This window comes from Algoriphagus aquimarinus, from assembly GCF_900112005.1.
Lineage (GTDB): Bacteria > Bacteroidota > Bacteroidia > Cytophagales > Cyclobacteriaceae > Algoriphagus > Algoriphagus aquimarinus.
Genome location: NZ_FOKK01000005.1, coordinates 101183 through 158320, shown reverse-complemented (window position 1 = coordinate 158320; position 57138 = coordinate 101183). Strand labels below are relative to the sequence as shown.

The following is a 57138-nucleotide window of genomic DNA, read 5'->3' as shown; positions in this document are numbered from 1 at the left end:
GAGCTTTACCTTTCGCCTGACGGGCTTTTGGAGTCATTCTGATCCACTCCAACTCTCGTTCTAATGTTTTCTGACGCTTAGATTCTGTCTTTTCTTCCTGCTTCAATCGGTTTTGCTTCTGATCAAGCCAAGAGGAATAGTTTCCTTTCCACGGAATACCTTCACCACGATCCAGCTCAAGAATCCAACCGGCTACGTTGTCTAGGAAGTATCTATCGTGAGTTACCGCGATTACGGTACCCTTGTAATTTTTCAAATGTTGCTCCAGCCAATGCACAGATTCTGCATCCAAATGGTTGGTAGGCTCATCGAGTAGAAGCACATCGGGTTCCTGTAGAAGCAAGCGGCAAAGTGCTACTCTTCTTTTTTCACCACCCGAAAGGTTAGCGACGTTAGCATCACTAGGAGGAAGCCTAAGTGCATCCATGGCTTTATCAAGCATAACATCGAGTTCCCATGCATTAGCAGCGTCAAGCTTCTCCTGCACCACTCCTTGCTTCTCGATCAAGTCATTCATTGCATCAGGATCTTCCATCAAAGCAGGATCCATGAATTTCTCATTGATTGCTTCGAATTCCTTCAGCAAAGCAACAGTCTCTGAAACTGCCTCTTCTACTACTTCTTTCACCGTTTTAGTTGGATCGAGTTTAGGCTCTTGCTCCAGCATTCCGACTGTGTAACCAGCCGACCAAACTACCTCACCTTGGAATTCCTTGTCCATTCCGGCGATAATCTTCAACAGAGAAGATTTACCTGAACCGTTCAAACCAAGAACCCCTATTTTGGCTCCATAAAAAAATGAGAGATAAATATCTTTGAGTACTTTTTTCTGTGGCGGGAAGATTTTTGAAACTCCTGCCATGGAAAAGATGATTTTTTCTGCGCTCATGCGTTATATTTTTACTTTGAACTTCACTTAAGAATCAAAGATGGCAAAAAAAGCGCTTTCTTAGGATAAGTGCTTTTGAATTAATTAATTTGCGGAAATTCGAAAACCGCCACCTAACCTACTGTAAAGCAATGGAGCATCCGTATGGATATATCAAAAACGACAAAGTTTATTTGAGGGGATTTTTGGGACAGGACGATAGGGTTATCGGAGAAGTAAAAGAAGATGAGGCCTCTACGATTAAGTATTTTGAGGAAAGATTTGAACAACTCAAAGAAAAAGTAGCCAAACTCAAAAATAACATTCAGGAAAATCAGAATAAAGGATCCTTCTTAATGAAACTCATTCACCTCAGAGAATCACTGATGCAATCTGATGCATTGGGTGACTTTGAGCCTCTTATCAAGGACCTTAGCGAGCAAGAGGATTACCTGAACGAGATTATTCAGGTGAATAGAACCAAAAACCTTGAGGTCAAGAAAGCTTTAATACTTGAAGCAGAAGAGAAAAAAGACGATACCGACTGGAAAGAAACAACGGAGTTTTATAAGGAATTAAAACTTCGCTGGATCAAAACAGGTCCTGTAGACAAGGAAAATCAAGAAGAAATTGAAACTACCTTCAATGATATAGTGCAGCATTTCTTCGAAAACAGAAGACATTTCTTTGAGGGACTTGCTCTTCAGGCAGAAGAAAACATCAAGGTATATGAAGCATTGGTGGTTCAAGCCAGAGAAGCTCACGATTTTCCAGACGCTAAAACTGCTTTTGAAATATCAAAGAAGATTCAACGACAGTGGAAAGAAGCAGGCAAAGTTCCTGCAGAAAAGAGACAACCTCTTTGGGATGAATTTTCCAAGTTGAACAATCGGATTTTCTCTAGGTATAAAAGGACGCTTCAAACGGGGCCTCAAATGAACCCTCGGGAATTAATGCGAAAAGTGGAAACTTTGACAGAAGAGATCAAAGTTTTGTCAGGGAAACCTACTTCCTATGAGCTTGTCGGAAGAGCCAAATTGATTCAGGAAGAATGGAGAAAACTACCTCCTCGTAAACCAAGGGAAGCAAATCTGATCGTAAGGTCATTCCAATTCTTCTCAGACATTGTCTTTGAAAAGGCCTTCTTAGAAAAACTAGTTCATGGAAAATACCCTGATTTTGACGAGAAACCAGAATCGGAACAAATTCAGATAAAAACCGCTTTATTAAAAGATTTATTGCACAGAGATCAAACTGAGCTGGAAGCGGCACAAAACAATACGGAGAATTTCCGCGTTCAGTCAGCTGATTTTGATATTATGATGAAGAAAAAATTATTTGCGGTGAAGAGAAAAGTGGATGTGAAAAATTATATTTTGAAACAACTTTCTTTTAAATAGAAATACACCGCTAATTATTACAAAAAAAGAATAATTTTGCAACCCTTAAACTCCGGAACTCCTTTAAAATAAACACTATGTACTGGACACTCGAATTAGCATCCTATCTAGAGGATGCACCCTGGCCAGCCACCAAGGATGAATTAATTGATTATGCCATCCGATCCGGCGCGCCAATGGAAGTAGTAGAAAACCTACAAGAATTAGAAGATGATGGGGAACCTTATGAGACCATCGAAGAGATTTGGCCAGATTATCCGACCAAAGACGACTTCTTCTTCAACGAAGACGAATATTAAATGCAAAAAGCCCTGAGTGATCAGGGCTTTTGTTTTTTGTTTAATTCGCTACTTAGAGAACAAATGACCACTTGGTTCAAGTTTCATGAGTTGAACCAAAAGCATTGCAGTCTTCAGACTGCATCTCAAAAGACACAAGCCTGCCTGTTGCACGCAGGTGTGAAGACTTGCGCCAGCATTATCCACAATTAGCAAGCTTAATACTGACCACTTTTGCTTTCTATAAACCAAGCACCTGCCTCAGTCTAGCATAGCCGGTCTTACTCACTGGTACTTTTTCACCACCACGAAGTAACACCAAGTAATTATCACGCTCGTACGGCTCTATTTTAGTGATCTCGTTCAAGTTGATCAGATAGGACCTGTGAACTCTCACAAACTTGGCCGGATCCAACGCTTCCTCTAGAGACTTCATCGTCATCTTTTTCAGGTATTTTCCGGATGGCGTATGAATAGCTATGTAATCATCCTCGGCTTCGAAAAAAGTCACCTCATGCGTAGGGATAATTTTAATTTCATTCTTGACACGAACGACCAAGCGATTTCGCTTTTCTGCCATTTCATTTAGTTTTTGGACAGACTCCCCATTCCCTGCTTGTTGAGCTAGAAATTTTTCTATGGCTTGCGCAAATCGGACTTGGGAAAACGGCTTGAGTAAGTAATCAATAGCCATCGCATCAAAGGCTTTCAAAGCATACTGATCAAAAGCCGTAGTAAAAATCACAGCAGGGGGCTCATCCAGTAACTCCAGCATTTCAAAGCCTGTGATTTTAGGCATTTGCACATCCAGGAAAATCAGATCCGGTTCATGCTCCTGGATAGACTTCAGCCCTTGAAACCCATTCTGACAGACGTCTAAAAGTTCGAACTGTGGATAATTTGCTAAAAACTCCTGCACTATACTCGCCGCCAAAGGCTCGTCATCTATGATTAAAGTTTTGATCATTTCTGTTGGGGGATTTTTATACTTACTGTAAATACTGAATCCACAGTTTTCGATTCGAGTAAATCCTTTCTGCCAAAAAGCAAAAATAATCTACGGCCTACTGAACTCAAACCGAAACCTGTTCCTTTCGGTGCTGCCGCGTCAGGATCATAAGGATTCTCAATTTTCAACATCAAATAATTTTGCTCCCTATAAGCTTGAACTATGATTTTCACATCTTCTATAATGCCGTAAAGCCCATGCTTTATCGCATTTTCAAGTAATGGCTGAATCAGCAATTGCGGTAAACGCATCTGCTTCACCTCATCAGTCACATCAAATTCTATCTCTAGTCTATGTCCAAAGCGAACACGCTCGATATCAAGATACATTTTCAGATAACTCAGTTCCTCTTCCAAACTGACCCACTGCTGATGGTCCTTTCTGATCGTGCCTCTAAGGAAGTCTGACAGCTGCAGCACCATCTCGCGAGCCTTCAATGGCTGTGAAACAGTCAGTGCACTTATTGAATTAAGACTATTAAACAAAAAGTGAGGCTGAAGCTGCTGTCTCAGCTGTGTCAATTCTGCCTCTCGGGAAAGCTCATTCATCATCGCTTCCCGCTCCTGTGTTTCCCCTTGCTGCTCGAGTTTCGATACCACGATAGCAATCAAAGCCACTAATACTTCAGCCAAACCCAATATAGCCCATCGAAGATACAGGTGAGATTTAAGAAAAATCAGATAAGTCTCTTTGTCAGAGTACACCCATTTGAGCAAATATTGATGTCCCAAAACGGCGATAAAACTATATAAAAGTGGCAATCCAAGCAGCAACCAATTGTTACTTCCTTTGGGGATATAAAACCCAAAAACCCGATCCAGCATATTTACTCCTAAGGAGAAAAATAAGGCAAAAACCAACGCGTCGACAATGGCAATTGATTGCTCAACACCATAAAACATAAGTAGCCCAAACGTACCAAGAAACCAGATTACTCCGGCCCCTTGGACGATCCAATTACTTTTAGAAGGATTTGAAAATGCTTTGGAAAACAAAGGATTGAGGATTTATGGGAATTTCGTTAATAAGATTTGATTTCCAAACCACCGAAGAATACTGTTCCTCTTATCACCAATACTTTATCTGGATCAACTTCAGCCTGACGATAGGCACGCTTATCTTCTACTCCCGCAGCTATGTTGGTTACCTCTACACGCACATCCCAATGCGGAGGAACTACAAGTTTGATCGCACCAAAAATAACATCCACTTGAAGATTCACTATTCCAGAGAAATCTGATTGAGTTAAATCCAGGTCAATTCCGCCAAAAGCAGCAGTCAACTTTCCACCTTGAAAATCCTTAGTCAGCATTCTCTTATTAATACCGCTCATGATAGAATCTATAGACACTCTATCTGAGTAGCTCGTGCCTGAGACTCCTGACATACCCGCATAAGATTTCCCACCACTAGCTTGGCTTGAGAAGCTAGAAGTATCCTCCGTTTTGGAATATTCACTGCTTGTCACAGGAGGCGTAGATTTCGAATTAATTTTATCCTGAATATCACTGAGTGCCTGTTGTTCCTTTCGCTTTTGAGTGATCAGGTAAATCCCTACAAAAATCAGTGCGATAGGGAATATGAAGCGTTGAACTCCAAAATCAAAATTAAACTCTCGCTCAAGGAGAAAGTACATTCCTAAACCCAGCATCATAATCCCAAAAAAGCTTTTGAATTCGTGCTTAACTAGGGTAATCACCCCTACGCCAATTAATATCATTGGCCAGGAAAGTAACCAATCTGGATAAAAGACATCCAGTTTCCTTAATAGAATCAGAACGCCTACTGCGAGGATTATGAATCCAAAGATCATTCCTCCATCATTATTATTTATGCGATTTCGTTTCATCTGTTTATAGTTTTAATTGATGATCGAAAGTAGTCTAAGCTACTGCATCCTGAAATAAGCAAAAGGTCAATTCACCTTAAAAGTCGGTAAACACCACTAAAAAGTCGGTGAAATTTCACTATGGGATTTTACCGATCAGACATCTGCTTAGCGGCAATGTATTCCGCATAATCCATGTCTTCGGGTGTGGTTATCTTGATATTATCTGCATTTCCAGAGATCAAAGTCACTTGCCACCCTTGGTTCTCATAGACTGTCGCATCATCAGTAAACTGTTGAAGTTCAGTCACAGCGAAGGCTTTTTTGATTTTCTCTACTTGAAAAGTCTGTGGGGTCTGAACCAATCGGAAATATTGACGCTCCTCATAGAATGACTTGCCATCATCAGTCAACTTTCTAATGGAATCTTTCAGCGAAATCACCGCAATTGCACTTCCATTTAGATCCGCCACCTCGAAACTCTCCTCGATCACTGCTTGACTTACAAATGGACGCACACCATCGTGGACCGCAACTAGTTTTGTCTCAAAATTCAGAGAATTCAATCCATTTCTCACGGATTGAAACCTGGAATTCCCACCAGCAACAAGACGGTGAGGAATGCTGAATTTATACTCCGCACATAATTCCTCCCAGTATGAAAAATCATTCTCGGGCAATACTAGAATCAAATCTATCGAAGGATCCACCTGATAAAAAACAGATAGTGTGCGCATCAACACCGGCTTACCTGCAACAGGTAAATACTGTTTGGCAACTGGCCCACCCATCCTTGTACCTCTCCCTCCTGCTACCAGGATTGCTGCTTTATTAGTCATACTTATTTTTCGCAAAAGTAAGGATTCAAAACTCTTCAGGTTTTACTGTAAAGTTATATCTGTATGAACATAAAAAAAGCTCCTTTCGGAGCTTTCAGTATTTAAAGGATCAACATCGCGTCTCCGTAGGAGAAGAATCGATATTTCTCTTTGATGGCTTCTTTGTATGCTTTCATTACCAAGTCATAACCTCCAAAAGCTGATGCTGTCATCAGCAATGTTGATTCTGGAAGATGGAAATTGGTGATCAATGAATTGGCGATTTTGAACTCGTAAGGAGGAATGATAAACTTATCTGTCCATCCACTACTTGCTTTCAATCGACCATTTGCAGTCACAGACGATTCAATAGTTTTCAAAGACGTAGTACCCACGGCTACCACTCTCTTTTTGGCATCCAATGATCTATTCACCAACTCAACAGTTCCATCAGGAATGCTGTAGTTTTCAGAATCCATTTTGTGCTTAGTAAGATCTTCCACATCAACCTGACGGAAAGTACCCAGCCCAACATGAAGAGTAATAGGAGTTACATCCACGCCTTGAAGCTCTAGTCTTTTCAGCAAATGTGGAGTAAAGTGCAAACCAGCCGTTGGAGCAGCTACAGCACCTACATTCTTAGCGAATACCGTTTGGTATCTTTCTTTATCTTCAGCTTCTACCTTTCTTTCAATGAATTCTTTCAGAAGAGGCGTCTCACCTAATGTATCGATAGTCTTATGGAATTCTTCCTCAGTACCGTCAAACAAGAATCGAATTGTTCTACCTCTAGAAGTAGTGTTATCAATCACTTCAGCTACAAGATCTGAATCTCCGAAATAGAGCTTGTTACCAACTCTGATTTTACGCGCTGGATCTACCAACACATCCCAAAGCTTCAATTCAGCATTTAATTCTCTCAATAGAAACACCTCGATTTCTGCTCCGGTTTTCTCCTTATTGCCATATAATCTAGCTGGGAAAACTTTGGTATCATTGGTAACAAAGACATCACCCTCACCGAAGTATTCGGTAATATCTTTGAAAATTCTGTGTTCAATCTCACCTGTATCTCGATGGAGTACCATCAACCTGGATTCATCCCGGTTTGCCGCAGGATAATGAGCTACTAGTTTCTTTGGAACGTCAAATTTGAAATCCGATAATTTCATAGATAAGTTTTAGATGTCTTGAGTGATTTAGAATAACTCTAAAAAATGCAAAGATACTAACAATATCAGGCAAAATCAGCTAACTTGATAAATTGTTTTAAACCAACTAAATAAGATATGCTGTTTTTCAAACTTACATGGGAAAGTTTTCGCTTCGCCATCTCAGCATTAAAGACTAGTCTGACTCGTACAATATTGTCCCTCTTGGGAGTTACGGTGGGTATTTTCGCAATTATTGCAGTATTCACATTGGTAGATTCACTTGAAAACAACATTAAATCTTCCTTTTCCTTTCTAGGCACAAATGTAATGCGTGTTGATAGATTCCCCTTTGCTAATGGCCCACAGGACTATCCTTGGTGGAAATACTTTCGTAGACCTCCGGGAACAGTAGCAGAGTATGAATTTCTCGAACAAAGACTCACTTCCGCAGAGGGAGTGACTATCTCTGCCTCGTCCACCACTACAGTAAAAGCGGGGAGTAATGCTTATGAAGGCATGGCCCTCACAGGCGCAGTTTACTCCTATCAGGATGTATATGAGATCTCTTTGGAGGAAGGAAGATATTTCTCACAGTCAGAAATCAATGCCTCAAGAAACTTTGCAATCATAGGAAGAGAAATCGCGAACACGCTGTATCCTCAGCAGGAGGTTATTGGTAAACAGATCAAAATCAAAGGAATGAAATTCGTCGTAATTGGCGTATTTGAAGAAGAGGGTGAAGGATTATTTGACACTCCATCCAAAGATCAGGCGTGTCTGATTCCTTACGGCGCCTTTAGCAAAATGTATTATACAGGAAGAAATGGAATGGAGCCCACCATAGCCGTTAAAGGCATGGAAGAAGACATTGGGCTCGTTGCGTTAGAAAATGAAATGACAGGCCTACTTCGCGCAAAGAGAGGCCTAAGACCAAGAGATGATGATAACTTTGCACTTAACAAAACTGAGTTTATTCAAAATGCTATCGGATCTATATTCGACGTGATTTCTATTGCAGGTTGGGTGATCGGTGGTTTCTCAATTCTAGTTGGTGGATTCGGCATTGCAAACATCATGTTCGTATCTGTCCGTGAGCGAACCAATATTATCGGTATCCAAAAGTCTTTAGGTGCAAAAAATTACTTTATCCTATTCCAATTTCTTTTCGAATCAGTGTGCCTCAGTTTGATAGGTGGGATTACCGGGATTTTCATTGTGTTCCTATTAAGCTTTATTCAGCTAGGTACTTTGGACATCGTACTTTCCTTCAGTAACATCATGCTTGGACTGGGTGTGTCTACTATCATTGGAGTTGTATCTGGAATCGTCCCCGCAACACTTGCTGCCAGAATGGATCCTGTAGAGGCCATTAGAACTACATAAAATAAAGTATTGCCCATAAAAAAGAGGTTGCTCATCGATTGAGCAACCTCTTTTTGTATGTAACCTTTTTAAAAAACGTAAGTACTTAGTCTTCTTTCTCTGTTACTTCTTCACTTGCTCCTTTGGATAATAATCCAGACGCTGCTCTGATCTTCACTTCAAGCTCGTCCATCAATTCTGGATTGTCTAATAGAAGTGTTTTCACTGATTCACGTCCTTGGCCAAGTTTTTCGCCATTGTAAGAGAACCATGAGCCAGCCTTTTTGATGATATCCAGTTCCACCCCTAGGTCAATGATTTCCCCTACTTTAGAGATTCCTTGCCCATACATGATGTCAAATTCTACCACTTTGAATGGAGGGGCCACTTTATTTTTCACCACTTTCACCTTAGTTCTATTTCCAAGGATATTATCTGCACTTTCTTTAATCTGACCAATTCTACGAATATCCAGACGAACAGAAGCATAGAATTTCAGTGCATTTCCACCAGTAGTAGTCTCGGGGTTACCGAACATTACTCCGATCTTTTCACGAAGCTGGTTGATAAAAATACATGAGCAACCAGTCTTGTTGATAGCACCTGTTAGCTTTCGCAAAGCCTGAGACATCAATCTAGCCTGCAAGCCCATTTTGCTATCCCCCATATCTCCTTCTAATTCACTTTTTGGAACCAAAGCAGCTACGGAATCAATTACGATAATATCTATAGCTCCAGAGCGAATCAAATGCTCCGCAATCTCAAGTGCCTGCTCACCATTGTCAGGCTGAGAGATCAAAAGATTCTCTGTATCAATCCCCAACTTCTCTGCATAGGCTTTATCAAATGCATGCTCAGCATCAATAAATGCAGCTAAACCACCTGCTTTCTGCGCTTCAGCAATACAATGCAAAGTCAAGGTAGTTTTACCGGAAGATTCCGGACCATATATTTCTATCACACGGCCACGAGGTATTCCTCCTATGCCCAAAGCGATATCCAAACCCAACGAACCAGTAGATATAGCTGGGATATCCACCACTTTATTGTCACTAAGCTTCATTACGGTTCCTTTACCGTATGTTTTATCCAACTTATCTATGGTCAGCTGTAGTGCCTTTAATTTTTCAGCGTTATTACTCATGTGTTTCGAATTTGTAAAATCAATTGTTCAGTGAAAGTAAATAAACAACAGACCATTACCAAGATGGACTTGCCTATTGTTTCGGGACACTAAATTCGTAATTTTAATCGCCTTTCGGCACGCTTTTTCGTAATACCTATAGAATACTGCCCTTTTCGTCAGGTATTGTCATTATAATTTATGAAAAGAATCCTCGGATCACTTACTCTTCTTATTTTTCTTACCCTCTCTGATTTATCAGCACAGGGTTCAGCAGGTATCACTCCATTTACTTTTGGAGAGGAGTTATCCTTTGAGGTTTCCTATGGATGGCTAAATCTTGCTGATGCAAAAATGCAAATCTCTAGAAGGCCACAAGAACAGAACGACAAATCACACTATAAAATAGATGTGTATGGCAAGACAAAAGGCGCTGCTACGATATTCGGAAAAGTAAATGACAACTGGGGGACCTACCTCGATGTAGAAACGAATTTACCCTCCTTGTCCTATAGGCATATTGAAGAGGGAAAATACAGAAAGCATGAATTTGTGCACTTCGATCAGAAGAACAAAAAAGCGACAATGAAGCTTTTTGATAAAGAGAATAAAAACCTAAAAGAGACCAAGGATTTTGATTTACCTGGACAGGTGCAAGATTTAGTCAGTGGTTTTTATTACCTCAGAACTCAAGATTTACGAGGATTAAAGAAGGGAGAAAGCATAGAAATCAAGGGATTCTTCGATAAAGAAATATATAACATAAAGTTAATCTACGAGGGAACAGAAACATTGGACACGAACCTTGGCAAGAAAGAAACATACATCTTCTCGCCTCAGCTACCCAAAAACAAACTGTTCCGTGGAGAATTCCCTGTGACGGTGTGGGTCACAAAGGATCAGAACAAAATCCCTGTGAAAATCAAAGCAAATCTCTTCATCGGCTCATTGAATTTGGACATCATTTCAGCAAAGGGATTAAAAAACAATTAATTCAAAACTTCATAACATAGCCGTAACATAGTGCTGTGTTTGCCAAATAATCCTATCCTTTTCATGGAAGTGAATGATCGTTGACAATCTTTTATTTGGCTTCAATCCTTAAATATTCCTTAATTTTAAGCCAAACATTAAGAAATCACTGATGAGCGATAAGCAAAAAATCAAAGTTCTGGTAGTTGACGATGAACCTGATATTGTTGAAATCCTGAAATACAATCTTGTAAAGGAAGGCTACGAAGTAGCAACTGCAGAAGATGGACTGAAAGCAGTAAAAACTGCTGCAAAATTTTTACCCGACGTGATTTTACTTGACATCATGATGCCTAATCAGGATGGGGTAGAAACTTGTCTTCAGATACGTCAAATCCCAGAACTCAAAAACACCTTTATTATCTTCCTTACCGCACGTATGGAAGAATATTCTGAAGTGGCGGCATTCGATGTGGGAGCGGATGATTACATCACTAAACCTATCAAGCCAAGAGCGCTGATGAGCAGGATTTCAGCCTTGTTCAGACGTGAATCCAAGAAAGAGCAAGAGCAGGTCCAAATCAAGATCAAAGACCTGATTATTGACCGTGGCAGCTATACAATTGACAAAGCTGGCAAGACTATCACTTTGCCTAAGAAAGAATTTGAGCTTTTGTATTTCCTAGCCAAAAACCCTAATATAGTTTTCAGTAGAGACGAACTTCTTCAGAATATCTGGGGCGCGGACGTATTTGTATTGGCGAGAACCGTCGATGTCCATATCAGAAAAGTGCGTGAGAAAATCGGAGAAGACTATATCACTACTGTTAAAGGTGTAGGCTATAAATTCGAATTAGGGCAATAAATGTTTACCACTTCCAGAGGAATTTCTTTAATCCTGGCTTTAGCCATTTCGGCTCTGGTTGCGGCTTTTTTGTCATTAATGGATGAATCCACTCCCATTCTGCTCTTTGTGGCTTGGGGTGTTTCTTTTTCATCTGCTTACCTGCTGATCTCATTCATGCTAGAGTTTTTGATCTTCAAGGAGATTGGAGATATCTATTCCCTGATGGAAAAGATCCAGCGAAAAGATCTGTCTGAAATCAGCGAAAAGGGTAGAAAAGGTTCTATTTCTCCCCTGCGGAAAATCAACAAAGTCATCAATTCCTATGCGATTGCGCGTCAAAAAGAAATTGACACGCTACAGAAAAATGCTGAGTTTAGAAGGGAATTCATCGCGGATATTTCGCACGAACTAAAGACTCCTATTTTCGCCACTCAAGGCTACATACATACGCTTTTGGATGGAGCAATAGACGACAAACAAGTTCGGATGAGATTCTTGAAACGTGCAGCCAAAAGCTTGGATTCTCTGGACATCCTAGTTCAGGACCTCCTTACGCTGAACCAGATGGAAAGTGGTGTAATCAAATTTAATTTCACCGAATTTGACCTTCAAGATCTCTTAGAAGAGGTAATGGAGGAGCTGGAACACAAAGCTTCCAAGCGGGAAATGCATATCAAATTCGACGTAGAGCCTAATAAGCATTACTTGACTACTGGCGATAGGCAGAAAATCTATCGGGTGTGCCAAAACCTAATTTTCAACGCCATGAAGTACAATCATAATGGCGGAGAGGTGAATATTACTCTTAAAACATTGAAAAACACGATTCAGGTAGACGTCAAAGATGATGGACAGGGAATTCCTCCGGAAGATTTAAAACGGATTTTCGAACGTTTTTACCGTGTCGAAAAAAGCCGATCCAAGGAAAAAGGCGGAACAGGCTTAGGATTAGCTATCGTAAAGCATATTCTGGAGGGACACAAAAGCAAAATATCGGTAAGCTCTACTGTGGGTAAAGGATCTGTTTTCAGCTTTTCACTTCCTTTAGTGAAAATCGACTCCCCAGAAGAAAAGCTTAAAGTGGTAACTCTCTAATAATAAAAGTCAGAGAAGTTTTTTACCCATCCTTTTTTCCCTACTTTTGCAGCCTCATTTGAAGAGGCAGGAGAATCCATGAAGAAAGTAGATTTTGAGAATCTTATTCTGTTTGACAACGAGGATTACCTGGTAATCAATAAACCGCCATACCTATCAAGCTTAGACGATAGGCATGAAGCGCAGAACATCCTAGACTTAGCCAAGACACACATCCCCGATTCCCAACTGTGTCATCGATTGGATAAGGAAACCTCAGGATGTCTAGTGATTGCCAAGAATCCAGCGGCCTACAGGCATTTGGCCATGCAGTTTGAAAGCAGAAAAGTAAACAAAGTCTATCATGCAGTGGTGGAAGGGATCAAGGAATTCAGCAATGAGCTGGTAGACCGAAATCTCTTAGCCAACAACAAAGGAATCGCCAAAGTAAGTAAAGACGGCAAGCCAGCGCAAACGATTTTCAATACGTTGAAGACCTATTACGCTCATACCTTAGTCGAGTGCAAACCCATCACTGGGAGACTGCATCAGATACGGGTTCATTTGGCTTACCTGAAGTCGCCCATTTGTGGAGACACCTTATACGGAGGCAACCCTTTATACCTTTCTTCTATCAAGCGTCGCTTCAATTTAAAAAAAGAGACAGAAGAATTACCAATTATGCAGCGAGTTTCGCTTCATGCTTATTCGATTGGATTTAAAGGTTTGGACGACACGGAAATATTCGTGAATGCGCCTTATCCGAAGGATTTCAAGGTTTTGGTCACTCAATTAGAGAAAACCAGCTAAGAATTCCAGATCGAAAAACAGCCAGGAAAACCTGGTTTTGATTGGTAGTAAAAAGCTAATCCTGTGAAAATTAGGACTTAGTATTGGAAATATTTTGCATCCAAAACAAAATACTCCTATCTTTGTGTCCCTTTTTGAGGGTGAAATAAATTTAACAAGCTAAATATTAAACAGTTACACAGTGGATACTTTGAGCTATAAGACCGTATCAGCCAATGCCGCAACTGTAGAAAAGCAATGGGTGGTAGTGGATGCCCAAGCTGCAGTTTTAGGTAGATTGGCTAGTGAGGTAGCGAAAATCTTAAGAGGTAAGACGAAGCCAAGCTTCACTCCTCACGTTGATTGTGGTGACAACGTCATTGTAATCAATACAGACAAAATCAGACTAACTGGTGACAAGTGGGACTCCAAAGTTTATGTGAGACACACAGGTTATCCAGGTGGACAGCGTATTTCTACGCCAAGATTATTGAAAGAGAAATCTTCAACGATCTTGATCGAGAAAGCTGTACGAGGCATGTTGCCTAAAAACAGATTGGGAAGAAAATTATACGGCAACTTGTACGTGTATGAAGGATCTGAGCATCCTCATGCAGCGCAAATGCCTAAAGCCATCACTCTTTAATCGTCTATTTCATGGAAATGATCAACAAAATCGGTAGAAGAAAAACCTCTGTAGCCAGAATTTACATGGCTCCAGGAAATGGTACTATCACCGTAAACAATCGTTCTTTGGAAGTTTACTTCCCATTCGATCTACACCAGATCGTAGTGAAGCAGCCATTAGCCCTAGTAGGCGTGGATGGCAACTACGACATCAAGATCAACGTAGACGGCGGCGGAATCAAAGGTCAGGCAGAAGCAGCCCGTATGGCTATCTCCAGAGCTTTGTGCGAATTCGACATCGAACACAGACCTGCCTTGAAAAAAGAAGGTTTCCTTACTCGTGATCCAAGAATGGTAGAACGTAAGAAGCCAGGACGTAGAAAAGCAAGAAGAAAATTCCAGTTCTCTAAACGTTAATCTGGAGATTCCTCCTTATATAAGAAAAACACATTTTATAATGGCAAAATTAGAATATAAAGACTTACTAGATGCTGGTGTTCACTTCGGACACTTGACGAGAAAGTGGGATCCAAGAATGTCTCCATACATTTTCATGGAGAGAAATGGTATCCACATTATCGATCTTAACAAAACGCTTGTATGCCTCGACGAAGCATCTAACGCAATCAAGCAAATCGTACGTTCAGGCAAAAAAGTGATGTTCGTTGCTACTAAGAAGCAAGCGAAAGATCTTGTAGCATCTGAAGCGAAGAGACTTAACATGCCTTTCGTAACTGAAAGATGGTTAGGTGGTATGATGACCAACTTCGCTACTATCCGTAAATCATTGAAGAAAATGTCCGGTTTGGACAAATTGATGAAAGAGGAAGCTTACAAGAACCTTGCGAAGAAAGAGCGTTTGATGGTTTCACGTCAGAAAGACAAAATGGAAGATGTTCTTGGCGGTATCGCTGACTTGAGCAGACTACCTGCTGCACTTTTCATCGTGGACATCAAAAGAGAACACATCGCAATTGCTGAAGCAAAAAAGCTTGGTATCCCTGTTTTCGCATTAGTTGATACGAACTCTAACCCAAATGAGGTAGATTTCCCAATCCCAGCTAATGATGATGCTTTCAAGTCCGTTTCTTTACTAGTTAAAGCGTTCGGTGCAGCTATCGAAGAAGGTCTTTCAGAGCGTAAGAAAGACAAAGAAGAAGCTAAACTTTCTGAAGAGGAAGAAGCTAAGAAAGCTGTGGACGCTGAAACAAAAGAATAATCCACAACTTGATTTGAAATAAATTAAAAATTGAACATCAAGTTTCGGCTTATGTTCAATTTTTTTTGTTTTATCCTATTCTTCAAGGTGCCAGTCGCCAAGAAGCAACTATAATCACTCCTCGAGTACAGACCTTCTTTAGTGTTCTGACCTCAAGGTTCCAAAAGAATTTATCCCGTTTTATTTTAAACTGATAACACAATGGCAATTACTGCACAAGAAGTAAACAAATTGAGACAAATGACCGGTGCCGGTATGATGGATTGCAAGAAAGCACTTACCGAATCAGAAGGTGATTTCGAGAAAGCTGTAGACATCCTCAGAAAGAAAGGTCAAAAAGTATCTGCTTCAAGAGCTGACCGTGAGACTAAAGAAGGTGTAGCTGTAACTAAAGTGTCTGAAAATGGCGCTAAAGGTGTTTTGCTTACGTTGACTTGCGAAACTGACTTCGTTGCTAAAAATGATGGCTTCGTAACTTTTGCTAATGAATTGCTTGACCTTGCTGTAGAAAAAAGTGCTACTTCTGTTGAAGAGCTATATGCACTTCCTTTCCAAGGCTTAACTGTTTCAGAGAAAATCATTGAGATGACTGGCAAAATCGGTGAGAAAATCGAAGTGTCTCATTTCGAAATCATCGAAGCTGAAACTGTAGTTCCTTACATCCACTCTAATGGTAAATTAGGTGTATTGGTAGGATTGACTAACACAAGCGGAGCTGACGTAGAAGAAGCTGGAAAAGACGTAGCAATGCAAATTGCAGCGATGAACCCTGTTGCTTTGGACAAAGACGGAGTTGATTCTTCTGTAGTAGAGAGAGAAATCGAAGTTGGAAAAGAGCAAGCAAGAGCTGAAGGTAAGCCTGAAGAAATGCTTGAGAAAATCGCTCTTGGTAAACTGAACAAGTTCTACAAAGAGAATACGCTTCTTAGCCAGTCTTTTGTGAAAGACAACAACAAAACTATTGCTCAATACCTTGACAGTGTAAGCAAGGGAATGACTGTATCTGCATTCAAAAGAGTATCTATCGGTTAATCCGAAAGATTCTTAGTCCTAAAAAAACCTCTTCAATTAATTTTGAAGAGGTTTTTTTTTGATTAATGCTGCTCTGATAGATCCCGAAACTTCAAACTGTCAAAAACAGGAAGTAAACACCTTTTGATTTGATATTTGTATTTGGTAGAATTCGAACATTTGATTTGGAAAAATAAATTTCAAAGTTGACTATTCTGAGGATCACCAAATGAATATCCATACTTTTAGGATTGCTTGCGAGATCCCTGATCTTACATGAAAACAATACTAAATCACTATTAGAATTAGTCCCTGCTACTCAAATCCAGAACCTTATTTTACTATAATGAAAAATATTCTTTGTACTACGATTCTATTAATTGCTTCGATTTCTTTGGCCATCGGCCAAAATTGGGATTGGGGAGGCCCCATTGATCCGCTTCAGGAAAAGTTTGAGGTGAAGCATTACAGGTTGGAATTAGAGCTTTATCCCGCTACTCAATCGATCAAAGGCAAAAGCACAGTTACTTTTTCTACCATAGAAAAGCTAGATATTCTTCGACTCGACCTTATCGATGAATATAAAGTGACAAGTGTACAAATGAATGGGGCTGAAGTAGAATTCTCACATGAAAATGATCTCCTAGATATTCGAGTGGGAAATTCTACTTACGATGCAGTGGATATTTTCTATGAAGGAAAAACCCCAATTGCTCCTAATCCGCCTTGGGATGGTGGATTTACTTGGAAAAAAGATAACCTGGGAAATGATTGGATGGGCTTTTCATCCCAAGGTGAAGGGGGAAAGGTATTTATGCCTGCGCTGGATCACCCGTCTTCAGAAGCTTTAGAAGGCGTGGATTTGTTGATTACCGTTCCAAAACCATACTACGTTGCAGGTAACGGACGACTTGATCAAATCCAACAAGAAGGCGAAAAGCTGACTTATTATTGGAGAACAGATTATCCGATTAACAATTATGGAATCAACTTTACCATGGGAATTTTCCACGAGGAAAAGATAAACTTCTCCTCTATTTCGGGAGATCAAATCCCTATGCATGTATGGGTATTGCAGGAAAACAAAGCCAAGGCAAAGGACATTTTGGAGGTGCTTAAGGTTTCTACCGAAACACAGGAAAAATACTTTGGAGCATATCCATGGCCGAAAGATAAGATTGCGATAGTCGAAACTCCCTACCTCGGCATGGAGCATCAGACCATCAATGCATATGGGAATAACTATCGATTTGTAAAGATGGGCTCAGTCAATTATGACAATTTATTACACCATGAATTAGGACATGAGTGGTTCGGAAATAAAGTATCAGTGGGAGATTGGGCAGATTTCTGGATTCAAGAGGGAATTACCTCCTTCGGAGACTGGATGTTTTATTGGGAGCACGGTGGAGAAGAAGCTTATTTCAAAAAAGCAAAAAGCACATTAAAACAAATTTCACATTCGAAGCCAGTGGTCAGTGCTGTAAACAGTACAGAAGAGGAAGCCTATCATCCAGAAATTTATACTAAAGGCGCTTATGTGATGCATTCCTTACGCTGGGTTTTGGGTGATGACGTTTTCTTCCCTATGCTGAAAGCATTCTCTAGTGACCCGCGATTTACCTATGAAAATCAAGTCAATACCCGTGATTTTATCGATTTTGTTCAATCCTATTCAAGGAAAGACTTGGAAGGTTTCTTTCAGTTATATCTCTATACGACTGACATTCCAGAAGTGAAAATCTCAAAAAAAGGAGAGAAAGGTTACGAAGTTTCGTTGCTCGGAATTGATTTCCAATTGCCTGTTGAGGTGGAAACAGAAAAGGGAATAGAAACAGTGACACTAGGCAAACAACCACTTTTGATAAATAGTAAAAGCCTTCCAATCGTCGATCCACGGGGTTGGTTAATGCTGAAAAAATAAGTCTTTAAATTTTAGGATCTCTATATTCCGAAAAGATCCTTAACCATAAAAAACCTCTTCAATTGAATTTGAAGAGGTTTTTTGGTTTCCAAGTATATGCTATTTTTAAATCTTTTAATCCGAAACTGAACCAGTATAAGACAAAAGCTTCTTAATGTATGGTAAACACTCGCACTAAAGTAACTTCGGTCACCGGTCATCGATCTTCCCACCCGATAAGCAAAGAAGTTTAGGTGCCTTTTAGAGTTGAGGATAGAAATATTACCTAGAAATGTTTCCAGCCTTGAGCTTTAATCTGCACTGCGGTTCCACTTTTTGTAACCAAGAATTTACCTTCTTCAGACTTCGTGATATGACCGATAAAGTGGATATCCGGATGCTTTTCTAGTTTCTCAAAGTCCTTCTGATCAATCGTAAATAGCAACTCGTAATCTTCTCCCCCATTCATCACACAGGTAATCGGATCTAGATTCAACTCTACAGCAGTATCGAAAGTCTGCTTATCAATTGGCAACTTATCTTCGTAAATAGTCGCTCCAACTCCTGAAGCTTTGCAGATATGGAAAATCTCAGAAGCCAATCCGTCAGAAATATCCATCATACTTGTAGGAACTACTTCCATTTCCCGAAGTTCATGAATGATATCCACACGAGCATCTGGCTTCAATTGACGAGCAGTTACCAAGGTATATTTCCCCAGATCTGGCTTCATGTCAGGATTGGCTAGGAAGACTTCCTTCTCACGCTCCAAGATTTGCAATCCAACCAAAGCTGCTCCTAGATCACCTGTCACACAAAGAATGTCATTTTCTTTAGCTCCAGATCTATAAGAGATTTGCTCAGGTTTTGCTTCGCCGATCGCAGTCACAGAGATCACCAAACCACTTCTGGAAGCCGTAGTATCACCGCCAATCAAATCCACACCATAATGCTCACATGCTGCATGAATTCCTTCATAGAGCGCATCAATTGCCTCCACAGAGAACCTGTTGGAAAGCGCGATGCTTACCGTGATCTGCTTTGGAATAGCATTCATAGCTGCTACGTCAGATACATTTACCGCCACAGCTTTGAAACCCAAATGAGGCAATGGTGCATAGGATAGGTCAAAATGAACGCCTTCCACCAATAGATCAGTGGTCACGACTTTGACCATGTCTCCAGCTTCAATCACTGCAGCATCGTCACCAATGCCCTTCAAGGTGCTGGAGTTTTTAATAATTACTTTCTCATTTAGATGATCGATCAAGCCGAACTCACCCAAATCGCTTATTTCTGTTCTCTTCTCTGATTCTGACATACTATTTTTTCTCGCGGCGGCGCAACGACGCAGCGTTTCAAATTTATTTTAACTCAGGCTTTTTCCCTGCAATTTAGATTTAAGAAGTAGTATTTACGAGGTCTAAAAAGGGTTTGTGTCCTATTCCATACTTTACCACTTTCCAACTTTACCTCACATATTTTTCTCAAGAAGAATTTTTCAATTTTAAAATCTTTCAATCTTCCAATCAAATACTTCTCTCCTGACACAACTCAATCAAAACACCATTCGTGCTTCGAGGATGTAAAAATACCACTAATTTATTATCTGCTCCCAGTTTTGGGATTTCATTCAGGATCTCGAAGCCTTCGGCTTTGAGTCTTTCAACTTCAGCCGTAATATCCTCCACGTCAAAAGCGATATGATGTACACCTTCTGATTTTCGCTCCAGGTATTTAGCAATAGGACTACTTTCATCTGTTGCTTGGAGTAGCTCAACTTTCGTTTCTCCAACCTGGAAAAAGGAGGTTGCTACTTTCTCTCCATCAACTTTCTCCGTTTTGAAGTGTTCTTTTCCAAGTAGCTTCGCAAAAAGTGAATTAGACTTTTCTAGATCGCTTACAGCTATTCCAATATGCTCGATTTTCCTCATTTTTAAATTTGCTATATTTGCAGTGAATCATTTTGGGAGCAAGCCTGTTTTCCCATTACTTCAACTTAAGACAAAGTAATATATAAAAATATGATAATCGTTTCTGACAAAGCCAAAGAGCGTATCCTAGAGCTCAAAAAAGAGGAAGGACGCGCAGAAAATGAAAATATACGTGTTTCGGTGAAAGGTGGCGGCTGCTCAGGTCTAATGTACGACTTAGGCTTCGATGGCGCTCAAGTAGATACTGACCATGTATTTGAAGATAAAGGAGTGAAAATCCTAGTGGACAGAAAAAGCTTGCTTTACCTAGCTGGAACTACCCTAGAATTCACCGACGGACTGAATGGAAAAGGTTTCCAATTCGTCAATCCAAATGCTAGCAGAACCTGCGGATGTGGTGAAAGCTTCTCCGTGTAAACTAGAATAGCACACAAATAATAGAAGGCAACCCGATCAGGTTGCCTTTTTTAGTGCATTTTTCGCCTCAATCCTTACCTTTGCCCACTAGAAAATTAACCCAGATTATGGAAGAGCAAATCAAAAAAATCCAACTCAATGACTTGCACGTTGCCCTTGGCGGTAAAATGGTGCCTTTTGCAGGATATAACATGCCTGTGCGTTACAGTTCTGATAATGAAGAGCACCTTTGCGTGAGAAATGGCGTGGGAGTTTTTGATGTGTCCCATATGGGCGAATTCATGGTGGAAGGCCCGGAAGCTCTCAACCTCATCCAAAAAGTAACTTCAAATGACGCTTCCAAAATCGTCATTGGACAAGCACAGTATTCTTGTTTCCCAAACGAAACTGGTGGAATCGTAGATGATCTGATCGTTTACAAGTTTGAAGACGAGAAGTATATGCTGGTCGTAAATGCTTCGAACATCGATAAGGATTGGGCTTGGGTAAACCAGCACAATACCATGGGCGCTACCCTCACTAATATCTCTGATGGGATTTCACTTTTCGCTATTCAAGGTCCAAAGGCAATCGAAGCAGTTCAATCCCTGACCCCAGTTAATCTTTCTGATGTCAAATTTTATCATTTCACTGTAGGAGAATTTGCAGGAGTTCAGGATGTGATCATCTCTGGAACGGGATATACCGGCTCCGGTGGATTTGAGATCTACGTGAAAAATGAGGATGCTGAGAAGGTTTGGAACGCTGTGTTCGAAGCTGGAAAAGACTTTGATATCAAGCCAATCGGCCTTGGTGCTAGAGATACACTCAGAATGGAAATGGGTTATTGTCTATACGGAAATGACATCACCGATACCACTTCACCTTTGGAAGCTGGGTTGGGTTGGATCACTAAATTCACCAAGGACTTCACCAATTCTGATGCGCTTGCAGCACAGAAAGAAGCTGGAGTATCCAAGAAATTGGTTGGCTTTATCATGCAAGAAAGAGGCATTCCAAGAGGACATTATCCTATTGTGGATGCAGCTGGAGAAGTGATCGGAGAAGTTACCTCAGGAACTCAGTCTCCAAGCATGAGTGTAGGAATTGGAATGGGATATGTGAAAACTGAATTCAGCAAAGCTGGTACAGAGATTTTCATTCAGGTAAGAAATAAGAACCTTAAAGCTCAAGTGGAAAAACTTCCACTATTGAAAAAATAAATGCAACAAGTAGAAATCTGTTTCAGTCCAGAATTAATTCACTTGCACGAGTTGCAAGGCAAGCTAGTGGTGGTGGTCGATATATTTCGCGCCACCTCCACGATGGTTGCTGCACTGGCAAATGGAATCTCGGAGATAAAAACCTGCGCTGATCTTGAAGAATGTAGAGCCATGGCCTCCTCTGGCTATTTGATCGCCGGAGAAAGAAATGGTATTAAGGCAGAGGGCTTCCAATTAGGAAACTCTCCTCTAGCCTACCTATCTGGTGAACACCAGTCCCAAAAGCTAGCAATGACTACTACTAATGGGACACTTGCTATTTCTAAATCCGCTGGAGCTGATGAAATCCTAATAGGTTCTTTCCCAAATCTTCAAGCGACTGTCAGTTACATCCAATCACGAGATAAAGATGTACTGATTCACTGTGCTGGCTGGAAAGGTAAATTCAATTTAGAAGACTCCCTTTATGCTGGCGCATTGGTGAAGGCACTTGAAAGAACGCATGAAGCTGAAGATGATGGAGCGATAGCTATGAAATCACTTTATGAGAAAGAAGGCCACAATTTGAAAGGATTTCTATCTCAGGCTTCCCATGCTAAACGTCTACAAAATCACAACATCGATTCCGATATAGACTTTTGCCTTACGTTGGATTTATTCAGCTTGGTAGGCAAAGTGGAAAACGGGATTCTAACTGGTATAAAGCTTTAAAAGGCTTCTCCAAAAGTAAAATAAAACTGAAGATCCTCTCCAGGAGAATGAGCTAAATCTAAACGTAGATTTAGCTTTTTCTTTTTTGTTAATTTAAATCTACCTCCTACACCATAGGTAACTTTTGTTTGGCCAAGCTCGAAAGGGTTTTCGGAAGAAAACACATTGCCAACACCACCAAAAGCGACAGCTCCCCATCGAGGTAAAAACATCCTTCGGTATTCTGTCTGGAACGCGATCAGATTCATATCACGGTATTTCCCCTCAAATAGTCCTCTCATAACCTTGTTGCCTCCAAGTTGAGAAAGCGCAAAGAAGGGGGCTTCTCCAGCATTAAACTGTCCCAACAAGTTAGTCGCCAATAGTTGGTCTTTTTTTAATTGAAATATTTTCCTGGCGTCAACCATAAAATTCCAATAGTTAAAATCACTGCCCAAAAAACCATCAAATCTCTGAATACTGGTCTCTAGATAATTCCCTTTCGTGGGAAAAAGCTGATTGTCTCTAGAGTCATAGATCAACAAGGGTCCTAGCCCGCTTATAGCTCCACCATTTTCGCCGACATAATCGCCTGATGTGAGAAGTCCTCCATCCAATTTTTCTGTGATTTTGAAATTATCAAAAGTATATCTCAAGCCTAGGTTGATATTAGGTTTGATTTGTCGAGCATAAGAAAAACGAAATCTTGGCAAGATTGCATTATAAGACTCCCTATTTGCTTCCTCCACGTTTGGGCCAATTCCATAAAAGAAAAACACATACCGATACCACCCCAATTCACCTAGAAATAGATTTTTGTTTTCGTCAGTGTAAATTCTCCAGTTAGAAAAAGTTAAAATCTGGTCGTATAAAGAGTAGGCTATACCTGTAGCAATTTGACTCTCATAAGTTTCACTTGCCTGACCGAGCTTGAAATTAGCGACTGTTCCTGCCCCAAAGACCCAGCTCGTCTCTGGTGTAAAATACACTATAGGCAAAACAACAACTGTAAGTTTAGAGTTAATGCTATCCTTATCCTGTCTAGCTAGACCATCAGGGATAGAACATAATAAAAAAAGCAAAAAAACAAGCGCGAAGTATTTCATGATTGAAGATACGTAAGTCATTATCACTTGGCTTTCCTCTGCACACCATGTCAGTATAAAATTGACCATTTGTCTTCCAGTTGTCAAAACCTGGATAAGTAAGGCATTGATTAAAAATGGTTTTATAGAGAAAATGGAGATTTCCTTAAAACTTGACTTCGGTTTATTGATAGTTTCTGAGTTTGCAGAAGCCACCTGATAACTCAACTTCTTAGATCTATTTGGCCTTTCATTTGATTTTGATTTGATATAGAAAAATAATCGACCTCACATTAGACAAGTTTTTATGAAAAATGGAACCATGATCCAATTTTTCCATTGGTATTCTCCCGAAGATACACTTTGGAAAGAAGTAAAAGAGAAAGCCGAATACCTGGGAAATCTAGGGATTACCAGCGTATGGTTGCCTCCTGCATCTAAGGGGGAACAAGGCGGAATGAGCGTAGGTTATGACACATATGATTTATTTGACCTAGGTGAATTTGACCAAAAAGGCACTGTAAGAACCAAATACGGCACTAAAGACGAATTCATAGAGGCTACTCAGGCGCTTCATGATAGAGGAGTCCAAGTCATCGTCGATTTTGTTTTTAATCACAAAGCCGGCGGAGATGAATCCGAATTGATGCAGGCTATAAAAGTAAAGGAGCAAAATCGGCTTGAAAACATCTCTGAACCGTACGAAATTGAGGCCTTCACTAGATTTACCTTCCCTGGCCGAAATGGGGAATATTCTGACTTCATTTGGGATAAACATTGCTTTAGTGGGGTAGATTATGACCACCGAAATCAGGAGCATGGAATATTCAACCTTATGAGTGAATATGGAAATGACTGGGAGGAAATGATTACGAATGAAAAAGGAAACTATGATTTCTTGATGTTTTGTGACATTGAGTTCAGAAATCCCGCAGTCAAGGAAGAACTACTACATTACGCTACTTGGCTACACGAACTCACTTATTATGACGGGGTACGTTTGGATGCTGTGAAGCACATCCCTCCAGCTTACTTTCAAGAATTTCTATACTTACTTAGGGAGCGTACGGGTAAAGACATTTTTGCAGTGGGTGAATATTGGGCTCCAGGGAATTTGGAAGTATTGACTAAATACATTGATGCGACAGAGGGTACGATGAGCCTATTTGATTCTGCCTTGCATCACAGTTTTCACGTAGCTTCTAATATGGGAAGTCAATTTGATTTGCGGGAAATCTTCAACAAATCACTGGTCTCACACAACCAAGAACTAGCCGTAACACTCGTCGACAATCACGATACGCAGCCTCTTCAGGCATTGGAAGCACCGGTTGAAGCGTGGTTTAAGCCTTTGGCTTATGCGTTGATTCTGCTTCGCAAAGATGGTTATCCTTGTGTTTTTTACCCGGATCTATTTGGCGCTAGTTATTGGGACAAAGGAGATGATGGTCAAGATTACGAGATATTTATCAATCGAGTGGATGAATTAGAACCTATGCTATATGCAAGGAAGGATTTTGCATTTGGGACGCAGCGTGACTACTTCGAAAGTGCAAATGCTATCGGCTGGACAAGAGAGGGAGATGAAAATCACTCCGGTTGTGCTGTAGTCATGTCAAACGGTGACGGAACTACTATTTCCATGGAAATAGGCGTACGGTATTCGGGAAGAAGTTTCCGAGACATTCTAGGCAAAATCCAAGATGAAGTTTGGGTGAATGAATCTGGATGGGCCGAGTTCCATTGCGCACCAGGCTCCGTTTCTGTCTGGACTGAAGTAATTTAGAACTACATCGAAGAGCTGGAAAATAAATTTCCAGCTCTTTTTATTTTTTATCAACTACTATTTTTTCAAAACTTCAGGATTCCTGTAATTCATCTTTTATCTACCTAGCGAATGCTCTAGATTGGGTATCTGAAAATCAAGTAAAAAATGGAACACAAGTTTTTAAAACATATAGTATTCATTGCCTTAGTAGGATTAACCAACTTTTCCGGATTTGCGCAATCAAACAGACCTAACGTCCTCTTTATAGCAGTAGACGATCTTCGTTCAGAGTTAGGTCATTTTGAGAACAGCACCATACTAACTCCAAATCTAGACAAACTAGCTTCTGAAGGTGTGAGTTTCACCAATCACTTTGTGCAAGTTCCCACCTGTGGAGCTTCCCGAGCTGCCTTTCTCACTGGTAAAAGACCAAGTCGACAAGCGCAACTAGGGAATAATATCATGCAGGATGAATTCCATCAAACCCCAGAATCCGAGACGCCGGAGACATTCATCCATCATCTCAAAAGAAATGGATATCATACGGTAGGAATTGGAAAAATCTCTCATTCCGCTGATGGCTATGTGTATGGCTATGAGGAAGAAGTTTCTAGCCAAAGAGAATTGCCCTACAGCTGGGATGAATTGCTATTCGACCATGGAAAATGGGGGACTGGTTGGAATGCATTTTTTGCATATGCAGATGGAGAAAATCGTCAGAGCATGCAAAAGCAAGTCAAGCCTTATGAAGCAGGAGATGTGGATGACTTAGGTTATCCAGATGGGCTCACTACCCAATTGGCTATCAAGAAACTAAGAGAACTGAAAAACAGCTCTCAACCCTTCTTCCTAGGCGTTGGCTTATTCAAACCACATTTACCTTTTACTGCTCCGCAAAAATACTGGGATTTATATGTTGAGGATCAAATCCCATTGGCCAAAAACCCTACAGTCCCTCAAAATGTCGCACGCCAAAGTCTACTTGAAAGTGGGGAGTTTAATGGATATCAACTTGGTGAAGAGAAAGCAGGCTTAGATCATCAGCTTTCAGATGCTTACGCAAAGAAAATCAAGCATGCGTATTACGCGGCTGCCAGCTATTCAGACGCTCAGATTGGTTTGATATTAGACGAGCTAGAAGCGCTGGAATTGGACCAAAATACGATTGTGATTGTCTGGGGAGATCATGGCTGGCACCTTGGAGAGCAGCAAATCTGGGGTAAGCATACACTCTTTGAAAATGCCCTAAACTCAGCTTTGATATTTAAAATCCCAGGGTCCAAAGTCAGCAAAATCGACAATTCAATTGTGGAATCAGTGGACATTTACCCCACTATCATGGAATTGCTAGGAGTTAAAAACCCCACAGATTTGGATGGTGAAAGCTTTGCTAGCCTATTAAAATCTAAGGAAGCTCAGGCCGGAAATATAGCCTACTCCTACTATCATAATGGTATTTCTATGCGAACGGATCGCTATAGGTTGACCAAATACTTTCGAGGTGCCGAGCCAACTATTGAGCTATATGATCATAACACGGATCCTTTGGAATCAGTGAACATTGCGGGAGAAAACCCTAAAATAGTTGCTGAATTGATGCCTTTACTGGAAGAAGGAAACACTGGGCTTTACGAAAAAAAGTAATAAGCTTCCTATTTCAGTTTCTCGTTATTCTTATGTCTATCGATGTCACGAACATTCTTCTTTTCGAAGTTCTTTTTCATAGCCTCGGTAAGATCGACGCCAGTCTGATTGGCTAGACAAATGAGAACCCAAAGCACATCAGCCATCTCATCTCCCAGATCTTTGCCCTTGTCTGATTCCTTGAAAGATTGCTCTCCGTAGGTTCTGGACATTATTCTGGCCAGTTCACCCACTTCTTCCATCAAAATAGTCATGTTGGTCAATTCATTGAAGTATCGAACACCAACTGTTTTGATCCACTGATCAACTTGCTCTTGAGCTTCTTTTAAAGTGATTTCGTCTTTCATAGGTAAGGGATGATTTAGTCAAAATTAACAATCTATCGGTGTACTATTTGATGAATTGACCTCTAAAAGGATCGGTTATTGTAAAAGGTCATCTTTTGGAATGAAAACCTAAGGAGCTGAAGCTTTCAAAGCTATCAGCGAAGCCAACGCAGATTGCATGAACAGTTATTTTGAAGCTATCAGAACTTCAATTATTTATTTCCCTTTAGTTGCCGCGGCAAGTGTAGTCCCTTATGCTTATTTTCAGTATAAGAAAATTGGCTATGTCCAGTTTAACCGAAGCTTAGTTTTATACATTTTCGCTTTCTATGCGACAACGGCCTTCTTTCTTACAGTCCTTCCTCTTCCAGTAATCTCGGAAGGGTTTTGTGAATTCAGAATTGGAAAAGTTGACCCAAGTTTTTTTCCTTTCCGATTTGTAAAACAAACTTTCCAAGAAGTTCAAGGTAATATTTCGCTATTCAGCATCGTGAAAAGTAATGCATTTATGGTGACGGCTTTTAATGTTTTACTTCTGATACCTCTGGGATTTTTTCTAAGGTATTTGTTCCAAATAAAAAATGCTGGCCTAGCCACTCTAATTGGTTTTCTAGCCTCCTTATTCTTTGAAATCACTCAGCTCACAGCGCTATATGGCTTGTATCCTTGTAGGTATAGACATTTTGAAGTTGATGACTTGATCACCAATACTTTTGGCTGCTTCATTGGATTTGTGATCGCCAGATATTCAAATGTTCTGCCTAACGTATCGAAAAAACCACTTTTAGACCGATCTGAAGTCACGTTGACCCAGCGGTTTTTAGCAATATTTGTCGATTCCTTACTGGTGATTTTATTCACTTCCTATATCATTGAAGGGATATCTGAGAACGTTTGGTTACTCTCCTTGATGAAAGTCGGTCTGATATTCTTTTATTTTATTTTCGTAAGCAAAATGACCAATGGACAGACATTTGGTAAAAAGTTGCTCGGAATCCGAATCATCAAAATGGATGGACTTAAGCTTACCTATAAAGTTCTGATTGCCCGATATGGCGTATTTTTGATCCTTCCGTTTTTAGTCGGGGAAGTCTCCAAATTCCTTATAGATACTCGATTTGACAACAGGCTCTATCTATTCCTATACCTGCTTTTTCTGGCGATCTGGTTTGTAGGTACCGTTATGGTGACTTTTATAAGAAAAGATCATAGAGGCTGGTTGGATAGATTTGCGCATACTACCCAGATTCTTGCGAATCGTCCTGATGCAAACTAATAGATCTTTGAAAAAAATATTGATTTAGATTTACACCATTCTTAGAAATTTTAGATAATGTTTCGAGATGTTAGTTTAAATTGAAAGCTGATATTGGCAAATGCCATTTTCATTTGAAAATAAAAACTAGCCCTTCTGCTATGAGAAATTTTATCGCCCTTCTATTCATCCTCTTAGTTAGCATTTCTTGTTCGACCAAAGAAGAATCGAAACCCCTACCTCGTATAGCCATCGCAGGATTGGCAATTGAGTCCAGCACTTTTTCTCCAGCAACTAGTGATGTGGCGGCCTTCCGTACCAGAGAAGGAGTAGATATTTTCAATTATTATCCCTTCTTAGATTCGGCTTCAGATGACAGAGCCAGAGCAGAATGGTTTCCGACACTTAGAGGTCATGCCATTCCCGGAGGAATCGTAACTCGAGAGGCTTATGAAGAGCTGGTCGGAAAAACATTAGCGATGCTCAAAGAAAACCTGCCATACGATGGGCTTTTCTTCGATATCCATGGGGCAATGAGCGTGGTTGGGCTGGATGATCCTGAAGGCGACTTCATCATTCGCGTTCGTGAAGTTGTTGGGACAGAGACATTGATCTCCACCTCTATGGATTTGCATGGCAATGTCTCCATGAGATTGGCAGAAAACACAGACCTGATCACTTGCTACAGAATGGCACCGCATGAGGATGCTTTGGAATCAAAGCAAAGAGCAGTTGAAAACATGCTGGACCGATTGGAAAGTGGCAAGGGAAAGCCTGCTTACAAAGCCTGGATCCCTGTTCCGATTTTGCTTCCTGGCGAAAAGACAAGTACGAGAATTGACCCAGGAAAGAGTCTCTATGCTAAAGTAGACCCTATGACCAAAAAGGAAGGCGTGATCGATGCCGCGATTTGGATAGGTTATGCCTGGGCAGACGAACCTAGAAATCATGCCGTAGTGATGGTAACTGGAGACGACGAGAAAGCTGTGACAGAATCAGCTGAAGAATTAGCGCAAAGCTTTTGGGATGTGCGAAATGAATTCGAATTCGTAGCACCAGTTGCTACGCTGGATGAAAGTTTGAAAATGGCACTAGCCTCTGATAAAAAGCCATTCATGATCTCTGATATGGGTGACAACCCTACTGCCGGTGGTGCTGGAGATGTGACCTGGACTTTGACAGAAATACTGAAGCGACCTGAGTTCAAATCCGAAAATGGCCCAACGTTGATTTATGCTTCTATTCCAGGGCCAGAATTTGTAGAGAAAGCAATTGCAGCCGGAGTAGGTGGGAAAGTAGAAGGAACAGCAGGTGCGGCTATAGATGACAGATTTGCCCCTCCCGTAATGCTAAAAGGAACAGTCGAATCAATCAAAGAAGGTGACAGTGCTGCGGAAGTAGAAGTAGTAGTGAAAGTAGGTTCCGTACATGTGATCGTCACCAAAAAACGTAAGCCCTATCATAACGAAAGTGATTTTACAGACCTAGGCTTGAAGCCAAGAGAAGCAAATATCGTGGTAGTAAAAATCGGATATCTTGTTCCAGAATTGTACGATATGCGAGCAGATTGGGTGATGGCCCTTACTCCAGGTGGCGTAGATCAGGATTTGGAGAGACTGGGTTACAAGCGTATCAATCGACCTATGTTCCCACTGGATAAAGATATGGCAGATCCAGATTTCAAAGCTAAATTAGTGCCTGCTGCCAATAAGCTCGACTGATATGTAATGAAAAAAAAGTCTTGATTCTTGTGTCAAACTCTAAAATCTCAATAATATGATGAACGCAAAACCATCCTCAGTTGAGGAATATCTAAGCTGGTGCTCTCCTGAAGTGCGGGAAAAGCTAGAGCAAATGCGCACGACAATTCTGAAAGCTGTACCAAAAGCCAAGGAAGTGGTCAGTTACCAAGTACCAGCATACAAGACAACCGAGGTACTTGTTTACTTCGCCGCTGCGAAAAAACACATAGGCTTTTATCCTACCAATAGCGGAGTAAGCCAATTCAAGAAAGAACTGAAGAAATATTTGACTACCACAGGGGCGATTCAATTCCCACTGGACAAACCCCTTCCTCTTAAATTGATCGCTGACATCACGCTATTCAGAGCCGCTGAAGCCCAAGCTAAATTGGAATTGAAGAAGAAAAAAATCTAGTAAGTTTGAATTTTTGAATTGGAAGAAAAGTGATTTCTCGATCTTTCAGGCCTATGTGACAGGATAATTATTTTTTCTACACAACCCTAACGAGCTAGGCTCAGATATTTTGGGCTTTCAGCCCTATTATCTCAGGAGATGAAGCTTTTGAATTGCACACTTTGCGAAACCTTTGCGGACGTTGTGCTTAATAGCCGAAATCTTAACCCAGTACATTTTTAGTCGCTTCAAGAAAGCTGTCAATTTCGGCTTTATTATTATAGATGTGTGTTGAAATCCGAATAGAATCCAGCTTACTTTCAGGAACTTGTCGAATTCTGAAACCCTCTTTACTAATCAAGCCTGCAGCTTCTTGATAATCCAAATTCTTAGGTTTAAAAGTGACCATACTGATCCGGGATTCTGGCTCGGAGGAACTCAAAATATCCAAATGGGAATTCATTTCTGAAAGTCCATCAAATAAGTATTGATTCAACTCCCGTACTCTTGCTTCTACTTTCTCCTTCCCTATTTCTCCATGAAACTCTGCCGCTGCCACTGCACCTTTCATCATCGGTAAACTTTGGCTTCCATAATCAAAACGATGAGCGGTAGGCACATACCCTTTAAACTCAGGGGGACTTTGGTACATATCCCATCCCAAATCAGAATAAGCACCAACTTGGTATGCTTGAACTTGTTCCAAAACCTCCTCTCGCACATATAGAAAACCAGTACCATTTGGCCCCAGCATCCATTTATGGTAGCTACTTGCGTATAAGTCACAGCCCAGATCTTTCAGGTCCAGATCGAAAGTGCCCACTCCATGAGCTCCGTCTATTGCTGTGAATATCCCTTTACTTCTAGCAAAAGCTGAAATCTCTTTAATGGGAAAAACCAATCCTGTAGTGCAAGTGACGTGTGGAATCGCAATCACTTTGGTTTTGGATGTTACTAGGCTTTTAATCAGATCTAAATTCTCAGCTTGAGTAGCTTTAGGTTCAAAAGGCTTCAAGACTATCCCATGCAATTTTGCCCGATTCAGCCAAGGCAAGGCATTTCCTACATGTTCATGTAACGTAATGATTACCTCATCTCCAGCTTTCAAAGGCAGTCCCCAACACATGATATTAATGCCCTCAGTGGTATTATGAGTTAGTGAAATCTCGGAAGTTGTGATCCCCACAAAAGCTGCTAATTTCTCACGCTCTGGCTCTATATGGCCATATTCCCCGCTTGTATTTGTTTCGACAAATGAGCTTTGCAAAGCATCCAAAACCACTTGTGGGGACGGGCCAAAAGTCCCGTTGTTCAAATACACTCGACTATCCTTCAGCGGGAACTTCTTTCGTAAATCATTCCAAAACTCCTCTCCTTCCAGAGAGTGGTTTATAGATTTTAGAGAAGTATGAATTGGAGAATTAAATGAGACTAATCCAGGAATAGCTATTCCCGCACCTAGTTTTTGGATAAATGATCTTCTGCTTTTCATAAGGTCGATGGCTATCTTTATGAGTTAGGAAATGATCACCAATAAATCAACCTGAATACTAGCAGTCAGTCTAAAAACAGGTTGATCGGAAGAGTTTTCTTTAACCATCAGGATCATGATATCTGTTTCCATGACTGTGGTCTACAGTTTATACTTGTAGCCTAATCACATTATGCTAAAAAAAATAGCCTGTGTTTTCACAGGCCATAGTTTCAAAACTTGTAAATAAAAACTGGGTTACGCCAACGCGGCTATTACATTTCTCAAGCCATCCCGCACTTCTACGGCGACAGGTTCCAACCCATCATTCTTAACTCCCATCATGGAGACCACAGGATCAACTGCCGACACTTCGATCTGGCCAACTTCCTTTTCTTGTACAATCACATTACATGGAAGCATCAAACCGATTTTGTCTTCTGCCTGTAAGGCCTTATAAGCATTGGGCGGATTACAGGCGCCTAAAATTTGATAGTTATGAAAATCTACATCCAGTTTCTTCTTCAGCGTAGCTTTCATATCAATAGTTGTCAGCACTCCAAAACCTTGCTTTTTCAATTCTTCTGTGACTTTGTCTATCACTTGATTGAAGTCACCTTGTATCGTTGTTGTTATATAATAGCTCATGTGTTCAATAACGGAAAAATCATCTAAAAGGATAGTGACATGAGTCACTTAACGACTTAGAGAACTACTTAACATGCTATTTTAACGGCTTCAAGAATCCTTAAAGCTCTTATTCAACGAAAATCACTAAGGCTGATAAACTCTCCTATCTCCTAAAAAACTAATGACTTTCTTATCCAAAGTCCAGATTTGTAAATCAAACTTTTCGGCAGTATAAATAATTACTGCATCGATCAACCCGATGCCTCGATTGATTAATCCTGTTTTTCTAGAAAAATTACCTGATTCGAAAATCAAACCAGGCTGATCCAAAATCCTCAATTGGCGATAAAAATCGGTAATCAAATTCAGTTCTCTAGTTGTCTTCACTCCTTGAAGCAGTTCCGCAAAGATCAACTCCAAGGAAAAAATCTCACCATCCTCCATCAAAGCAATCATTGGTGGAAAATAATCTGGATTTCCTTTTAGAAATTCTATCCAAACAGAAGTGTCGATTAAAACCGGCTTCATTGCTGATTAATACCTCTCAATTTATCTGCGCCGTAAGTGAATGCTATGGGCTCAGCTACCATTTGACCAGACAATTGTAGTAATTTTTTACGGGACAAATAATCTCGAAGCGCTATCCTCAAGGCTTCAGTGACATTCTTTGCTCCAGACATTTCGATCACATCTTGGATCAATTTATCTTCGATTAACGCAGTGACTTTCATGTGTTTATGATTTTATTGGCCACATAAAATCTCGCATAGAATATAATCATCCCAGTGTAGGAAACCTGAGAAATGCTCGATTTCATAGCTTTATAGTTTATACATAAAAATACGAAAGCCTATCGTATAAAATTTATTTTCATTTGAAAACATTAAAAAAACGCATCTCCTCTTGTGAAAATATCAAGAAGTATTTCCTTAGAAAAAAATTCAACACTATGCCACTCAAAACCTGTGACAAAGGCCATCAATTCTATAAAACCAGTGATTGTCCTACCTGCCCGATCTGCGAAAAGGAGAGAAAACCCACAGAAGGATTTATGTCCAAACTCCCAGCTCCTGCTCGTAGGGCTTTGGAATCAAAGCAAATTAACAGCTTAGAAAAGCTCGCCACATTTACCGAAAATGAAATTCTCTCTCTTCACGGTATGGGAAAAAGTTCAATCCCTAAACTAATAGATGCCTTGAAGAAAGAGGAATTGTCTTTCAAAACCCCAGATTAAAGTGCATTTTAAACTTCTCGTTTCAGATTATCCCTAAAGCCCAAAATGATTCAATACATCCTTATTCTATTTTTTGCATTCAGCTCATTTTTAACTCAGCCACATACTGAATCTGGCAACACAGATTTCTTTGCAAAAGAACGTGCTAGAGTAATTCGATTGGCGGATGAATATGCTAGCGAAAAGCCAATCACAGTAACTGCAGAAAGTAGTGCCCGAAGTGCGGGTGGAATTCATGATTTCTATTCCGAAGGAGATTATTGGTGGCCAGATCCAGCAAATTCGGATGGCCCGTACATTCAAAGAGATGGGCTGACCAATCCCGATAATTTCACTGCGCATCGCGAGGCAATGATCCGCTTTAGTCAGATTTCTGGCGCATTGGCTTCAGCTTATTTGGTCACCAAAGACAATAAGTATGTCACTGCGTTGGCTCCCCATCTGAAGGCTTGGTTTATCGACGAAGCCACGAGAATGAACCCAAACTTACTTTTCGCACAAGCCATCAAAGGCAAGGTGACAGGGCGAGGTATTGGCATCATTGACACCATTCAACTGATGGAAGTGGCGAAAGCGATCGAAGCCGTGGAAAGATCTGGGGTAATATCCGATTCGGAGATTCAACAGATGAAAAACTGGTTTGCGAACTACCTGACTTGGATGACAACTCATCCCTATGGAATCGCTGAGCGGGATCATGGGAATAATCACAGCGTATGCTGGGCCATGCAAGCAGCAGTTTTCGCAAAACTCGTAGGAAACCAGGAAGTACTGGATTACTGCAAAGAAATGTATAAAACAGTGATTCTGCCGGATCAAATGGCTACCGATGGAAGCTTTCCTCTGGAACTCAAGCGCACCAAACCTTACGGATATTCCCTATTCACACTAGATGCTATGGCTACGCTTTGCCAGGTTTATGCTGAGGATTCGGATAACTTATTCTCTTACCAAACCCCCGATGGCAAATCACTGGAGCAGGGCATTTCATTTCTCTACCCCTATGTAGCCAACAAAGATTCGTGGCCTTACCAAAAGGATGTAATGTACTGGGATAAATGGCCTGTGAGACATTCATTCCTGCTTTTTGGAGGAGACGCCTATAAGGAAGAAAAATACTTAGAGCTCTGGAATGGCCTTGATGCTGACTTTGATACACCAGAAGTCATCCGAAATATGCCTGTGCGGTTTCCTTTGCTTTGGAGCTCTGAAGAAAAACTACCAGCTAGCGTACCATCTATAGCAAATCTATCACCGGAGAAAATAGCCAAATTTAAAGCTGTTGGTGAAGTTTATTACTCTGACTTCGGTGCCAAAGGGAATGGTAAAACTGATGATATGGAAGCTATCGCAACGACTCATGAATTTGCCAATGCACACGATCTGAAAGTAAAGGCAGATGATGGAGCTACCTATTACATCGGAGGCAAAGAGCAGACGGCGATCATACAAACCGACACTGACTTTGGGACAGCTTCCTTCCTAATTGACGATAGAGAAGTAGAAAATCGAAATGCTTCAGTTTTTCTAGTCAGCTCAACACTGAAACCTTATAAGCTGGAAGGAATAAGTTCCCTTACGAGAAATCAAGAGAAGATAGACATCTCTTTACCTAGCACTTCCTTAATCAGCGTCACCAATTCCAATGAAATGAAGTATATCCGATTTGGGCTGAACCAAAACAATGGTGCTCCGCAGACAGATATTTTCTTGGTAGACAAAGACGGCAATGTGGACAGCAATGCACCTATCATTTGGGATTTTGATCAGATCACAGAAATCACCGCACTTCCGATTGATGAAGAGACGCTGAACATAAGCGGGGGCATCTTTACCACCATTGCCAATAGCGAAGATGCGACTTATCACTATTACCAGCGGAACATCTCTATACAGCGATCCAATGTCATTGTCGACGGTTTGAAACATCTTATTACAGCCGAAGGTGAATTTGGCTCGCCATACAGCGGGTTTATTAGTATCAGTAGCTGCACCAATGTCACTGTCCAAAACACCATCCTAACGGGACACAGAATCTACCAAAAAATAGGAAATGCCGGCAAGCCTGTGTCAATGGGTACGTATGATATTTTGGTGAATCGCGCGCTGAATGTATCCTTCATCAACTGCAGCCAGACCAACGATATCGACGATGGTAATTTCTGGGGAATCATGGGTTCCAACTACAGCAAGAATCTACTTTTCGACAATTGCACGCTGTCCCGCTTCGATGCGCACATGGGCGTGGCCAATGCCACCATACGCAACTCGACTCTTGGTCACATGGGAATCAATGCAATCGGCACTGGAACCTTCACCGTGGAGAACTCGATTATCCGTGGAAGGAGCCTGATCAACCTTCGCTCCGATTATGGTAGCACTTGGGAGGGAAAATTAATTATCCGTGACTGTACTTTTATTCCAAATGGTGGAAAAACCTACAGCGCTTCCTTGATTAATGGTTATAATTCCGGCCAACATGATTTCGGCTATACCTGCTATATGCCAGAGCAAATCATCATCGAAAACCTTAAAATCGATGACTCCAATCATCCCGAAAATTATCAAGGCCCAGCTATTTTTGGGAATTTCAATTCAGACATGACCGATGATTCTTATGAGGAGAAATCTCCTTATGTCCTAACCGAGGAAGTGACGCTTAAGAATGTAACAACTACGAGTGGAAAGAAATTGAGAGTGAGTGAGAATGAGGTGATGTTTAAGGGGGTGAAGATCGATAAGGATTAGAATAACCAACATCTTCTTGAAACTTTTAAGAACATTTTTATGTAAATTCCATCATGAAGACGATAACACTGAGAGTACCAGAAAGCTTTGAACTGTCTGAACATGATTACTTAATGGCTTTGGCATCAAAGCTGTATGAGGACGGGAAATTTTCAGCAGGACAGGCTGCCGAACTGGTTGGTGTATCTAAGCAAACTTTTATCGAAACGCTAGGCAAGTACAATGTCTCGCTTTTTAGTGAATCGATCGAGGAATTAAAAGAAGATATTGCAAATGCCTAGGAGCATTGTGGTATCAGACACAAGCAGTCTAATTGTCCTAACTAAAATTGGTCAACTAGACCTTCTTCCAAAATTATACGCTAAAATAGTCACAACGCCCGAAATAATTTATGAATTTGGCAATCCTTTGCCTGATTGGATTCAGGTTATCAATGTTCAAAATCTAGATTTAAAAAAGTCACTTGAACTTCATTTAGACCTAGGTGAAGCCAGCGCAATTGCTTTAGCACATGAAGTACCTGAATCAACTCTAATTCTTGATGATTTAAAAGGAAGAAAAGTAGCCAAACTACTAAAAATGAAATTCACAGGGACTCTTGGAGTATTAGCAAGAGCCAAAAGCGAAGGTATTATTCCCCGCTTAAAACCAGTTATCGACAAATTATTAGAAACAAATTTTAGAGTTTCTGATCATCTAATAGAAGAACTATTAAAGAAATATGGCGAATCCCTAAATTGACATTTATTTCCAAAATTAGAACCATCCTTTTTAATTAACTTAATAGTAACGTGATAAGTCTCCTGAAAAAAATTCATTCATTTTTTCGAACCCAGCACATTGAAATTGAAGGCACATGGCATGGATTATATTGGTATAATGAATCTGATTCTGAGTTATTAAATAGCAAACGGATAGGTTTTAACGCTCAAATTTCAAATACTTCAGGAACAAATAATTTCGTAGGAATTATTAAAGAATCTAAGGATGGCGTACCGGAAAACGCGGCGATATCAGGAAGTATAAAGGGAATGATGATTCAATTCTCAAAAAAATATCAGAATTATTACGAGGTCGATCATTTGGGAAATAGAACTATCTATGAAGGTACTCAATTCATTTTTTATGCTGGAAAATATAATAATTCAAAAAATGAGTACACTGGCAGCTGGAAAACAAGCACAGTTTATAAATATGCAAATGGAGAAAAAAATATTGAGGATACGCTAGGACACTGGAAAATGTCTAGATCTTCCTTTTGATTTACCCTGTTCCATATCATTATCCTCCCAACTCAATCACCTTCCCCACCGCCGCAGGCACATCCTCGGAATAGTGGCTCACATACACCAAGGTCATCTCAGATCGCTCGCAGATTTGCTGTACGGTATCTTTGAAAAGGCGGCGCTGAAACTCATCCATTCCCTGTGAAGCTTCGTCGAGGATCAGAAGTTTGGGTTGCTTGATCAATGCTCGGGCAAGCAAAGTCCAGCGTTGGTTTTCGAGTGAAAGTCGGTTGATAGGAATGTTTGCAAAGCTTTCCAGCTGGAAAAGCTTCATCCAGGAATCTACTAGGGCTTCCTGTTCTGCAGTTACTTTTTTAAACAAACCCATGGTATCGAAAAGCCCAGAAAGGATGACTTTACGACAGGTTTGGTTAGTAGGAAAGAATCGACTGAGTTCCGGTGCCACAAAACCCGTAGGTCTCTTCACATCCCAGATGCTTTCACCAGTTCCTCTCTTTCTACCAAAGAGCCAGAAATTCTGAGAATAGGCTTGAGGATTCTCTCCAATCAGCAAACTGATCAAAGTGGATTTCCCGGAGCCATTGGAGCCTTTGAGCAGCCAGCGCTCGCCAGATCTTACTTCCCAACTGAGGTTTTTCAGAATCTGCTTTTCTCCGTATTTGATATTGAGGTTTTCTAGTCGAATTACCTCGGTGTTGTCATTAGCTCTTTTTGGTAGAAGCGAATCCAACAACCCCCAATCGTAAGAGAGATTTTGCTCGTGCTTGGCCGTCAGATGAAAGTCTTCCGAAAGCCAAGTCTTCCCTATTCCTTTACTACTCAATTTGGCTACATGGGTGATCCCTTCAGGAATTTCATTTGCCGAAGTGGTCAACAACACCTGCACTCCTTCAGAGATCATCACTTTCAAAATCTCCCCAAATTCAGCTCTGCTTTTCACATCGAGCCCTGTCATCGGCTGATCCATCAGGTATATTTTCGGCTGACGCATCAGCCCCAAACCTAGCGCCAGTCGGCGGGTTTCCCCATTCGAAAGCAAGAGCAGTGACTTATCCAACAAGTTCTCCAGATGCAGCAATTCAGATACTTTCTCCAAAGTCCAGGGCCCAGCAACTTTCGCTTTTACCTCCATCAAATACTCCCGAACGCTAGCAGTATCACTCGACTCCGAGGAATTAAATCGCTGTTGGAAATAAAAGTTTTGTTGATTGGATTTATTGCGGATTTCGTAGCGCTGAGACACATAGGCGATCAGATCCCGGAAGGAATTGATTTCACCTGACTGAGTTTTCTGCTCTGTGTAATCTGTCGCAAAAGGACGGATAATCTCTCCATTTGGGATGACTGAGTTACCTCGGATAGACTCTATAAAAGCAGTCATCTCTGCTCCAGAAGTGCCAATTATCGCCCAGTTCTGCCCTTTTGTCCAGTTGAAATCTAGGGATTCGAAAACTTGTTTTCCCTTGGTAAGAACCTGGGCGGAATGGATGCTAAGAAGAGTCTCTGACAAAATAATGTGATTTGAAAATTGAAGATTGGCAATTTCTCCGAAAGCATCAAAAACCGACTTCAATAAAAATGAGAGTTCTAAGTTTTAAGAACGTGATTGCACAAAAAAACATACACTAATTTCCCGTAGATCTGCGCGGATAACTTTCGGGGATTATCGGGGATTTTAGATCTTCAAAGTTGTTGTACAGAAATAGAGATCAGCGATAATCTACCTGTCTTTTCAGCATGCACCTGCCTGCGGTAGGCAGTTCTGCAGAAAATCTCCTTTTTAATCTGCGTGCATCTGCGAGAAATATTAAGAGACATCTTCGGGAAACCCACCTTTTTATCGATTCAACTCCAAATAATTAGCGGCTCTCAAACTATCCTTCATGTCATACAAATAATTCCATTGGGTCATGTACTCATCTGCTGGCAGGAAAGTGTCGTTTGTCTCTGCCAATTTCTGCCTCAGGACACCATCTAACTTACTTTGAAGATCTTTGAATTCAGGTTTATCAACCAAGTTATTTTCCTGAAAAGGATCTTTTTCATCATCAAAAAGTAACCATGCTCCCTTCAAATCTTTCGCATAGGTGTATTGCTTGGTACGGATTCCTCGATATTCCCTTCCTCCATTGGAAAATTTCCACTCATGAAAAGGTACTGGCAGCATGATCAACGTTGCTTCATTTCCCAGATCTTTCCCATCTTCTAGTTGCTTAGAAAAATCCTTTCCTTCAAAAGTAGATGGCTTTGTGATGTCACTCAATCCCAATAACGTAGGCAAAATATCCGGTGTACCGATAGGGTCAATTATTCTTCTGCTGGCAGTCCCCAATTTATTCGGATAGCGAATCAACATTGGCACTTTAATGGATTCATCGTATGGACGTTGCTTTTTCAGCACGCCCTTGGACATCAGCATATCTCCGTGATCCGAGCTGAAAATCAGAATGGTGTTATCCGAAATCCCAGCCTTATCGAGCGCATCAATCAAATTACCAATCGCAAAATCCAAGGCTGAAATATGAGCATAGTAGCCCGCCATTACATTTCTGGCAGAATCTTGAAATTCTACTGGCACGTTGTCTCGGAGCTTCAAATCGGCTGCATTATACATTTCCTGATACTCCTTTGGCGCTGTGAAATAGGGATCGTGTGGCGATCCGTACGACAGCATCAACACAAATGGATGCTCTTTATTTTTCTGGATATAGCTGATTGCACTGTCCGTTTGGGGAAAAGCATCGTAACCTTCCCATGTGTGCTTCACGTCATTTTCGTCAAAATAAAAGCTATTGTTGTAATTATGGCTCACCTCTCTACCCTTCCAATAATCAAATCCCTGTCGTCTATTCTTTGGCACAGGAATGCCTCTTGAGTCATTGTACGTTTCACCTCTCGCGTGCCCATTGAGATGCCATTTACCAATATATCCAGTCGCATACCCATTCTCTTTGTATATCTCAGCCATAGTCAGAGCCTCATTCGGAAGTGGTTTATCATTGTAAAAAACCCCGTGAGTAAGCGGATATTGGCCTGTCAATAAACTCGCTCGGAATGGAGCACATACTGACATGGTAGTAATTGCATTTTCGAAAATCAAACTTTGCGAAGCCAGCTTATCGAGATTAGGCGTTTTCACCTGAGTATTCCCCATGTACCCAACTTCCTGAGCCCGCCACTGATCTGCGAGGATAATGATCACATTTGGCTTTACTTCAGTCTCCTTTTCCTCTTGTTTTGGAGCGTTGCAACTGCCAAGTAAAAGGACACTTAACACAAAAAATGAGAGTAGGGCAAGTAGTGATTGGGTTTTCATGATTCAGGGTTAGAGTTAGCAAAGGCTAGGTAATACTTCCCTAAAGTAGGGAATTCAGTCTCCAACCTATCCTGTTCTTACCTGTCAAAAATTCTAAACCCTATTCTTACTATCGATCAAAATGGTTACAGGTCCATCGTTTACCAAGGAAACTTTCATATCAGCACCGAATTCTCCGGTTCCTATTGACTTTCCCAGGTCCGCTTCCAAGGTTAGAATCATTTTCTCATAAAGTGGAATAGCTATGTCCGGCTTGGCAGCTTTGATGTAAGAGGGACGATTTCCTTTCTTCGTACTCGCCTGAAGAGTAAACTGGGAAATCAGCAAAATATCTCCCTCCACATCCAACAAACTCTTGTTCATCACTTCATTTTCGTCAGGAAAAATCCGGAGGTTCAGAATCTTTTTGGCAAGCCAAGAAATATCTTCCTCACCGTCTGCCTCTTCTATTCCTACCAGAATCATCAGGCCTTGTCCAATACTTGCTTTGACTATCCCGTCAATTTTTACAGATGCTTCCGAAGCCCGTTGAATTACTACTATCATTTGGTTAAATCTTGCATTTCTCCAGAGGAGATAATTTCCACTGAATTTGGTTTTTGTGCGAGCGCGGTCTTTACCATGGCTTTAGCTACTTGGTAATCATAGATTGGGCGAATATTTTTAAAAAGCTTAAGCCAAATTAACGGTTTCATCACTATGCTTGCTACCTGCTCACCCAGTCTGAATTCATTTCTATTTCCCAATAAAAGGGAAGGTCTAAACAAGCCAACATACTCAAAACCTATTGTCTTGAGATCTTCTTCCGTTTTGCCTTTGGTCTGGCTGTAAAATATAGATGATTTCGCATCTGCACCTGAGGCTGAAACATATAGGAACTTCGATGCTCCAAGTGTCTTAGCCCATTTCCCGAAACCAATCACCAAATCATGATCTATGGCAAAAAACTTCTCCTTCGAGCCAGCCTGATTGATAGTCGTGCCTAATGAGGAAAAAGCATGTACCTCAGCCGTTTTCTCCTTCAAACTCTCGATTAGCGAAAAATATTCTCCACTCAAACTCTGTGAAGCAACTTTCTCCTCCCAATCCCAATTAGCTATTTTAGCCATATCGCCTTCGATCTGGACAAGCTTCTGCTGCTTGATAGCAAGCTTTCTACGACCAATGCTCAGCACATAATCATAGTCTTCACTTTTAAAAAGGTGGTGAAGAATTTCCTTACCTACAAGGCCAGAAGCTCCAGAAATGAGTGCGATTTTCATATACTATATAGTTGAAGCAATCAGCGGAGTCAATTCCTCATTTATTGCTGTATTTTTATCTCTTGCGTACCAAAGATGCGTTCCATCAGCAAATTCCTTGGCTGTGATATTTTGAGGATCAAGTTTGTATGCTTTCAAACGGTTCTGAAGAAACTCAGGACGTGGCCCCCAGACGAAAAGCTCCTTGCTCAAGTCTTTATTTAATGCTATCAAGATCGGAATTGATCTCGCTCCGGCAGTAAGGTAGGCATCCATCAGCTCAGGATTCTCATCACGCAAAACGAATTTCAGCTCGATCAGCGGGTTTAAAGCAGCAAGCTTAGCAATGAACGGTAAGCTTTGCGCAGCATCGCCACACCAGCCCTCTGTGATCACCAGCCAAACCTGCGGAGAGGCAATAGAAGCAACGATTTTATCCAGTTCTGGAGAAATCTTAGCCGTCTTATCCCAGCGATTCATTCGCTGCACATTCATTTTGGTATAATCCAGATAGCCTTCTGAGTGATTGACCCCAGTGGTCTTATTCTCAGCCAAAAGCTGATCAATCATTTCTCTGTATTCCGAATAGTTCTGTGCTGAGGCAATCAGCTCAGGAGTAATCAATAAAGTTTGTTGGTCTAGCATTGCATATTATTTTGCAGACTAACAGACTTGTCTAGTCTTGAGTTCTCTCCCAATCCAAAAATTCCTCAATCTCATCTTTTACTTTAGCATAAATAGCCAAGACTACACTCAAATCATCTGCAAAACCAAAGAAGCCCAAAAAGTCTGGAATGATATCAATAGGCGAAACAAAGTAAACCAAAGCCAAAAGAACCAAACCTAGTGTACTGTTGGTCATCTTATGTGCTCCGTTAAAGTGTGCCTTGATCATCCTGATAAAAACAGAAACTGGCTCAATGAGCTTTTTCACTTTCGGATTATCCCCTACACTTGAAATCTTACTACCAACCCCAGCGATTAACTCTGTAACTTTTTGTTTTTGTTTCGCGAGCGCGTCCACTTTCCTGCCAAAAAGTGCTTTGGCATTATCGATAGTCGCTGAGGTTTTAGATTGGAAGGAGCTCATTTTCAAAAGTAAATTTGAATTTCTGATTTCACTTGTTTCAACGCATAACTGATCGCATCGTTCTTTCTTTCTAGGGTTTGAGCAAAAATCGCCTTAGCCATATCTACTCCATTGGAATCATCGTTGAGCATTTGTCTGCTCTGATTGAGAATTGTAGTCACTTCCTCCACCGCACGCTTTACCGCTTCCCAAGTTTCCTCAGAAAAATAAACTTGCTGCGAAAAGTTGTGGTTAAATTCTTCTCTCATTTCTACTAGTAAAAGCGTATGCAATTCTCCCGCAGTAAGCCCGCCAGGATTTGATCTTCTCACCAAATTGTTTGGTGTGATTCTCTCCAGAAAAAGGCAAATACGCTCAGCTGCCTGCAGTCGAATAGGAAGTACTGTTTGTGAATTCTGGGTCTTCAGTTCTACGAGCGTTCGCTCTCTTTCTTTAGAAAGAAAAGAAACAACCACGAGGTACATGCCATACAGAACAATACCTGCAGGCAAAAGGATTTTCAATAAATCGACTAAGTATTCCATTTTTGGGGATTAAGCTCGAATTTGCACAAATTATCCCCGTAAGAAAACTCCGGGGAATGTAAATTTACATTCTGGCGAACCAATTCCCTGCCAAAAACATTTCCCCCACATGATAATCCCAATTAAGATCACCGAAAAGGCCGAAGCTGAGATCAAAAATATCATGGCTAATAAAAACATTCCCGCTGATTATCACCTGCGAGTGGGGGTGAAAGGCGGTGGATGCGGCGGAATGTCTTATGCTTTGGGTTTTGATAAACCAAAGGAGGAAGACCAGAAATTTGAATTGGCTGGCATACCAGTTCTGATAGAGAAAAAGCACTACATGTTTTTGATGGGAATGCAGATTGATTTTTTTGAGGGAGATGAAGCACGAGGATTTACCTTCATCAATCCCGAGATTCCAAAGCGACATGATGTGTGATTTACGTTTCTAACCACAGAGGCCACTAAGGTTTCGCAGAGAACGCAATTGACAAAGTTGTCCTGCTTCTCCAGAAGCAGGACTTAACAATACTCAGCCTTTATTGCCATTAAGGATTTTCCTAAATTCGAGAGGTCTAAATCTCCATTTATGAAAAAGTCACTACTCTCCACAATTCTATTCTTGACCTGTTTCATCGCTTTTTCTCAAGTAAAACAACTTGAAAAAGAGCAAGAACCTGGAAAAGGAAACGTCTCTAACCTAAGCTGGCTAGAGGGTTTCTGGACAGGAACTGGATTTGGTGGGGAATGCGAGGAAGTTTGGATGCCTGCTGTCGATGGAAGTATGATCGGGACTTTCCGCTTTTGGAGCGAAGGCAAACTTGTTTTTTCGGAATTCATGCATATCGTCCAAGAAGGAGAAACTTTCTCATTGAAACTCAAACACTTTAATGCTGACCTTTCTCCTTGGGAAGAAAAAGAGGAGTGGACGACATTTCGATTGGTGGAAGTTGGTGAAAACATCGTTTATTTCCATGGGTTGACTATGAAGCGAGAAGGTGATGAAATCACTCTCTGGCTAGCACTAACTGAAGGTGGCGTAAGGACAATTGAGGAGTTGAAATACGTGAAGAAGTCGTTTTAACAAGAGTCGACTCCAATGCCATTTTGATTTCGTCCTTTCAGGACTATGCTAGACTAGCATTCATTTTTACCGATGGGCGGCACCCATCGTTCGGACATTCGGCCCTTTCAGGGCTTTTCAGCGATTTTAATAGGACAAAAAAGAGCGACCTGAAATTCAGATCGCTCTTTTTAAGGTATATACTTTTTCTAAACTGACTTACATCTCCTTCATTTCAGAGACAACTTTAGTAATCGTCTGCTTGGCATCTCCGAAGAGCATCAAACAATTTGGATAGCCGAACAGCTCATTTTCCACACCAGCATAGCCTTTACCCATGCTTCGCTTACAAACGATGACCGTTCTGGCTTTATCAGCATTTAAGATCGGCATTCCGTAAATCGGGCTTTGAGGATTATTTCGAGCTGCTGGATTGACCACGTCATTTGCACCTACGATCAGCACCAAATCCGTGTTAGGAAACTCATCATTGATGGATTCCATTTCTATCAGCTTGTCATAAGAAATATTTGCTTCGGCCAACAGCACATTCATGTGGCCTGGCATTCTTCCTGCCACTGGGTGTATGGCAAATTTGAAGTCAATTTTGCGTTTTTCGCATTGCTCCATCAGTTCACGAATCACATGCTGAGCCTGAGCTACTGCCATCCCGTAACCCGGAACTACAATCACAGAAGATACTCCATCAAACAGCATGGCTGTTTCCTCCACTCCTATTTCTTTCACTGTAATAGACGGACCATCTGCTTGTGCTTCATTCACAGTCTGACCAAACCCGCCCAAAAGCACATTGACCAAGGATCTATTCATCGCCTTACACATGATCTGCGTGAGAATAATCCCAGATGCTCCTACCAGTGAACCTGCAACGATGAGTACATTATTATTTAGGATAAAACCTGTGGCACAAGCCGCCATTCCTGAGTAGGAATTCAGCAAGGATATCACCACTGGCATATCTGCACCACCGATTGGAATAACAGTTAGAATACCCAAAACCAGTGCTATCACGATCAAAATGATAATCAGCATAGGGTCAGTTTGGTCAAGTACAGTAAAGAATGCGGCTGTCAGAAACCCTAAAAACAAGATCAGATTGATAGGATGCTGCCCTTTGAAAGTAATTGGTGATCCTGAAATATTTCCATTGAGCTTCAAATAAGCCACCAAAGATCCTGTAAAGGTAAGTCCGCCAATAAACACGGAAACGATAATACTGATTACGGTCACCAATTCGATGGATTCCATATTGACTTCTGTCCTCAGGAAATAGTCAGAAAGTGCAACGGAAAAGGAAGCTAAACCACCAAATCCATTGAAAATTGCAACCATCTCTGGCATTTTGGTCATTTCAACTTTATTGGCATAATACAGTCCAATTGCAGACCCCACGACTATACATGCAAGAATCTCCACCATGGAAATGGCATCAATCTGCAGTAATGTGGCTACTATGGCTATGAACATCCCCAAGGCTGACAGACGATTTCCTTTTCGTGCTGACTTGGTTTTATTCATCATTTTCATCCCCAACACAAATAAGATGGAGGCGATCAAATAGGCTAATTCTATGGCTACACTCATTTTTTCTTGAACATTTTAAGCATACGATCTGTGACAGTGTAGCCGCCGACTACGTTGATGGTGGCTAGCACCAAAGCAACCATTCCCAACCATTTACTAATGGTGGTATAGCCCATCTCATTGCAGGCCAAAAGTGCTCCTACGATGGTAATTCCGGAAATCGCATTGGACCCAGACATCAGTGGGGTATGCAAGGTTGGGGGAACTTTCGCGATTAGCTCAAACCCCAGAAAACTTGCCAGAACAAGTATATAAATCAGAATAATTAATGCTTCTGAGCTCATAATTTGAAAAGGTTAATTCTTATTTATTTAATATTTTATTGGTGAATTCGTGTACCACTTGGCCTTCGTAAGTGATCAAAACACCTTTAGTGATCTCTTCTTCACGGTCAAGATTGAATCCATCTTTGGTAGCCAAATGAAGCAACAGTGTGCTGATGTTGGTAGCATACAACTGACTTGCATTGGTAGAGAGTAGAGAAGGCAAGTTTGACTCGCCTATGATGGTGACTCCATATTTTTGGACGATTTGATCCTTCTCAGAGATTTCACAATTTCCGCCAGACTCCACCGCCATATCCACAATCACAGCTCCTTTTTTCATGCTTTTGACCATTTCCTCTGTCACTAGAATTGGAGATTTTTTGCCCATCACCAAAGCTGTAGTAATCACCAGATCAGAATCCTTGATTTTACTTTGAATAAGTTCCTTCTGCTTTTGCAAAAATTCCGCAGAGACTTCAGAAGCATACCCGCCTTCTACTTTCACTTCATCAGCTCCTTCTACAGTCAAAAACCTACCACCCAAAGATTCGACTTGCTCCTTGGTTTCAGGGCGAACATCGCTGACTTCCACTACTGCTCCGAGTCTTTTGGCTGTGGCAACAGCTTGTAATCCTGCCACTCCAGCTCCGAAAATCAGAACTTTGGCAGGTGTAATTGTACCAGAAGCTGTCATCATCAATGGAAAAATCTTCTCTAGGTAATTAGCCCCTAAGATCACCGATTTATATCCAGCAAGATTGGCTTGGGAACTTAAGCAATCCATTTTTTGAGCTCGGGAGATCCTTGGTACAGCATCCATAGAAAAGGACATTATGGACTTCTTATTCATTTCGTCCAAAATTTCAGGATAATTGTACGCATACATAATAGACATACAAGCACTTCCATTTTGCATCTGCGCGACTTCCTCTTTCGAGAAAAGATTGACCTTCAGCAAAACATCCGATGCAAATACATCCTGTATGCTTCCTACAACAGCTCCTGCTTCCTTGTAGTCTTCATCAGAAAAATTGGACCCTGTGCCAGCTCCTTGTTCTACGGCAACAGAGAACTCTTTTTTGATTAATTGCTTAATGACATCCGGACTAAGTGCTACCCGTTTTTCACCCGTTTTAGTCTCTTTTAAAACTCCTATTTTCATTTCAGGCTAGTTGAATAAATTTCTTTCAAACTTTATACTGTTCAATATATTCAAAGAAACTAGGAAATATCTGCTCAAGCCACCTGTATTATCCTGTTCTTTTACTATTTCTTGATATTTTCTATGGGGAAATTGAAAAAGATTAAAATTTAATTTAAACCAAAAAGACAATTTACAACCGGGTTCTGAAGGAAATAACCTATAATTAATAACCTGCTTTTTGAAAATGATAACATTTTAGAAACAGACTTCGAATTGCAGAACCCCATCTTTGTAATATCCTGAAAAACCATCAATTCTAGTCCTTACCATTAATCATTAAGATTAGCTATTCAAATACAAACAGGATTCATCCAAAAAAATAATTCCCTATTTTTAGAATACTTATTTGACCTTAAACTAATAACCTCATGCACAACCCCAAGAAAAATTCCGAGGGACAAACCCGAAGGGATTTTATCAAAAACGCGGCAATGGCCTCCTCTTTTATGATTGTCCCCCGGCACGTTCTGGGTGGAGTAGGATTCATTGCTCCAAGTGATCAATTGAATTTAGCAGCCATCGGAGCTGGAGGAAAAGGTGCCAGTGATATTAGAAACGCCTCTGTGAATGGGCGTGAGCGAGTAGCTGCACTTTGTGACGTTGATTTTTCGGGATCTGCTAAAGCATCAGTAGAAAGATTCCCAGACGCAAAGCGTTATGCTGATTTCCGTGAAATGCTCGATAAAGAAAAAGATATCGATGCCGTTACGATTTCCACCCCTGATCACGTGCATGGTCCTGCAGCTAAGTATGCAATGGAGCGTGGTAAACACGTATATGTACAGAAGCCAATGACTCACAACATCAAGGAGGCTAGAATGCTGACCGAGATGGCAAGAAGTCAAAAAGTAGTAACCCAAATGGGTAATCAAGGCGGATCAAATGATCTCTTGAAACTTGTTCAGAAATGGGTAGACGACGATAAAATCGGTAAAATCTCCAAAGTAGAAGTTTGGACCAATAGACCAGTATGGCCTCAAGGCGGTGCTTTCCCTAAGCCAAACCCAAGTGCAAAGCCAGATGCTTTGAACTGGGATCTATGGTTAGGCCCATCTCCTGAGATTCCTTATACACCAGAGCTTCATCCTTTCAGCTGGAGAGGTTGGTGGAACTACGGCACAGGCGCACTAGGTGATGTAGGATGTCACTTGATTGATATTCCATTTAGAACATTAGGATTGCATTACCCTACAGATGCAGAATGCAGTGTAGGCTCTGTATATAGTGGCATGTGGACTCCGGATTATCATCCTGATGGCTGCCCTGCTTCTTCCTTTATATCATTGAACTTCGCAGCAACCGCTAAAAGTAAATCTCCTATCAATATGACTTGGATGGATGGCGGCATCAAACCTGCGCATCCGGATATTATTCCTGCAGACCAGGAAATCGGTGGTGGATCAAATGGTGTTTTGATTATCGGTGAGAAAGGCATAATCTCTACTAATATTAATGACAGTTCAGCGCTAATGCCGAAACTCTACTTGAATGACGGCACACAGGAATTTGGACCTCAGACGGAAGAGAACCTTGAGCCAGAATATGGACACCAGAGAAAATGGGTGGATGCATGTAAAGCAGGTTTTGGAAGTTCAGAGCATAAAGGCTTGACTTCCTCATTCGACTATGCTGGCCCAATGACTGAAACCGTATTGATGGGTAATCTTGCTATTCGTAGCTATATGCTACGTAGAGAGAACAGCAAAGGACAGCCAGAATTCTACGGACGTAAGAAATTACTGTGGGATGGAGACAAACTTCTCATCACAAACTTCGAAGAAGCCAACCAATTTGTTGGAAGGACGTATAGAGAAGGCTGGGAGATGTAATTCATCAGCAGAGATAATTCAATCGAAACCCGTTCAAATTGATTTTGGACGGGTTTCGATATTTTAACATACACGTACTAAATCAACTCACTCCTGCCCTTAGCAATCATAAAACTTAAATCCACATTCTTTGATATGTATTTAAATTAGATATATTGTGGCTTCTGGAAGTTATGGTCTAAGAATGCAATGTAAATTTTAGAAGAAAGCAATAAATAGTAGGATTTTATCTATAAATACCCTGCGTAGCTTTTTTTTAAACGACAAGCATCCTTAGATTGGCAGGAATTAAACACTTATTAAATGGCACAAATGATTAAAAAGGGAAAAGAACTAATTCGTATCTGCCCTACCAACACGCTAAAAATTGAATATTCTGTAGATGAAGGCGAGACTTGGATCCAACGATATATGGGGAACCCAGCCAGTCCAGGCGAATTTACAGACTTAGCAGATGGTGGTAAAGAATTATTAGGTGAAGGCCCAAAAGGAAATTTTTACTCAAAGAATAAAGGTAAATCTTGGCATAAAAGATAGTATTTGCTTAAGCATTGCCCCGTTCCCATTAACGCAAGCAGCTGTTTAGTTAGACGAAAATCACCAGTTTTGAAGAACTAATTAAATTTCTGCTGAAAAATTAGCATTACGGTACGAGTTTGTAATTAAGAAATTCACTTGGAAGATTAATTTAAAGCCCAAATGTGAGCCATTTGTTTGTACACCAAACTTTGCCTCATTTCAAGTGCAGACATAATTTTCTTTCAGTGCTTTTTTTGATATCTTAAACTTTACCAACCTCATTGAGTCTAAACATCTTTAAGTCTAAGATTCTAACTAGAAATAAATCAGCCATGCTAAAAAAAATTGGATTAGTCCTATTGGTCATCTTGGTGGCCATACAGTTTATTCCCTACGAGAAAAACGAAGGAAAACCTGCGGAACACCCTATTTCAGGAAGCTATGATATACCTGATAATGTCAACAAATTACTGGTTAACGCCTGTAACAATTGCCATACGAATACGTCCGAATACCCTTGGTATGCAAGTATAGAACCAGTAGGTTATTGGCTAAATGATCACATTCAAGAAGGCAAAGGACATTTGAATTTTGATGAATTCACTAATCGACCATTGGCTTGGCAAAACCATAAGCTAGAAGAAACCATTGAAATGGTTGAGGAAAAGGAAATGCCTTTGGATTCTTACACTTATTTAGGATTACACCCTGAGGCAAAATTATCTGATGCAGATCGCCAAGTCATTATTGATTGGGCAAAAGATCAGATGGCTTACCTAAAGGCTACCTATCCGGCTGATAGTTTGGTGATGAAAAGAAGAAGCCCACCTCCTGCAGAGTAAAACAACTCTTCTTCCTCTTATTTAATGGAGAGTTAGAAAAGTAGCTAGGAAGTAATTAGAAATACTACACACATAAAAAAACACGCTCAATTAATTTTGAGCGTGTTTTTTTATTGCTTTTAAAGTCAATCTATAGGCCATCCTTGCTATAAAAGGAAGCTGGTTTATTTTCTTTAGAGAGAGAAATAGCTTCAAAATCTACTCGATTTCTTTCTCCCACAATTTCTCCATTCTCTACTTTTTGCCAAGCAATGGAAGTAGGAAGACTTACCCCATTTACATCCGCCCACTCATCATATTTGATCCAGCTTGGTGGTCCATCCTTCAATTCCTTTCCGAAAGTCGCTTTGTATCCCAACCATGCCATTTTGTAGGTCTCTGAATCATAATGCAAAAAGTAAATATCATCTGGAGCTTCACCTACACCAGCACCATAAGTGATTTTCACACCTGGATAACTTTTGCCTTCAAACACAAGCGGCTCAGCCACATCATACTTGATCCCCTCATCTGCCAGCACAAATGGCATGGCATAAAAATAAAACATCAAATCATGTCTGAAAGAAGGATCTCCCTCGTATTCTTCCTCTTTATTCAAGGACCAAGCAGAGGCTCCATCAAATCCGATATCGTAGGCCGGTGCCTCTACTCTATCCATTCTAGAGTGTAAGTCTATTGTGTGCACCTCATCAAAACCCTCTTTTGGAATTGTAAATTGAAGCGTTTGCATTTCACGCCAATTTGCCAAGCCCCCATGAGCACTCATTATTTCAATGACTTCCTTTGGAAATCTCTCAGCATCATCCTGAGCTTGTTTTTTCACTTCAGAATTACATGCGAATTGCCCCAGTACTAAAAGAGCACCAATTACTAGATTTTTCATAAGGACAAAAATGCTTGAAAAATAACTAGTCTACAAATACTTCGTTGATCAACAATGTCTTATAGGCGACATACATTATTAGTATTTTCTTTTTACCAACGAGCTAAACCCCCAAAAAATCAGGAGGTGAAATATTGAATTAGCAGAATATTATCTATTTGAATGGCAATAATAAGGTCGCTTCAAACCTTATCCCTATTTTTAACTTATGAGCAAAATTCAAGACACTGAAGTGAGATGGGGAATTTTAGGCGTAGGAAATGTATGCGAAGTCAAATCCGCTCCCGCCATGAACCTCATTCCAAACAGCAAAATAGTAGCGGTCATGCGTCGCTCGGAAGAAAAAGTAAAAGACTACGCCGAACGACACGGTATCTCCAAGTGGTACACTTCTGCCAGTGATCTGATCAATGATCCAGAGGTGAATGCAATCTACATTGCCACTCCTCCGAATGCTCATCTGGAATTGGCAAAACTTGCTGCCGCTGCAGGCAAACCTATCTATGTGGAGAAACCTATGGCACGAACTCATGCCGAATGCCTAGAGATGATAACAATCTGCGAGAAAGCGAATGTCCCTCTTTATGTAGCTTATTATAGAAGAGAATTACCGCACTTCCGCAAAATCAAAGAGCTAATGGATGCTGGGATTCTGGGAGAAATCCGAACGGTCCACATCAATCTAAAACAAAAACTAGACGCTACTTTAATTACAAAAGTGGAAACCAACTGGCGGGTAGATCCTGAGCTGGCTGGTGGCGGATATTTCTTTGACTTGGCTTCTCACCAATTAGACTTGATGGACTTTTTCTTTGGGAAAATCACACATGCCTCTGGCTTTGCTTCCAATCAAGCCAAAACCTACGAAGCCGAGGATATTGTTTCTGGAAGTTTCGTCTTCAACAGTGGAGTTCTGGGCTCAGGCAACTGGTGCTTCACGACTTCTGCAAATGCAGAAGTAGATGAAACCATCATCTACGGTAGTAAGGGAACAATTCGATTCGAGACTTTTGGCAAAGGTGAGTTCACTCTTAATACAGATGAAAAAGGAACTCAGGACTTCTCCTTTGAACTGCCAAAGCATATTCAACAACCTCTTATCAAAACCATCGTCGGTGATCTTCTTGGATCTGAAACTTGCTATAGCACTGGAATCAGTGGAGCAAGAGCCAATTGGGTAATGGATCAATTGGTGAAGGAAAAAGTATAGGCAATCCTAACAATAGCCCCCTATTTAAACTGGGGGCTATAAACTGAGACACTCAAATTAATTTCACCCTCCTCCGAATTTTCTTACCCGCACGTTAGTTTACCCTATCATGCGGCGCTTTGCTGCTTTTCAACTAACCATTTTTAATTCACACAAGCAATGTACTTAAAATTAGAAGATAAAAAAGCATTCATCTCTGGATCCACAGCAGGAATTGGTTTTGCTATCGCAAAGAGATTCTTGGTAGAAGGAGCCACTGTAATCATAAACGGCAGATCACAGGAAGGCATAGACAAAGCCATTGCAGATTTGAAAGCTGAAACAGGATCTGATAAAGTCACTGGTATTGCGGCTGATTTCTCCAAAGTAGAAGAGGTAGACAACTTATTGAAAGCGCTCCCTGAAGTAGATATTTTGATCAACAACGCTGGCATTTTTGAGCCAAAAGCTTTTGTAGATATTCCTGACGAAGATTGGTTTAGATTCTTCGAAATGAATGTAATGAGCGGAATTCGCCTTTCCAGGCAATATTTCCCTAAAATGCTTGCCAAAAACTGGGGTAGAATCATTTTCATTTCCAGCGAATCAGGTGTATTCATCCCTGATGAGATGATCCATTACGGCATGACCAAAACTGCTCAACTTGCTGTGGCTAGAGGTTTGGCCGAACTCACCAAAGGCACAAACGTCACGGTCAACTCTATTTTACCTGGGCCAACCAAATCAAAAGGTGTAGGTAAATTCATTGAAGACATGTCAGATTCCAGCGGTAAGTCTGTACAAAAAGTAGAAGAAGAATTCTTCCAAGACATGAGGCCTACTTCACTTATTCAGCGCTTTGCTGCTGTAGAAGAAGTGGCTGACACGGTTGTCTATTACTCTAGCCCATTAGCTTCAGCTACAAATGGTGCGGCTATCCGAGTTGAAGGCGGACTAGTAAAGTCAATTATTTAAATAAGTTTTGCCTGATCAGTAATATTATTGTTTATTGATCAGGCAAAACCTCTAGTTAAATAAACTCATGCTAAAGAATATATTTGGAAGGCCATGGCTTTCTGCTCCAGTATTACTTCATAGGAAAAGTCACCAACTCTATTCTTTAATACTCCTCTTTTTGATTTTTAGCTTCAATGCTTTTGCGCAGCAAAGTAAAAATGACTGGTTGCTTTTTGACAAATCATATCCAGCAGAATTAATCAAAACCTCAGAAAATGAGCTTACGATAAGCAATGGCCTCGTGCAGCGCAGTTTCTACCTCGCTCCCAACCTAGTTTGCTACGACTTCAAAAACCTCATGAATGGCGAGCAATTGCTACGCTCTGTTCTGCCGGAAGCGGAAGTTACAATTGATGGAAAGAAGTATGCTGTTGGCGGGAAACTCGAGCTTCCTGAAAAAGGGTACTTCTTGAAAGAATGGCTGAAGGATCTGGAGAAAGGCGAAAACAATTTCCAATACCAAAGCTATAAAGTCTCCGAAATCACCCCGCACTTCCCTACCAAGATTGCCTATTGGACAGGTAAACCCTTGCCTGCAAAAGGAATAAAAATCTCATTTACTTATGCTCATCCTGAATTGACAGGTCTAACGCTGGAGATTCATTATGAGGTTTTCGACAACCTTCCTCTTATCTCCAAGTACCTAACGATGGAGACTCAGGGCAATAACTCCTATCAAATCGATCAGGTAAAGCATGAATTACTTGCCGTCGTTGAAGAAGAATCTGCCGTGGTAGGAGCTACTGAAAAGATGAAAAAGCAGCATCAATTGTATGTAGAGAACAATTTTGCATTCAATAACTCTATGCAAGCTGAACTGAGCAATCAGGCTTCGCATTGGAAAATGGACTCTAGCTACACCTCACAAGTGAACTACAATTACGAAACTCCTGCTATTTTGGAAATTTATCCAGAGAAAGGAATTGGGATTTCACTTGAGCCGGGCGATAGCTTTGAATCTATCAGAAGCTATGAATTGGTGCTAGATTCTTACGATCGGGAGAGAAATGGATTGGCAAGAAAGAAGATGTATCGCACCATTGCGCCATGGGTTCTTCAGAATCCAATCTTCATGCACTTGGTGAGCAAAAATGATGAGCAAGTCAAAACGGCAATTGAGCAATGCGTAGCCACAGGTTACGAAGCCTTGATCCTGAGCTTTGGCAGCCATATCAATATGGAAGATGATTCTCCGGAGAATATCGCTCGTTGGAAATCTCTGGCGGACTATGCGCATGAGCGCGGAATTAAAATCGGAGGATATTCGCTCTTTAGCTCTCGCAGTATTAATGCTGAAACAGATGTCATCAGCCCGATTACTGGCAAACCAGGAGGAGCGTTCTTCGGAAATGCACCTTGTCTAGCCAGCGAATGGGGTTTGGATTACCTGCAAAAACTTAAAAGCTTTTACTCAGAAACTGGGTTTGATATTTTCGAAAACGACGGTCCATATCCAGGTGATGTCTGCGCCTCCACTTCTCACCCCGGACATCATGGTTTGGAAGATTCTCAGTGGGTACAGATCAATCTTCAAAAAGGACTTTACCAATGGATGAATCGCGAAGGAATTTACATCAATGCTCCTGACTGGTACTTTTTGGACGGTTCACACAAAATCGCCTTGGGCTATCGTGAAGTCAACTTCTCACTTTCGCGCGAGCAACAAAAAATACTCAATCGCCAAAATATCTATGACGCCACTTGGGAGAAAACTCCTTCCATGGGCTGGGGATTTGTTCCATTGACTGTGTATCAGGGTGGCGGTGCTGACGCAGTTCTGGAGCCACTTTCTGAGCATCTAACCGATTACAAGCAACTCATGATGCAATATTATGGAGCTGGCGTGCAAGCTTGCTATCGCGGCCCTAGATTGTATGACACTGAGGAGACCAAGCAAGTAGTGATAGATGTGATCGACTGGTACAAGGAATATCGTGATATCCTGAATGCGGACATCGTCCGACTGAGAAGAGCTGATGGTAGAGACTGGGATGGCTGGATGCACATGGATCCAAAAGGAAAAGAAAAAGGACTGGCGATGCTGTTCAACCCAACTTCAGAACCTATCAAGAAATCTATCAATGTGCCACTTTACTACTCTGGCCTAGCTCAAACAGCCAAAATCCAAATCGAAGATGGAGCAGCCAAAAGCTACCAGCTCAATAGAGACTACTCTGTTGACATTCAAATAGAAATTCCTGCAGGCGGATATACTTGGTTTGTGGTGGAATGAAAAAATCTACCGCAGAGAATCACAGAGTTTTACACTGAGGACGCTACCGCTATAACCTTTGAGGTCTTTTTTGACCTCGAAGGTTTTATTTTTTTACCGCCAAGTCGCGAAGGACGCGAAGAACTCCGCAAAGGATTAAGGGGTCTTTTATGATTGAGTGAGATACTAATCGTGCCGTTGGCACTCTCATTTACCTGAGAATTCTTGTTAACCCTGAATTTCGCTTCGCTGGATTCAGGGTTATTACTATTTGTGCCTTTGGC

At 40.9% G+C, this 57138-nt stretch carries 59 protein-coding genes (1 of these 59 running past the window's edge); 33 read left to right on the top strand and 26 right to left on the bottom strand.

What is annotated here, in order from left to right; all coding sequences use genetic code 11:
- Positions 1 to 889, bottom strand: the 5' portion of a protein-coding gene (ettA, locus tag BM291_RS08355) for an energy-dependent translational throttle protein EttA (RefSeq protein ID WP_092896213.1). It extends 791 nt beyond the left edge of the window; only the first 889 of its 1680 coding nucleotides appear in the window; it begins with the start codon at positions 887 to 889; its stop codon lies beyond the left edge, outside the window.
- A 131-nt stretch (positions 890 to 1020) separates the two neighbouring features.
- On the opposite strand from ettA, the gene BM291_RS08350 reads away from it, so the two are divergent.
- Complete coding sequence (locus BM291_RS08350) at positions 1021 to 2268, top strand: DUF349 domain-containing protein (RefSeq protein WP_092896212.1); 1248 nt, start codon at positions 1021 to 1023, stop codon at positions 2266 to 2268.
- A gap of 77 nt (positions 2269 to 2345) precedes the next feature.
- Positions 2346 to 2567 carry a DUF2795 domain-containing protein gene (locus tag BM291_RS08345; RefSeq protein ID WP_024284896.1) on the top strand — a complete coding sequence of 74 codons (222 nt, stop codon included), beginning with the start codon at positions 2346 to 2348 and terminating at the stop codon, positions 2565 to 2567.
- Positions 2568 to 2787: 220 nt separating this feature from the next.
- Here BM291_RS08345 and BM291_RS08335 read toward each other — a convergent pair whose 3' ends face one another.
- The 5 genes from BM291_RS08335 to queA all read right to left on the bottom strand — a co-directional run bounded on the left by BM291_RS08335 (position 2788) and on the right by queA (position 7373).
- Positions 2788 to 3513, bottom strand: coding sequence for a LytR/AlgR family response regulator transcription factor (locus BM291_RS08335; RefSeq protein WP_092896210.1), 726 nt, complete (start codon positions 3511 to 3513; stop codon positions 2788 to 2790).
- Positions 3510 to 4550, bottom strand: coding sequence for a sensor histidine kinase (locus BM291_RS08330; protein ID WP_245786808.1), 1041 nt, complete (start codon positions 4548 to 4550; stop codon positions 3510 to 3512). Before BM291_RS08330 ends, BM291_RS08335 begins: the two co-directional genes overlap by 4 nt.
- Positions 4551 to 4576: 26 nt before the next feature.
- Positions 4577 to 5404: a LiaF transmembrane domain-containing protein gene (locus BM291_RS08325; RefSeq protein WP_092896209.1), complete on the bottom strand. Its 828-nt coding sequence runs from the start codon at positions 5402 to 5404 to the stop codon at positions 4577 to 4579.
- A gap of 128 nt (positions 5405 to 5532) precedes the next feature.
- Positions 5533 to 6222 (bottom strand): 2-C-methyl-D-erythritol 4-phosphate cytidylyltransferase, encoded by a 690-nt coding sequence (locus BM291_RS08320; RefSeq protein ID WP_092896208.1) that lies wholly within the window; start codon positions 6220 to 6222, stop codon positions 5533 to 5535.
- Positions 6223 to 6323: 101 nt separating this feature from the next.
- Complete coding sequence (gene queA / locus BM291_RS08315; RefSeq protein WP_092896207.1) at positions 6324 to 7373, bottom strand: tRNA preQ1(34) S-adenosylmethionine ribosyltransferase-isomerase QueA; 1050 nt, start codon at positions 7371 to 7373, stop codon at positions 6324 to 6326.
- A gap of 117 nt (positions 7374 to 7490) precedes the next feature.
- Between queA and BM291_RS08310 the strand changes: the two genes are divergently transcribed.
- Positions 7491 to 8738: an ABC transporter permease gene (locus BM291_RS08310; protein ID WP_092896206.1), complete on the top strand. Its 1248-nt coding sequence runs from the start codon at positions 7491 to 7493 to the stop codon at positions 8736 to 8738.
- 85 nt (positions 8739 to 8823) lie between these two features.
- On the opposite strand, the gene recA is transcribed toward BM291_RS08310, so the two are convergent.
- On the bottom strand, positions 8824 to 9861 hold the full coding sequence (gene recA, locus BM291_RS08305) for a recombinase RecA (protein WP_092896205.1): 1038 nt from the start codon (positions 9859 to 9861) through the stop codon (positions 8824 to 8826).
- A gap of 180 nt (positions 9862 to 10041) precedes the next feature.
- Between recA and BM291_RS08300 the strand changes: the two genes are divergently transcribed.
- The 9 genes from BM291_RS08300 (at position 10042) to BM291_RS08260 (ending at position 18303) form a co-directional block, all read left to right on the top strand.
- Positions 10042 to 10833: a DUF3108 domain-containing protein gene (locus tag BM291_RS08300; RefSeq protein ID WP_092896204.1), complete on the top strand. Its 792-nt coding sequence runs from the start codon at positions 10042 to 10044 to the stop codon at positions 10831 to 10833.
- A gap of 151 nt (positions 10834 to 10984) precedes the next feature.
- Positions 10985 to 11677: a response regulator transcription factor gene (locus tag BM291_RS08295; RefSeq protein WP_092896203.1), complete on the top strand. Its 693-nt coding sequence runs from the start codon at positions 10985 to 10987 to the stop codon at positions 11675 to 11677.
- Entirely contained in the window at positions 11678 to 12754 is a 1077-nt protein-coding gene (locus BM291_RS08290) for a sensor histidine kinase (protein WP_092896202.1), read from the top strand.
- Between the two features lie 78 nt (positions 12755 to 12832).
- Positions 12833 to 13543: an RluA family pseudouridine synthase gene (locus BM291_RS08285; protein ID WP_092896201.1), complete on the top strand. Its 711-nt coding sequence runs from the start codon at positions 12833 to 12835 to the stop codon at positions 13541 to 13543.
- 181 nt (positions 13544 to 13724) lie between these two features.
- On the top strand, positions 13725 to 14168 hold the full coding sequence (gene rplM / locus BM291_RS08280) for a 50S ribosomal protein L13 (protein ID WP_092896200.1): 444 nt from the start codon (positions 13725 to 13727) through the stop codon (positions 14166 to 14168).
- A gap of 11 nt (positions 14169 to 14179) precedes the next feature.
- Complete coding sequence (rpsI, locus tag BM291_RS08275) at positions 14180 to 14566, top strand: 30S ribosomal protein S9 (RefSeq protein ID WP_092896199.1); 387 nt, start codon at positions 14180 to 14182, stop codon at positions 14564 to 14566.
- A 40-nt stretch (positions 14567 to 14606) separates the two neighbouring features.
- Complete coding sequence (rpsB, locus tag BM291_RS08270; protein ID WP_092896198.1) at positions 14607 to 15368, top strand: 30S ribosomal protein S2; 762 nt, start codon at positions 14607 to 14609, stop codon at positions 15366 to 15368.
- Positions 15369 to 15569: 201 nt separating this feature from the next.
- Entirely contained in the window at positions 15570 to 16400 is an 831-nt protein-coding gene (gene tsf / locus BM291_RS08265; RefSeq protein WP_092896197.1) for a translation elongation factor Ts, read from the top strand.
- Positions 16401 to 16725: 325 nt separating this feature from the next.
- Positions 16726 to 18303, top strand: a complete 1578-nt coding sequence (locus tag BM291_RS08260; RefSeq protein WP_092896196.1) for a M1 family metallopeptidase — start codon at positions 16726 to 16728, stop codon at positions 18301 to 18303.
- Between the two features lie 265 nt (positions 18304 to 18568).
- On the opposite strand, the gene thiL is transcribed toward BM291_RS08260, so the two are convergent.
- Both thiL and mce read right to left on the bottom strand, forming a co-directional pair.
- A complete protein-coding gene (thiL, locus tag BM291_RS08255; protein WP_092896195.1) occupies positions 18569 to 19603 on the bottom strand; it encodes a thiamine-phosphate kinase in 1035 nt (344 codons plus the stop codon).
- 208 nt (positions 19604 to 19811) lie between these two features.
- Entirely contained in the window at positions 19812 to 20216 is a 405-nt protein-coding gene (gene mce / locus BM291_RS08250) for a methylmalonyl-CoA epimerase (protein ID WP_092896194.1), read from the bottom strand.
- A gap of 90 nt (positions 20217 to 20306) precedes the next feature.
- Between mce and BM291_RS08245 the strand changes: the two genes are divergently transcribed.
- The 3 genes from BM291_RS08245 (at position 20307) to BM291_RS08235 (ending at position 22546) form a co-directional block, all read left to right on the top strand.
- Positions 20307 to 20633: a HesB/IscA family protein gene (locus BM291_RS08245; protein WP_092896193.1), complete on the top strand. Its 327-nt coding sequence runs from the start codon at positions 20307 to 20309 to the stop codon at positions 20631 to 20633.
- Positions 20634 to 20740: 107 nt separating this feature from the next.
- Complete coding sequence (gene gcvT, locus BM291_RS08240; RefSeq protein ID WP_092896192.1) at positions 20741 to 21835, top strand: glycine cleavage system aminomethyltransferase GcvT; 1095 nt, start codon at positions 20741 to 20743, stop codon at positions 21833 to 21835.
- Entirely contained in the window at positions 21836 to 22546 is a 711-nt protein-coding gene (locus BM291_RS08235) for a 2-phosphosulfolactate phosphatase (RefSeq protein ID WP_092896191.1), read from the top strand.
- Here the strand turns inward: BM291_RS08235 and BM291_RS08230 are convergent.
- On the bottom strand, positions 22543 to 23838 hold the full coding sequence (locus tag BM291_RS08230; protein ID WP_139229063.1) for a BamA/TamA family outer membrane protein: 1296 nt from the start codon (positions 23836 to 23838) through the stop codon (positions 22543 to 22545). The genes BM291_RS08235 and BM291_RS08230 overlap by 4 nt on opposite strands.
- A gap of 79 nt (positions 23839 to 23917) precedes the next feature.
- Between BM291_RS08230 and BM291_RS08225 the strand changes: the two genes are divergently transcribed.
- Positions 23918 to 25396, top strand: a complete 1479-nt coding sequence (locus BM291_RS08225) for an alpha-amylase (RefSeq protein ID WP_092896189.1) — start codon at positions 23918 to 23920, stop codon at positions 25394 to 25396.
- A 147-nt stretch (positions 25397 to 25543) separates the two neighbouring features.
- A complete protein-coding gene (locus BM291_RS08220; protein ID WP_092896188.1) occupies positions 25544 to 27022 on the top strand; it encodes a sulfatase in 1479 nt (492 codons plus the stop codon).
- A gap of 8 nt (positions 27023 to 27030) precedes the next feature.
- On the opposite strand, the gene BM291_RS08215 is transcribed toward BM291_RS08220, so the two are convergent.
- The gene (locus BM291_RS08215) at positions 27031 to 27369 is read right to left on the bottom strand and encodes a nucleotide pyrophosphohydrolase (RefSeq protein WP_175499666.1); all 339 of its coding nucleotides are present in this window, start codon (positions 27367 to 27369) and stop codon (positions 27031 to 27033) included.
- 157 nt (positions 27370 to 27526) lie between these two features.
- On the opposite strand from BM291_RS08215, the gene BM291_RS08210 reads away from it, so the two are divergent.
- From BM291_RS08210 to BM291_RS08200, 3 genes are all read left to right on the top strand, one after another.
- Positions 27527 to 28624 carry a VanZ family protein gene (locus BM291_RS08210; protein WP_092896187.1) on the top strand — a complete coding sequence of 366 codons (1098 nt, stop codon included), beginning with the start codon at positions 27527 to 27529 and terminating at the stop codon, positions 28622 to 28624.
- 140 nt (positions 28625 to 28764) lie between these two features.
- Positions 28765 to 30324, top strand: coding sequence for a M81 family metallopeptidase (locus BM291_RS08205; RefSeq protein WP_092896521.1), 1560 nt, complete (start codon positions 28765 to 28767; stop codon positions 30322 to 30324).
- 55 nt (positions 30325 to 30379) lie between these two features.
- A complete protein-coding gene (locus BM291_RS08200; RefSeq protein WP_245786807.1) occupies positions 30380 to 30760 on the top strand; it encodes an iron chaperone in 381 nt (126 codons plus the stop codon).
- Between the two features lie 202 nt (positions 30761 to 30962).
- Here the strand turns inward: BM291_RS08200 and BM291_RS08195 are convergent, their stop codons facing one another.
- The 4 genes from BM291_RS08195 to BM291_RS08180 form a co-directional block, all read right to left on the bottom strand.
- Positions 30963 to 32231, bottom strand: a complete 1269-nt coding sequence (locus BM291_RS08195; protein WP_092896185.1) for an aminotransferase class V-fold PLP-dependent enzyme — start codon at positions 32229 to 32231, stop codon at positions 30963 to 30965.
- Positions 32232 to 32468: 237 nt separating this feature from the next.
- Positions 32469 to 32858 carry a DUF302 domain-containing protein gene (locus BM291_RS08190; protein ID WP_092896183.1) on the bottom strand — a complete coding sequence of 130 codons (390 nt, stop codon included), beginning with the start codon at positions 32856 to 32858 and terminating at the stop codon, positions 32469 to 32471.
- A gap of 126 nt (positions 32859 to 32984) precedes the next feature.
- Positions 32985 to 33368 (bottom strand): PIN domain-containing protein, encoded by a 384-nt coding sequence (locus BM291_RS08185; RefSeq protein WP_092896181.1) that lies wholly within the window; start codon positions 33366 to 33368, stop codon positions 32985 to 32987.
- Positions 33365 to 33571, bottom strand: coding sequence for a type II toxin-antitoxin system VapB family antitoxin (locus BM291_RS08180; protein WP_092896179.1), 207 nt, complete (start codon positions 33569 to 33571; stop codon positions 33365 to 33367). Before BM291_RS08180 ends, BM291_RS08185 begins: the two co-directional genes overlap by 4 nt.
- 143 nt (positions 33572 to 33714) lie before the next feature.
- Here BM291_RS08180 and BM291_RS08175 point away from each other — a divergent pair, with 143 nt between their 5' ends.
- Genes BM291_RS08175 through BM291_RS08150 form a run of 5 tightly spaced genes read left to right on the top strand, consistent with a single transcriptional unit; the run spans position 33715 to position 38084 of the window.
- Positions 33715 to 34074, top strand: a complete 360-nt coding sequence (locus BM291_RS08175; RefSeq protein ID WP_245786806.1) for a helix-hairpin-helix domain-containing protein — start codon at positions 33715 to 33717, stop codon at positions 34072 to 34074.
- Positions 34075 to 34119: 45 nt separating this feature from the next.
- Positions 34120 to 36822, top strand: a complete 2703-nt coding sequence (locus tag BM291_RS22455) for an alginate lyase family protein (protein WP_317045648.1) — start codon at positions 34120 to 34122, stop codon at positions 36820 to 36822.
- A 53-nt stretch (positions 36823 to 36875) separates the two neighbouring features.
- Positions 36876 to 37103 (top strand): UPF0175 family protein, encoded by a 228-nt coding sequence (locus tag BM291_RS08160; protein WP_092896175.1) that lies wholly within the window; start codon positions 36876 to 36878, stop codon positions 37101 to 37103.
- Positions 37096 to 37563 (top strand): PIN domain-containing protein, encoded by a 468-nt coding sequence (locus BM291_RS08155; RefSeq protein ID WP_092896173.1) that lies wholly within the window; start codon positions 37096 to 37098, stop codon positions 37561 to 37563. The genes BM291_RS08160 and BM291_RS08155 overlap by 8 nt, the downstream gene beginning before the upstream one ends.
- A 50-nt stretch (positions 37564 to 37613) precedes the next feature.
- Positions 37614 to 38084, top strand: a complete 471-nt coding sequence (locus tag BM291_RS08150; RefSeq protein WP_092896171.1) for a hypothetical protein — start codon at positions 37614 to 37616, stop codon at positions 38082 to 38084.
- 19 nt (positions 38085 to 38103) lie between these two features.
- On the opposite strand, the gene BM291_RS08145 is transcribed toward BM291_RS08150, so the two are convergent.
- The 7 genes from BM291_RS08145 to BM291_RS08115 all read right to left on the bottom strand — a co-directional run bounded on the left by BM291_RS08145 (position 38104) and on the right by BM291_RS08115 (position 44240).
- Positions 38104 to 39579 carry an ATP-binding cassette domain-containing protein gene (locus BM291_RS08145; protein WP_092896517.1) on the bottom strand — a complete coding sequence of 492 codons (1476 nt, stop codon included), beginning with the start codon at positions 39577 to 39579 and terminating at the stop codon, positions 38104 to 38106.
- Positions 39580 to 39906: 327 nt separating this feature from the next.
- Positions 39907 to 41385 carry a sulfatase family protein gene (locus BM291_RS08140; protein WP_092896169.1) on the bottom strand — a complete coding sequence of 493 codons (1479 nt, stop codon included), beginning with the start codon at positions 41383 to 41385 and terminating at the stop codon, positions 39907 to 39909.
- A 93-nt stretch (positions 41386 to 41478) separates the two neighbouring features.
- Positions 41479 to 41931 carry a D-aminoacyl-tRNA deacylase gene (dtd, locus tag BM291_RS08135; protein ID WP_092896167.1) on the bottom strand — a complete coding sequence of 151 codons (453 nt, stop codon included), beginning with the start codon at positions 41929 to 41931 and terminating at the stop codon, positions 41479 to 41481.
- The gene (locus BM291_RS08130) at positions 41928 to 42647 is read right to left on the bottom strand and encodes a Rossmann-fold NAD(P)-binding domain-containing protein (RefSeq protein WP_092896165.1); all 720 of its coding nucleotides are present in this window, start codon (positions 42645 to 42647) and stop codon (positions 41928 to 41930) included. Before BM291_RS08130 ends, dtd begins: the two co-directional genes overlap by 4 nt.
- A 3-nt stretch (positions 42648 to 42650) precedes the next feature.
- Positions 42651 to 43271, bottom strand: coding sequence for a thioredoxin family protein (locus BM291_RS08125; RefSeq protein ID WP_092896163.1), 621 nt, complete (start codon positions 43269 to 43271; stop codon positions 42651 to 42653).
- Positions 43272 to 43302: 31 nt separating this feature from the next.
- Positions 43303 to 43716: a YkvA family protein gene (locus BM291_RS08120; RefSeq protein WP_092896161.1), complete on the bottom strand. Its 414-nt coding sequence runs from the start codon at positions 43714 to 43716 to the stop codon at positions 43303 to 43305.
- Positions 43717 to 43718: 2 nt separating this feature from the next.
- Positions 43719 to 44240 carry a DUF7935 family protein gene (locus tag BM291_RS08115; RefSeq protein ID WP_092896159.1) on the bottom strand — a complete coding sequence of 174 codons (522 nt, stop codon included), beginning with the start codon at positions 44238 to 44240 and terminating at the stop codon, positions 43719 to 43721.
- A 109-nt stretch (positions 44241 to 44349) separates the two neighbouring features.
- Between BM291_RS08115 and BM291_RS08110 the strand changes: the two genes are divergently transcribed.
- Positions 44350 to 44664: a HesB/IscA family protein gene (locus tag BM291_RS08110; RefSeq protein ID WP_092896157.1), complete on the top strand. Its 315-nt coding sequence runs from the start codon at positions 44350 to 44352 to the stop codon at positions 44662 to 44664.
- Positions 44665 to 44814: 150 nt separating this feature from the next.
- A complete protein-coding gene (locus tag BM291_RS08105; protein ID WP_092896155.1) occupies positions 44815 to 45309 on the top strand; it encodes a DUF6265 family protein in 495 nt (164 codons plus the stop codon).
- Positions 45310 to 45507: 198 nt separating this feature from the next.
- Here the strand turns inward: BM291_RS08105 and BM291_RS08100 are convergent, their stop codons facing one another.
- The 3 genes from BM291_RS08100 to BM291_RS08090 are packed head-to-tail and all read right to left on the bottom strand — an operon-like array spanning position 45508 to position 48321.
- Entirely contained in the window at positions 45508 to 46893 is a 1386-nt protein-coding gene (locus BM291_RS08100) for an NAD(P)(+) transhydrogenase (Re/Si-specific) subunit beta (RefSeq protein WP_092896153.1), read from the bottom strand.
- Entirely contained in the window at positions 46890 to 47177 is a 288-nt protein-coding gene (locus BM291_RS08095) for an NAD(P) transhydrogenase subunit alpha part 2 (protein ID WP_092896151.1), read from the bottom strand. Before BM291_RS08095 ends, BM291_RS08100 begins: the two co-directional genes overlap by 4 nt.
- A 19-nt stretch (positions 47178 to 47196) precedes the next feature.
- Complete coding sequence (locus tag BM291_RS08090) at positions 47197 to 48321, bottom strand: Re/Si-specific NAD(P)(+) transhydrogenase subunit alpha (protein ID WP_092896149.1); 1125 nt, start codon at positions 48319 to 48321, stop codon at positions 47197 to 47199.
- Positions 48322 to 48731: 410 nt separating this feature from the next.
- Between BM291_RS08090 and BM291_RS08085 the strand changes: the two genes are divergently transcribed.
- The 3 genes from BM291_RS08085 (at position 48732) to BM291_RS08075 (ending at position 51553) form a co-directional block, all read left to right on the top strand.
- Positions 48732 to 50192 carry a Gfo/Idh/MocA family protein gene (locus tag BM291_RS08085; RefSeq protein ID WP_092896147.1) on the top strand — a complete coding sequence of 487 codons (1461 nt, stop codon included), beginning with the start codon at positions 48732 to 48734 and terminating at the stop codon, positions 50190 to 50192.
- 303 nt (positions 50193 to 50495) lie between these two features.
- On the top strand, positions 50496 to 50729 hold the full coding sequence (locus BM291_RS08080) for a hypothetical protein (RefSeq protein WP_092896145.1): 234 nt from the start codon (positions 50496 to 50498) through the stop codon (positions 50727 to 50729).
- A gap of 314 nt (positions 50730 to 51043) precedes the next feature.
- A complete protein-coding gene (locus tag BM291_RS08075; protein WP_092896143.1) occupies positions 51044 to 51553 on the top strand; it encodes a heme-binding domain-containing protein in 510 nt (169 codons plus the stop codon).
- A gap of 130 nt (positions 51554 to 51683) precedes the next feature.
- On the opposite strand, the gene BM291_RS08070 is transcribed toward BM291_RS08075, so the two are convergent.
- Positions 51684 to 52436 (bottom strand): DUF6503 family protein, encoded by a 753-nt coding sequence (locus BM291_RS08070; RefSeq protein ID WP_092896141.1) that lies wholly within the window; start codon positions 52434 to 52436, stop codon positions 51684 to 51686.
- A gap of 208 nt (positions 52437 to 52644) precedes the next feature.
- On the opposite strand from BM291_RS08070, the gene BM291_RS08065 reads away from it, so the two are divergent.
- The 3 genes from BM291_RS08065 to BM291_RS08055 all read left to right on the top strand — a co-directional run bounded on the left by BM291_RS08065 (position 52645) and on the right by BM291_RS08055 (position 56875).
- Entirely contained in the window at positions 52645 to 53646 is a 1002-nt protein-coding gene (locus tag BM291_RS08065; RefSeq protein ID WP_092896139.1) for a Gfo/Idh/MocA family protein, read from the top strand.
- A gap of 159 nt (positions 53647 to 53805) precedes the next feature.
- Complete coding sequence (locus BM291_RS08060; protein WP_092896137.1) at positions 53806 to 54600, top strand: SDR family NAD(P)-dependent oxidoreductase; 795 nt, start codon at positions 53806 to 53808, stop codon at positions 54598 to 54600.
- A 67-nt stretch (positions 54601 to 54667) separates the two neighbouring features.
- Positions 54668 to 56875 carry an alpha-amylase family protein gene (locus BM291_RS08055; RefSeq protein WP_245786805.1) on the top strand — a complete coding sequence of 736 codons (2208 nt, stop codon included), beginning with the start codon at positions 54668 to 54670 and terminating at the stop codon, positions 56873 to 56875.
- The last annotated feature ends 263 nt before the right edge of the window (positions 56876 to 57138 follow it).

What these genes read in the sequence shown, in the direction of transcription:
- BM291_RS08350 (WP_092896212.1), top strand. Translation starts at nt 1,021, where the DNA reads ATGGAGCATCCGTATGGATATATCAAAAACGACAAAGTTTATTTGAGG.
- BM291_RS08345 (WP_024284896.1), top strand. Translation starts at nt 2,346, where the DNA reads ATGTACTGGACACTCGAATTAGCATCCTATCTAGAGGATGCACCCTGG.
- BM291_RS08335 (WP_092896210.1), bottom strand. Translation starts at nt 3,513, where the DNA reads ATGATCAAAACTTTAATCATAGATGACGAGCCTTTGGCGGCGAGTATA.
- BM291_RS08325 (WP_092896209.1), bottom strand. Translation starts at nt 5,404, where the DNA reads ATGAAACGAAATCGCATAAATAATAATGATGGAGGAATGATCTTTGGA.
- BM291_RS08320 (WP_092896208.1), bottom strand. Translation starts at nt 6,222, where the DNA reads ATGACTAATAAAGCAGCAATCCTGGTAGCAGGAGGGAGAGGTACAAGG.
- queA (WP_092896207.1), bottom strand. Translation starts at nt 7,373, where the DNA reads ATGAAATTATCGGATTTCAAATTTGACGTTCCAAAGAAACTAGTAGCT.
- BM291_RS08310 (WP_092896206.1), top strand. Translation starts at nt 7,491, where the DNA reads ATGCTGTTTTTCAAACTTACATGGGAAAGTTTTCGCTTCGCCATCTCA.
- recA (WP_092896205.1), bottom strand. Translation starts at nt 9,861, where the DNA reads ATGAGTAATAACGCTGAAAAATTAAAGGCACTACAGCTGACCATAGAT.
- BM291_RS08300 (WP_092896204.1), top strand. Translation starts at nt 10,042, where the DNA reads ATGAAAAGAATCCTCGGATCACTTACTCTTCTTATTTTTCTTACCCTC.
- BM291_RS08295 (WP_092896203.1), top strand. Translation starts at nt 10,985, where the DNA reads ATGAGCGATAAGCAAAAAATCAAAGTTCTGGTAGTTGACGATGAACCT.
- BM291_RS08290 (WP_092896202.1), top strand. Translation starts at nt 11,678, where the DNA reads ATGTTTACCACTTCCAGAGGAATTTCTTTAATCCTGGCTTTAGCCATT.
- BM291_RS08285 (WP_092896201.1), top strand. Translation starts at nt 12,833, where the DNA reads ATGAAGAAAGTAGATTTTGAGAATCTTATTCTGTTTGACAACGAGGAT.
- rpsI (WP_092896199.1), top strand. Translation starts at nt 14,180, where the DNA reads ATGGAAATGATCAACAAAATCGGTAGAAGAAAAACCTCTGTAGCCAGA.
- rpsB (WP_092896198.1), top strand. Translation starts at nt 14,607, where the DNA reads ATGGCAAAATTAGAATATAAAGACTTACTAGATGCTGGTGTTCACTTC.
- tsf (WP_092896197.1), top strand. Translation starts at nt 15,570, where the DNA reads ATGGCAATTACTGCACAAGAAGTAAACAAATTGAGACAAATGACCGGT.
- BM291_RS08260 (WP_092896196.1), top strand. Translation starts at nt 16,726, where the DNA reads ATGAAAAATATTCTTTGTACTACGATTCTATTAATTGCTTCGATTTCT.
- thiL (WP_092896195.1), bottom strand. Translation starts at nt 19,603, where the DNA reads ATGTCAGAATCAGAGAAGAGAACAGAAATAAGCGATTTGGGTGAGTTC.
- mce (WP_092896194.1), bottom strand. Translation starts at nt 20,216, where the DNA reads ATGAGGAAAATCGAGCATATTGGAATAGCTGTAAGCGATCTAGAAAAG.
- BM291_RS08245 (WP_092896193.1), top strand. Translation starts at nt 20,307, where the DNA reads ATGATAATCGTTTCTGACAAAGCCAAAGAGCGTATCCTAGAGCTCAAA.
- gcvT (WP_092896192.1), top strand. Translation starts at nt 20,741, where the DNA reads ATGGAAGAGCAAATCAAAAAAATCCAACTCAATGACTTGCACGTTGCC.
- BM291_RS08235 (WP_092896191.1), top strand. Translation starts at nt 21,836, where the DNA reads ATGCAACAAGTAGAAATCTGTTTCAGTCCAGAATTAATTCACTTGCAC.
- BM291_RS08225 (WP_092896189.1), top strand. Translation starts at nt 23,918, where the DNA reads ATGAAAAATGGAACCATGATCCAATTTTTCCATTGGTATTCTCCCGAA.
- BM291_RS08220 (WP_092896188.1), top strand. Translation starts at nt 25,544, where the DNA reads ATGGAACACAAGTTTTTAAAACATATAGTATTCATTGCCTTAGTAGGA.
- BM291_RS08215 (WP_175499666.1), bottom strand. Translation starts at nt 27,369, where the DNA reads ATGAAAGACGAAATCACTTTAAAAGAAGCTCAAGAGCAAGTTGATCAG.
- BM291_RS08210 (WP_092896187.1), top strand. Translation starts at nt 27,527, where the DNA reads ATGAACAGTTATTTTGAAGCTATCAGAACTTCAATTATTTATTTCCCT.
- BM291_RS08205 (WP_092896521.1), top strand. Translation starts at nt 28,765, where the DNA reads ATGAGAAATTTTATCGCCCTTCTATTCATCCTCTTAGTTAGCATTTCT.
- BM291_RS08200 (WP_245786807.1), top strand. Translation starts at nt 30,380, where the DNA reads ATGATGAACGCAAAACCATCCTCAGTTGAGGAATATCTAAGCTGGTGC.
- BM291_RS08195 (WP_092896185.1), bottom strand. Translation starts at nt 32,231, where the DNA reads ATGAAAAGCAGAAGATCATTTATCCAAAAACTAGGTGCGGGAATAGCT.
- BM291_RS08190 (WP_092896183.1), bottom strand. Translation starts at nt 32,858, where the DNA reads ATGAGCTATTATATAACAACAACGATACAAGGTGACTTCAATCAAGTG.
- BM291_RS08185 (WP_092896181.1), bottom strand. Translation starts at nt 33,368, where the DNA reads ATGAAGCCGGTTTTAATCGACACTTCTGTTTGGATAGAATTTCTAAAA.
- BM291_RS08180 (WP_092896179.1), bottom strand. Translation starts at nt 33,571, where the DNA reads ATGAAAGTCACTGCGTTAATCGAAGATAAATTGATCCAAGATGTGATC.
- BM291_RS22455 (WP_317045648.1), top strand. Translation starts at nt 34,120, where the DNA reads ATGATTCAATACATCCTTATTCTATTTTTTGCATTCAGCTCATTTTTA.
- BM291_RS08160 (WP_092896175.1), top strand. Translation starts at nt 36,876, where the DNA reads ATGAAGACGATAACACTGAGAGTACCAGAAAGCTTTGAACTGTCTGAA.
- BM291_RS08155 (WP_092896173.1), top strand. Translation starts at nt 37,096, where the DNA reads ATGCCTAGGAGCATTGTGGTATCAGACACAAGCAGTCTAATTGTCCTA.
- BM291_RS08140 (WP_092896169.1), bottom strand. Translation starts at nt 41,385, where the DNA reads ATGAAAACCCAATCACTACTTGCCCTACTCTCATTTTTTGTGTTAAGT.
- dtd (WP_092896167.1), bottom strand. Translation starts at nt 41,931, where the DNA reads ATGATAGTAGTAATTCAACGGGCTTCGGAAGCATCTGTAAAAATTGAC.
- BM291_RS08130 (WP_092896165.1), bottom strand. Translation starts at nt 42,647, where the DNA reads ATGAAAATCGCACTCATTTCTGGAGCTTCTGGCCTTGTAGGTAAGGAA.
- BM291_RS08125 (WP_092896163.1), bottom strand. Translation starts at nt 43,271, where the DNA reads ATGCTAGACCAACAAACTTTATTGATTACTCCTGAGCTGATTGCCTCA.
- BM291_RS08120 (WP_092896161.1), bottom strand. Translation starts at nt 43,716, where the DNA reads ATGAGCTCCTTCCAATCTAAAACCTCAGCGACTATCGATAATGCCAAA.
- BM291_RS08115 (WP_092896159.1), bottom strand. Translation starts at nt 44,240, where the DNA reads ATGGAATACTTAGTCGATTTATTGAAAATCCTTTTGCCTGCAGGTATT.
- BM291_RS08110 (WP_092896157.1), top strand. Translation starts at nt 44,350, where the DNA reads ATGATAATCCCAATTAAGATCACCGAAAAGGCCGAAGCTGAGATCAAA.
- BM291_RS08105 (WP_092896155.1), top strand. Translation starts at nt 44,815, where the DNA reads ATGAAAAAGTCACTACTCTCCACAATTCTATTCTTGACCTGTTTCATC.
- BM291_RS08100 (WP_092896153.1), bottom strand. Translation starts at nt 46,893, where the DNA reads ATGAGTGTAGCCATAGAATTAGCCTATTTGATCGCCTCCATCTTATTT.
- BM291_RS08095 (WP_092896151.1), bottom strand. Translation starts at nt 47,177, where the DNA reads ATGAGCTCAGAAGCATTAATTATTCTGATTTATATACTTGTTCTGGCA.
- BM291_RS08090 (WP_092896149.1), bottom strand. Translation starts at nt 48,321, where the DNA reads ATGAAAATAGGAGTTTTAAAAGAGACTAAAACGGGTGAAAAACGGGTA.
- BM291_RS08085 (WP_092896147.1), top strand. Translation starts at nt 48,732, where the DNA reads ATGCACAACCCCAAGAAAAATTCCGAGGGACAAACCCGAAGGGATTTT.
- BM291_RS08080 (WP_092896145.1), top strand. Translation starts at nt 50,496, where the DNA reads ATGGCACAAATGATTAAAAAGGGAAAAGAACTAATTCGTATCTGCCCT.
- BM291_RS08075 (WP_092896143.1), top strand. Translation starts at nt 51,044, where the DNA reads ATGCTAAAAAAAATTGGATTAGTCCTATTGGTCATCTTGGTGGCCATA.
- BM291_RS08070 (WP_092896141.1), bottom strand. Translation starts at nt 52,436, where the DNA reads ATGAAAAATCTAGTAATTGGTGCTCTTTTAGTACTGGGGCAATTCGCA.
- BM291_RS08065 (WP_092896139.1), top strand. Translation starts at nt 52,645, where the DNA reads ATGAGCAAAATTCAAGACACTGAAGTGAGATGGGGAATTTTAGGCGTA.
- BM291_RS08060 (WP_092896137.1), top strand. Translation starts at nt 53,806, where the DNA reads ATGTACTTAAAATTAGAAGATAAAAAAGCATTCATCTCTGGATCCACA.
- BM291_RS08055 (WP_245786805.1), top strand. Translation starts at nt 54,668, where the DNA reads ATGCTAAAGAATATATTTGGAAGGCCATGGCTTTCTGCTCCAGTATTA.